The sequence below is a fragment of the Citrobacter sp. RHBSTW-00881 genome, assembly GCF_013728515.1.
GTDB classification, from domain to species: Bacteria; Pseudomonadota; Gammaproteobacteria; order Enterobacterales; family Enterobacteriaceae; genus Citrobacter; species Citrobacter braakii.
On the sequence record NZ_CP056269.1, the window covers coordinates 5182316 to 5224399 of the forward strand.

Below are 42084 nucleotides of genomic sequence, written 5' to 3' on the forward strand. Positions count from 1 at the left end.
GAGCTTCCACCAGCGCAGGCGAAAGTGCCGCGTTCGCACCAGCATGAATGCCGATGACGTTCTCACCTTCACCATTCACAAAAATCAACGCCACACCGGTCGATTCCCCCGAAATTACGCTAATCGGCGCAATATCGATATTATCTTTGGCTAACTGTTTACGAACACTTTCGCCAATATCATCATCACCCGTACAGGCAATAAATGCGATATTCGCGCCACTACGCCCCGCAGCAACAGCCTGATTCGCGCCTTTACCACCAAATGCGACCTGATAATGGTTACCGGTTACGGTTTCACCAGGTGTCGGGAAAGAGTTAAGGTTGAGGATGTGATCGGCATTGATACTGCCAAGAACAACGAGGTTGCCTGCGGTTTTCATATTTGGTGTTCCAAGTCAAAGTGCGCCACCGGATTAGGGTGGCGCGTGCCCTGCTTTTCTTTTTACGCCTTCATCCCCAAAACCCGATACGGGGATGGCGTCTTTATGTCTCCATCAGGCCGCGAGCGACCTGAATCGGTATTACTGCTTGATGACCAGCTTCAGGTCAACCGGATATTTAGCCTGAACCTTCTCGCCTTTCAGGACCTTATCCGCAGTCTCAACGCCTTTCGCGCCGATCTGATCCGGCAACTGAGCAATGGTCGCAGCCAGTTTGCCATCATTTACTGCTTTTTCGCCATCTGGAGTACCGTCAAATCCAACCACCATCACATCAGATTTACCCGCAGTTTGCAGTGCGCGCAGCGCACCCAACGCCATTTCATCGTTCTGGGCAAATACGGCCTGCACGTCAGGATGCGCAGTCAACAGGTTCTGCATGACGTTCAGACCTTTGGTGCGGTCGAAGTCGGCCGGCTGGCTGGCCAGTACATTAAATTTGTGTGCCGCAACAGCCTGCTGGAAACCTTCGCCACGCTCACGCGCAGCTGAAGTACCGGCAATACCCTGCAGTTCGATAACTTTCGCGCCTTCACCCGCTTTCTTCGCGATGTAATCGCCCGCAATCTTACCGCCCAGCACGTTATCAGATGCAATATGGCTTACCACTTCGCCTTTGGATGCAACGCGGTCAAGGGTGATAACCGGAATTTTCGCCTGGTTAGCCATCTTCACAGCGTTACCAACAGCATCGGAGTCCGTCGGGTTAATCAGCAGAATTTTAGTTCCACGAACCGTTAAATCCTGAACGTTAGCCAGCTCTTTCGCCGGGTTGTTCTGTGAGTCCAGAATCACCAGGTTGTAGCCCAGCTTATCAGCCTCTTTTTGCGCCCCGTCCTTCAAAGAAACAAAGAACGGGTTGTTGAGGGTGGAGACCACCAGCGCAATGGTATCTTTCGCCATCGCATTCGCGCTCACGGTGGCGCTCAGCGCAACAGCAGAAACCAGGGTAGCCAGTTTTTTCATGTTCATATTTAAGATGTCCTGTAATCGTTGTTACTGCTTTTTGTTGTCTACCAGTACCGCCAGCAAAATCACCACCGCTTTGACGATCATCTGGTAATAGGAGGATACACCTAACAAATTCAAACCATTATTGAGGAAACCAAGAATCAATGCGCCGATCAGCGTCCCAACAATACGTCCTTTACCACCCGCCAGGCTGGTACCACCTAACACCACCGCGGCGATAGCATCCAGCTCATAGCCAGTACCTGCCGTCGGTTGCGCAGAGGAGAGGCGCGCTACTTCAATGATGCCCGCCAGCGATGCCAGCAGACCACACAGGGAGTAAACGATAATTTTGATTTTACTTACGCTGATACCGGACAGGCGCGTTGCCGCTTCGTTACCGCCCAGCGCATAGATATAACGACCCAGACGAGTGTGGTGCAGCATGTACCACGCCGCGAGGAAGACAATCCCCATAATCCACACAGGCGTAGGGACGCCTAACGGACGACCAATACCAAACCAGCCAAACAGATCGGCATTGTCAGTAAACCCGGTATTAACCGGACTGCCGTTGGTGTATACCATGGTCACACCACGCAGCAGCAGCATCATCACCAGGGTCGCGATAAACGCCTGTACCCGGCCTTTCGCGACAATCACCCCGGTTACCGCGCCAATAGCAGCACCAAGCGCCAGAGCCGCAGCGACAGCCACCAGCGCATTGACTTCAATCCCTACAATGGAAGCCGCAACCGCACCGGTAAGCGCCAGCAAAGAACCGACAGACAGATCGATCCCCGACGTCAGGATAACCAGCGTCATGCCAACGGCCATGATGGCGTTCACCGACGTTTGCTGGAGGATGTTGAACAGGTTATTAACGGTAAAAAAGTTAGGGCTCATGGTGGAAACAATCGCGATCAGCACTAACAGAGCGATGAGCGACTTTTGCTCCAGAAGCCATGCTTTAGTGAAATAACGGCGACCAGAAACAGCCTGGGTAGTCATCTTTTTTACTCCTGATTCACGCGATTAAGCTTGCCCACAGCGGCAGCCATTAATACTTCCTGAGTGGCCTGCTCGCGAGTGAACTCACCGCCGAGATGCCCTTCATGCATAACGATAATTCGATCGCTCATGCCCAATACTTCTGGCATCTCAGAGGAGACCAGAATGATGCTCAGCCCATCGGCCTTAAACTGGTTGATAAGCTGATAGATTTCTTTCTTAGCCCCAACGTCAACGCCGCGCGTTGGTTCATCGAGGATCAGGACTTTTGGTCGGGTCATCAGACCGCGCGCAATCGCCACTTTCTGCTGATTACCGCCAGAAAGCAGGCCGATAGCCTGTTCCATCGATGGCGTTTTAACATTGAACAGACGAATAAAATCACCTACCGCCTGCTGCTCGTCTTTATGTTTAAGGCTTCCACCAGCGCGACTGAAATAACGCAGCGCGGTTAGTGACATGTTCTCTTTCACCGACATGCCCAGCACTAAACCATCGCGTTTACGGTCTTCAGAAATATAGACGATGCCGTTAGCCAACCCATCCTGCGGCGAACGGGTGACCACTTCATGGCCATCAAGCGTGACGTAACCGCTGATGCGCGGCAATGCGCCGTACAACACTTTCATCAGCTCGGTACGTCCGGCACCCATCAGCCCCGATACGCCAAGGATCTCGCCTTTACGTAGCGTGAATGAAACATCGTTTACGCCAGGGCCGCACAGGTTATCTACCTTCAGGCGAATATCACCCGGCGCTTTTTCCAGGCGCGGGTATTGATCTTCCAGCTTACGTCCCACCATCATTTCAATCAGCGAGTCTTCGGTCAGCGAGGCGACTTCACGCTCGGCAATAAACTGCCCGTCGCGAAAAACGGTCACGTCGTCACAAATCTCGAAGATCTCTTTCATGCGGTGAGAAATATAGACAATGCCGCGTCCCTGGGATTTAAGTTCGCGAATGACGCGGAACAGGGATTCGGTTTCGGTATCGGTGAGCGCATCCGTCGGTTCATCCATAATGATGACCTTCGATTCAAAGCTCAGCACTTTGGCAATTTCAACCATCTGCTGATCGCCAATCGACAGTTCACCGACCAGTCTGTCGCTTTTAAAGCGCAGATTCAGTTTGGCAAGCAGCAGATCGGCTTCGGCGTACATCTTCTTCCAGTCAATTTTGCCAAAGCGATTAACGAACTCACGGCCAAGAAAAATGTTCTCGGCGATAGTGAGTTGCGGGATCAAATTCAGCTCCTGGTGGATGATACCGATTCCGGCTTCCTGGGAGGATTTAGGGCCGTTAAAGGTGGTCTCTTTTCCCAACCACAATAAAGAACCGGCATCACGGGTATAGATCCCGGTCAGCACTTTCATCATGGTGGATTTGCCCGCGCCGTTTTCGCCCACCAGCGCCATTACGCGGCCTGGGTAGACATTCAGCGCGGCGCCGGATAGCGCTTTTACGCCCGGGAACGCTTTATCGATCCCTTTGAGTTGCAGTAATGCGTTCATGATGGCCTCAGAACGTGACGCCAGCACAGAGAATAATATTCGCATACGGAGAACACTCTCCGCTGCGAATTACCGCCTGACTGTCTGCGGTTTGTTTTTTGAATTGTTCATGCGTGGTGTAACGAATTTCTATGGTGTTTCCCTGGTGTTGTTGCAGTTGCTCAATGTGGCTGAGCAACGTTTCGTGGAGTTGCGGATTATGTTGTTTAATTTCCGTCGCGAGAATGGCCGCCTCGACCTGCATTTCACGTGTCACCACATCCAGTACCTGCATAAAAGAAGGTACGCCCTGGGTTAATGCCATATCGATACGCGTTGTGCTATTCGGGATGGGTAAACCTGCATCACACACCACCAGCGTATCGGTATGCCCCAGACGGGAGATCACCGATGAAATTTCAGAGTTGAGTACCGTGCCTTTCTTCATTTTCTTTCCCCACTAGCGAAACGTTTCGCTGAAGATAAGTGTAGAGCGAAGAGTGGAGATAAAACCACCGCGAAGTTACGAAAATGTGATCGTCATCGAAACGTTTCGCAAGGATTATCATTCGATGAAATGAAAACTGGGAGGGACAAAACAAAACGCCCCCTTTCGCGATGAAAGAGGGCGTCGATGAGATTAAATCTCGACCTGAGTACCGAGCTCAATAACCCGGTTCGGTGGGATTTCAAACTGGTCCGGGGCGCGCAGCGCATTGCGTTGTAGTAGCAGATACAGCTTGCCACGCAGACGCAGATACCATGGTCGTTTTCCAACAATCAACGACTCGTGCGACATGAAGAACGAGGTTTCCATCATCCGACAGCTTAAGCCTTCCAGACCGCAGCGATGGAACACTTCTTCAACGTTCGGCGTTTCGCGCCAACCGTAGCTGGCCACCACGCGCCAGAAGGTGGGCGATAACTGCTCAATCTGCACCCTACGCACATTGTGAACATATGGCGCATCTTCCGTGCGCAGCGTCAGCAGAATAACGCGTTCATGCAGAACCTTGTTATGTTTGAGGTTATGCAGTAGCGCAAACGGGATGACGTTCAATGCACGAGACATGTACACCGCCGTTCCCGGCACGCGTACCGGTGGTGATTTCTCCAGAGAGGCAATCATCGCCTCCAGAGAGTTGCCGTGCTCATGCATGCGACGCAGCAGACGGAAACGCTCGCTTTTCCAGGTGGTCATGATGGTGAACATCACCAGACCCAGCGTCAGAGGCAGCCAACCGCCGGAAATCAGTTTATCGAGGTTCGCGGAGAACAGCGGAACATCGACGCACAAGAACGCCACCAGGATCAGGAAGACGAAGTATTTATTCCAGTGCCAGTTTTTGCGCGCCACGGTGGTCGACAGAATTGAGGTCAGCACCATCGTCCCCGTCACCGCAATCCCGTACGCCGCAGCCAGATTGCTGGAGTGTTCAAAGCTCACAATCACAATAACCACTGCAAAATAGAGCATCCAGTTAACGAAAGGAATGTAGATCTGGCCCGATTCCATTTCCGAGGTATGGATGATACGCATCGGCGATAAATACCCCAGACGCACGGCCTGACGCGTCAGTGAGAAGACGCCGGAGATAACCGCCTGTGAAGCGATAACCGTTGCCAGCGCGGCGAGGATCAGGAGCGGTATCAACGCCCAGTCCGGCGCCAGCAGGAAGAACGGGTTTTTAATCGCTTCAGGATGCTTTAACAGCAACGCCCCCTGACCAAAATAGTTGAGTACCAGCGAAGGCAATACCACGGAGAACCATGCCAGGCGAATCGGCAACTTACCGAAGTGGCCCATATCCGCATACAGCGCTTCAACACCGGTAATCGACAACACCACCGCACCCAGCGCAATAAAGGACAACGTTTTGAATTCGAGGAAGAAATGCACCGCCCAATATGGATTGAGCGCCTGCAGCACTTCCGGATTACCAATAATACTGCGCACGCCTAACACCGCCAGCGTCAGGAACCACAACAGCATAATCGGCGCAAACAGCTTACCGACCATGCCGGTACCGTGTTTTTGAATCAAAAACAGCAGGGTCAGTACGATTATCGAGAGCGGAACAATCCAGGTATCCAGTTGCGGGGCAATGATCTCCAGACCTTCAATCGCCGACATCACCGAGATAGCAGGCGTTATCACCACTTCTCCATAGAAGAAGCTGCCGCCAATCAACCCCATAATCACCAGCATGGAGGTTGTTCGTGCTGAAGTATTACGCCCGGCCAATGACATCAGCGTCAGGATCCCGCCTTCTCCGGCGTTATCCGCGCGCATGACAAACGTCAGGTATTTAATGGAGACAACAAAGATCAGCAGCCAGAAAATCAGCGAGAGAAAGCCAAATACGGCGTCACGTTCAACGCCAAAACCAAACTGGCCGGACAAACATTCACGAAGCGTATAAAGTGGGCTGGTACCAATATCACCGTAGACAACCCCAATGGCTGCAAGGGTAATCGCAGACAATGATTGTTTATTATCAGTGCTCATAGACTCGTCTTTCGTTTATACACATCATCTTTCAAGCCACCTCCGCGTGGGCTGCATTCGTTATTCCCCCCATCCCAGAAGAAAACTCCATTGCCGCCTTGGTGCAGCTTGATTGATTTGGTGTATATATAAGAAATGTGTGCGTCGTCCCTTGGCCCACAAAAAGGCGCACAGTATGCACGATTAATCGCAAAATCGTACCCCTAAATGAGACCAGATTAATCTGGCTCAAAGAAAAATAAGCGCACCTTCAGTCTATTACTGCACTGGTGTGAAGCATCTATACTCGCTGTTTATGCAGTACATTTGGCGAAAGGACGCCACTTCATTATGGCTCACCCACATTTATTAGCGGAAAGAATTTCCCGTCTGAGCAATGCGCTGGAAAAGGGACTTTATGAACGTAGCCACGCCATTCGTCTGTGTCTGCTGGCTGCGCTTAGCGGCGAGAGCGTTTTCTTATTAGGCCCTCCCGGGATCGCGAAAAGCTTAATTGCCCGCAGACTGAAATTTGCCTTTCAAAATGCTCGCGCCTTCGAATATCTGATGACGCGCTTCTCTACGCCGGAAGAGGTTTTCGGCCCGCTGTCCATTCAGGCGTTAAAAGACGAAGGTCGCTATGAACGCTTAACGGCAGGCTATCTCCCTGAAGCTGAAATCGTCTTTCTCGATGAAATCTGGAAGGCGGGACCGGCGATTCTTAACACCCTGCTGACCGCCATCAACGAACGCCACTTCCGCAACGGCGCGCATGAAGAGAAAATCCCGATGCGCCTGCTGGTGGCAGCCTCCAACGAACTGCCTGAAGCAGACAGCAGCCTGGAAGCGCTGTACGACCGTATGCTGATTCGTCTGTGGCTGGATAAAGTCCAGGACAAGGCCAACTTCCGCTCGATGCTGTTAAGTCAGCAGGATGAAAGCGACAATCCGGTCCCGGCATCGTTACAGGTGACGGATGAAGAGTATTACCAGTGGCAAAAGGACATTGGCGCCATCACGCTTCCCGATCGCGTGTTTGAGCTTATTTTCATGCTGCGCCAGCAGTTGGACACGCTACCGAATGCCCCCTACGTGTCCGATCGTCGCTGGAAAAAAGCCATTCGCTTGCTCCAGGCCAGCGCCTTCTTTAGCGGACGTGATGCGGTAGTTCCCATCGACCTGATCCTGCTGAAAGACTGCCTGTGGTACGACGCACAAAGCCTGAATCTGATGCAGCAGCAGCTGGAAATATTGATGACCGGACACGCATGGCAACAGCAAGCCATGCTGACCCGTCTGGGCAGTATTGTGCAGCGCCGCATTCAGCTCCAGCAGCAGCAAAGCGATAAAACAGCATTCACCGTGATCCGTCAGGGCGGCATGTTCAGCCGTCGTCCTCATTATGATTTACCGCCGGAGGCCACGTCTTCCGTCGTGACATTACTACTGCAAAAGCCCTTAAAGCTGCATGATATGGAAGTAATCCATATTGCTTTCGAACGTAGCGCGCTGGAACTGTGGTTAACCAAAGGTGGTGAGATCCGCGGAAAATTAAACGGCATCGGTTTTGCCCAGACGCTGAACATGGAAGTGGATAGCGCGCAGCACCTGGTTGTACGCGACGTCAGCTTACAAGGCTCTCGCCTGGCATTGCCCGGTACATCACAAGAGAGTATGCCCGCTGAAATAAAACAGGAGCTTGAAGCGCTCGATAACGAGTGGCATCAGCAGCACAGCGCATTTAGCGAGCAGCAAAAATGTCTGTTTATTCATAGCGACTGGTTAGGCCGCATTGAGGCCAGCCTGCAGGATGTCGGGGCGCAAATCCGCCAGGCGCAACAATGCTGACCCTTGATACGCTCAACATCATGCTGGCAGTCAGTGAAGAAGCGATGATCGAAGAGATGATCGTCGCCCTGCTGGCTTCTCCAAAGATGGTGGTATTTTTTAACAAATTCCCTCGCCTTAAAAAAGCGATCACTGACGATATTCCCCGCTGGCGTGAATCTTTGCGTAGCCGCCTCAAAGATACCCATGTACCGCCGGAGTTAGCGGAAGAGGTTATATGCTATCAACAAAGCCAGCTCCTCTCTCATGCGCAGTTTATCGTCCAGCTACCGCAAATATTGTCGCTATTGCACCACCTCCATTCGCCATGGGCCGGACAAGCGCAGCAGTTGGTCAATGACAACAGCGCGTTTACGCCTGCCCTACATACGCTTTTTCTCCAGCGCTGGCGCCTGAGCCTGGTGGTGCAAACCACAACGCTGAATCAGCAACTGCTGGAAGAAGAGCGCGAGCATTTGCTCAGTGAAGTACAGGAACGGATGACCCTTAGCGGGCAACTGGAACCCGTACTGGCAGAAAATGACAACGCCGCAGGCCGGTTGTGGGATATGAGCGCAGGTCAAATCAAGCGCGGTGATTATCAGTTGATGGTGAAATATGGCGAATTCCTGACGCAACAACCTGAACTCCAGCGTCTGGCTGAGCAGTTAGGCCGTTCCAGAGAAGCGAAATCCGTACCGCGTAAAGATGCGCCAATGGAAACCTTCCGCACCCTGGTGCGCGAACCGGCAACCGTCCCGGAGCAAGTAGATGGCATCCAGCAAAGCGACGATATCCTGCGCCTGCTGCCGCCGGAACTGGCCACGCTGGGCATTACCGAACTGGAATACGAGTTCTACCGACGACTGGTGGAAAAGCAGCTGTTGACCTATCGCCTGCACGGCGAAGCATGGCGTGAGAAAGTCACGGAACGCCCCGTGGTGCATCAGGATTTTGACGAGCAACCGCGCGGACCGTTTATCGTCTGCGTTGATACTTCGGGATCGATGGGCGGCTTTAATGAGCAGTGTGCGAAAGCCTTTTGCCTGGCGCTAATGCGCGTCGCCCTTGCCGATAACCGACGCTGTTTCATCATGCTGTTTTCAACAGAAGTAGTGCGCTATGAGCTATCCGGCCCGGAGGGCATCGAACAGGCGATCCGTTTTTTAAGTCAGCGCTTTCGCGGTGGTACCGATATTGCCAGCTGTTTTCGCGCCATTACTGAGCGCATGCAGGGTCGGGAATGGTTTGATGCTGATGCGGTGGTGATCTCAGATTTTATCGCACAGCGATTGCCCGATGAGGTTGTCAGCAAAGTGGAGGAATTACAGCGGGTGCACCAGCACCGTTTTCACGCGGTGGCGATGTCAGAACATGGTAAACCCGGCATCATGCGCATTTTCGATCATATCTGGCGCTTTGATACCGGGATGCGAAGCCGCCTGCTCAGACGCTGGCGGCGTTAATTCTTACAACAGAGAGGCGACGCTTTCACGTACCTGTGCCGGCCATACGCCACACTGAACCTGACCAATGTGTGGTAATTGCAGCAACAGCATGGTCAGACGCGACTGCCCAATTCCTCCACCAATCGTCTGTGGCATTTCACCGCGCAGCAGCGCCTGGTGCCATTCCAGACTCAGACGATCTTCATCTCCGGTCAGAGACAGCTGATGTTTCAGAGTGTCAGCATCCACACGGATCCCCATAGAAGACAGCTCAAACGCATCCTCCAGTACCGGGTTCCAGACCAGAATATCACCGTTCAGACCGGCGTGACCCAGCTCGGATGCTGAACTCCAGTCATCATAATCCGGCGCACGTACATCATGGCGGTGACCGTCGCTGAGCTTGCCGCCGATCCCCACCAGGAATACCGCGCCCAGCTCTTTAGCGATCGCACGTTCACGACCTTTTGCGTCAAGACCAGGATAACGAGATAACAGTTCCTGGCTATGAACAAAGTGGATCTGCTCTGGCAGGAACGGTGCCAGACCAAACTCTTTGCTCACCGCAGCTTCGGTAGCCTTAATTCCCGCCCAGATAGCCTCTACCGTGCTTTTCAGAGTGGAGAATTGACGCTCGCCGTCGCCCATCACGCGCTCCCAGTCCCACTGGTCAACATACACTGAGTGCAGCGGGGAAAGGCGATCTTCATCGGGACGCAGGGCCTTCATATGCGTGTACAGCCCTTCGCCTGCGCTAAAGTCGTGTTGTCCTAATGTTTGACGCTTCCACTTCGCCAGTGAATGAACCACTTCGAATTGAGCGTCTGGCAATGCTTTAACCTTCACCTGCACCGCTTTTTCACAGCCCGACAAGTTATCTTGCGTGCCATCTCCTACGCGGCTGAGGATCGGAGCCTGAACTTCGATCAGACCTAAACGCTCTTCCAGCTGACGAGAAAAATGAGATTTTACGAAGCTAATTTGACGTTGTTTGGCAATGTAAGCGGTTTTCATTATGTGTACTCCTGTGTCCTGTTGCCTATGATTAAGCAACAGAATGTAGGTAATATTCAATAATCAACAAACAAAAAGCCGCCTTCGATTTTGATTCGTTAAAATTAACGTCTAAAATAGAGGGAATCATTAATCTACATAAGAAAAACCTATGGAAAATTATCAGATCGACAATCTGGACCGCGGCATTCTTGACGCCCTGATGGAAAATGCCCGAACGGCCTATGCCGAATTGGCCAAACAGTTCGGCGTGAGCCCGGGGACAATTCACGTTCGCGTAGAGAAGATGAAGCAGGCCGGGATTATTACCGGCGCGCGGATTGATGTTAGTCCCAAACAGTTGGGCTATGACGTCGGTTGCTTTATCGGCATCATCCTGAAAAGTGCGAAAGACTATCCGTCAGCGTTGGCCAGACTGGAAAGCCTCGATGAGGTGACCGAAGCGTATTACACCACCGGGCACTACAGCATCTTTATAAAGGTGATGTGCAAGTCAATCGACGCGTTACAGCAGGTACTTATCAACAAGATCCAAACAATTGATGAAATTCAGTCCACGGAGACCCTGATCGTCCTGCAAAACCCGATCATGCGCACCATCAAGCCATGATCGCTTTTTTTAATCCCCTATTTTTCCACAGGTAGATCCCAGCTCGCTCACAGCGTACAATACGCCCTCTTTATAAAGGTGGGCGATCATGGCAGAAATCACTCTTATCAGCGGCAGCACGCTTGGCAGTGCGGAATATGTAGCAGAGCATCTGGCTGAAAAACTGGACGACGCGGGTTTTTCCAGCGAAATACTGCATGGGCCAATGCTTGAAGAGGTCCCGACTGATGGGATCTGGCTGATTATTAGCTCCACGCACGGTGCGGGAGACATTCCTGACAACCTGCAGCCTTTATATGATGCCTTATGCGAGCAAAAACCGGACCTTTCACAAGTGCACTTTGGTGCAATCGGGATCGGCAGTCGTGAATATGACACCTTTTGCGGCGCAATCGACAAGCTGGAAGCCGAACTGAAAGCCTGCGGGGCAAAACAGATCGGCGAAACGCTCAGGATCAACGTACTGGAACATGAAATTCCGGAAGATCCGGCTGAAATTTGGCTGGGATCCTGGCATCCATTGCTCAGAGATTTGTAAAGATCGTACTTTTTTATGTGGATAACTCTGGTTAAAAGCTTGGATCAACCGGTAGTTATCCCAAGAACAACCGTTGTTCAGTTTTTGAGTTGTGTATAACCCTTCATTCTGCTCCCAGCTTATACGGGCCAGGATCACCGATCATTCACAGCTAATGATCCTCAACAACCTGTTGATCTTATTCAAAGGATCGCCCTTATCCACAGAAAGTTGCGATCCTAATAAGAGATCACAATAAAACAGATCTCTAAATAAAAAGATCTTCTTTTTAATACCCAGGATCCCAGGGCTTTCTCGATCGACTAAAGTTGAGTAGAATCCACGGCCCGGGCTTCAATCCACTTTCACACCGCGTTATGCGAGGCAATTACCATGTTTTATCAGGATCCTTTTGACGTCATCATCATTGGCGGGGGTCATGCAGGCACCGAGGCCGCAATGGCCGCGGCGCGAATGGGTCAACAGACTCTGCTTTTGACACACAATATCGACACACTGGGACAGATGAGCTGCAACCCGGCGATCGGCGGTATTGGGAAGGGACACCTGGTAAAAGAAGTGGATGCGCTTGGTGGGTTGATGGCAAAAGCGATCGACCATGCAGGTATCCAGTTTAGGATACTAAACGCCAGCAAAGGGCCAGCCGTTCGTGCTACCCGAGCTCAGGCCGACCGTGTGCTCTATCGCCAGGCTGTACGCACCGCACTCGAGAATCAACCCAATCTGATGATCTTCCAACAGGCGGTTGAAGATCTGATTGTTGAAAACGATCGTGTTGTGGGTGCAGTGACCCAAATGGGACTGAAGTTCCGTGCCAAAGCGGTTGTATTAACCGTAGGGACTTTTCTTGACGGCAAAATTCATATTGGTCTGGACAACTACAGCGGCGGCCGTGCTGGCGATCCGCCGTCTATCCCGCTGTCACGCCGTCTGCGTGAACTGCCTTTGCGCGTCAGCCGCCTGAAAACCGGTACGCCGCCGCGTATCGATGCACGCACTATTGATTTCAGCGTGCTCGGCCAGCAAAACAGCGATAACCCGATGCCGGTCTTCTCATTCCTGGGCGATGCTTCTCAACATCCGCGTCAGATGCCGTGTTACATCACGCATACCAATGAGAGAACCCATGACGTGATCCGCAATAACCTCGATCGTAGCCCGATGTACGCAGGCGTGATCGAAGGTATCGGTCCGCGCTACTGCCCGTCGATCGAAGACAAAGTGATGCGCTTTGCCGATCGTAATCAGCATCAGATCTTCCTCGAACCGGAAGGACTGACGTCTAATGAAATTTATCCGAATGGTATCTCCACCAGCTTGCCGTTCGATGTGCAGATGCAAATTGTCCGCTCCATGCAGGGTATGGAAAATGCCAGAATCGTCCGTCCTGGCTACGCGATTGAGTATGATTTCTTCGATCCGCGCGACCTGAAACCCACTCTGGAAAGTAAATTCATCCAGGGTCTGTTCTTTGCGGGCCAGATTAACGGTACTACCGGTTACGAAGAAGCTGCTGCGCAAGGGATGTTGGCGGGTCTGAACGCCGCACGCTTGTCTGCTGAGAAAGACGGTTGGGCACCGCGTCGCGATCAGGCTTATCTTGGTGTACTGGTGGACGATCTGTGTACGCTTGGCACCAAAGAACCGTACCGTATGTTCACCTCACGCGCAGAATACCGTTTGATGCTGCGCGAAGATAACGCCGACCTGCGTCTGACCGAAATTGGTCGTGAACTGGGTCTGGTGGACGACGAGCGCTGGGCTCGTTTCAACGAGAAGCTGGAGCGTATCGAACAGGAACGTCAGCGTCTCAAATCAACCTGGGTAAATCCGTTAGCGGAATCTGCAGCAGAAGTGAATGCTCACCTGGCTACGCCTTTGTCACGTGAAGCCAGCGGTGAAGATCTCCTGCGCCGCCCGGATATGACCTATGCTCAGTTGACCTCTTTATCTGCGTTTGCACCAGCGCTCGACGATGCTCAGGCCGCGGAACAGGTTGAGATTCAGGTGAAATACGAAGGGTATATCGCCCGTCAGCAGGAAGAAATCGAAAGACAACAGCGTAATGAGAACACCCTGTTGCCTGCAACGCTGGATTATCGTCAGGTCTCAGGCTTGTCGAATGAAGTTATCGCCAAGCTGAACGATCACAAACCGGTATCGATCGGCCAGGCATCGCGTATTTCTGGCGTAACGCCTGCCGCCATTTCCATTCTGCTGATATTGTTGAAGAAACAAGGTATGCTGCGCCGCAGCGCTTGATAACACTATTTTGGCGGCGGGCGCTTCGCCTGCCCGCCCTACAAATTTGTAGTCCCGATAAGCTATAGCGCATCGGGAAATTGATTATGAACAGGTAACGACCGTGCTCAACAAACTCTCTCGTCTGCTGGCTGATGCTGGTATTTCTCTTACCGATCACCAGAAAAATCAGCTGATTGCGTATGTCGATATGCTGCACAAATGGAACAAAGCGTACAACTTGACGTCGGTACGGGATCCCAACGAAATGCTGGTGCGCCATATTCTGGACAGTATTGTCGTCGCGCCGTATCTGAAGGGGGAGCGTTTTATCGACGTGGGTACGGGACCGGGCCTGCCGGGTATTCCTCTCTCTATCGTGCGCCCAGAAGCGCATTTCACACTGCTGGATAGTCTGGGAAAACGCGTCCGTTTCTTGCGTCAGGTGCAGCATGAGCTTGCGCTTACTAACATCACTCCTGTGCAAAGTCGCGTTGAAGAATTCCCTTCAGAGCCGCCGTTCGATGGGGTCATTAGCCGTGCGTTCGCGTCACTTACTGATATGGTGAGTTGGTGCCATCATTTGCCTGGCCAGGATGGGCGTTTTTATGCACTAAAAGGGCAGTTGCCTGAAGATGAAATTGCTTCGTTGCCTGCAGAATTCAGCGTCGAGTCGGTCGAAAAATTACGCGTTCCGCAACTGGATGGTGAACGTCATCTGGTGGTTATTAAGCCAAACAAAATTTAATTTTTATCAAAAAAAATAGAAAAAAAACGGCTATTCAGGTGTTAAAAGTCATAGGGAATAGTGTGGTTAAATGTCGTTACAATTCACTAGCGCCTTACGGTTTTGCATCATAACTATAACGTACCGTTTTTTGTTAAAAGCGAAACAAGTCAGCTGTGAAAATATCAGTCTGCTAAAAATAGAACGTAAGAACCACCCGTTGTGTTAATTTTTTATTATAAATGTCAATGCGTGGTTTTTTTGTTGTTAGCTGTTGTTTTTGAAATAGTGGCTATTTTTACGCTTAAATATCAAAAAGATGAAAAGGCATCATTTGCCACGTAAATAAATTATGCGAAGGTGAATATGTTCAATATGTGATCTGGTGCACGCTTTGCCGCCAGTATTTACGCGGCATTTGCAGTTTTGCATGATCGTTCACAGTTTGCTTAAAAGTGATAAATGTGGGGTAGCGAAAAATATTTAAACATTTATTCACTTTTTAGCTACTTATTGTTTGAAATCACGAAGGCGCACCGTATAATTTGACCGCTTTTTGATGCTTGACTCTAAGCCATAAAGAACGTTTTATACGACACGCGGCATACCTCGAAGGGAGCAGGAGTAAAAACGTGATGTCTATGTCGCTCTTGAGTCGAAACGTTGCTCGTAAGCTTTTGCTCACACAGTTTCTGGCGGTAATAGCAAGTGGATTGCTGTTTAGCCTCAAAGACCCTTTCTGGGGCATCTCCGCATTGTGCGGTGGATTGGCAGTGTTACTGCCTAATGTGTTGTTTATGATATTTGCCTGGCGTCACCAGGCGCATACACCAGCTAAAGGCCGAGTAGCCTGGACGTTCGCCTTCGGCGAAGCCTTCAAGGTGTTAGCTATGCTGGTTTTGCTGGTGGTGGCGTTGGCTGTTTTGAAAGCGGTATTCATGCCGCTGATCGTTACGTGGGTTTTGGTGCTGGTGGTTCAGATACTGGCGCCGGCTGTAATTAACAACAAAGGGTAAAGGCATCATGGCTTCAGAAAATATGACGCCGCAGGATTACATAGGACACCATCTGAATAACCTTCAGTTGGACCTACGTACATTCTCGCTGGTGGATCCGCACAACCCCCCAGCCACCTTCTGGACGCTCAATATTGACTCCATTTTCTTCTCGGTGGTTCTGGGTCTGTTGTTCCTGCTTATGTTCCGTAGCGTAGCTAAAAAGGCGACCAGCGGCGTACCAGGTAAATTTCAGACCGCGATTGAGCTGGTAATCGGCTTTGTGCATGGTAGCGTGAAAGACATGTACCATGGCAAAAGCAAGCTGATTGCTCCGCTGGCCCTGACGATTTTCGTCTGGGTATTCCTGATGAACTTGATGGATTTACTGCCTATCGACCTGCTGCCGTACATCGGTGAGCATATCTTTGGCCTGCCGGCTCTGCGTGTGGTTCCGTCTGCTGACGTAAACATCACCCTGTCGATGGCGCTGGGCGTATTTATCCTCATTCTGTTCTACAGCATCAAAATGAAAGGCATCGGCGGCTTCGCGAAAGAGTTGACGCTGCAGCCGTTCAATCACTGGGCGTTCATCCCTGTCAACTTAATCCTTGAAGGGGTAAGCCTGCTGTCCAAACCAATTTCTCTTGGTCTGCGACTGTTCGGCAACATGTATGCCGGTGAGCTGATTTTCATTCTGATTGCTGGTCTGTTGCCGTGGTGGTCACAGTGGATCCTGAATGTGCCATGGGCCATTTTCCACATACTGATTATCACGCTGCAAGCCTTCATATTTATGGTTCTGACGATTGTCTATCTGTCGATGGCATCTGAAGAGCATTAATTTACCAACACTACTACGTTTTAACTGAAACAAACTGGAGACTGTCATGGAAAACCTGAATATGGATCTGCTGTACATTGCTGCCGCTGTGATGATGGGTCTGGCGGCAATCGGTGCTGCGATCGGTATCGGCATCCTCGGGGGTAAATTCCTGGAAGGCGCAGCGCGTCAACCGGATCTGATTCCTCTGCTGCGTACTCAGTTCTTTATCGTTATGGGTCTGGTGGATGCAATCCCAATGATCGCTGTAGGTCTGGGTCTGTACGTGATGTTTGCTGTCGCGTAGTAAGCGTTGCTTGAATTAAGAGCAATATCAGAACGTTAACTAGATAGAGGCATTGTGCTGTGAATCTTAACGCAACAATCCTCGGCCAGGCCATCGCGTTTGTCCTGTTCGTTCTGTTCTGCATGAAGTACGTATGGCCGCCTTTAATGGCTGCCATCGAAAAACGTCAAAAAGAAATTGCTGACGGCCTTGCTTCTGCAGAACGAGCACATAAGGATCTTGACCTTGCAAAGGCCAGCGCGACCGACCAGCTGAAAAAAGCGAAGGCGGAAGCTCAGGTAATCATTGAGCAGGCGAACAAACGCCGTGCTCAGATCCTGGACGAAGCTAAAACTGAAGCAGAGCAGGAACGTACTAAAATCGTGGCACAGGCGCAGGCGGAAATTGACGCCGAGCGTAAACGTGCTCGCGAAGAACTGCGTAAGCAAGTTGCTATCCTGGCTGTTGCTGGCGCCGAGAAGATCATCGAACGTTCCGTGGATGAAGCTGCTAATAGCGACATCGTGGACAAACTTGTCGCTGAACTGTAAGGAGGGAGGGGCTGATGTCTGAATTTATTACGGTAGCTCGCCCCTACGCCAAAGCAGCTTTTGACTTTGCCGTTGAGCACCAAAGCGTTGACCGTTGGCAGGATATGCTGACGTTTGCCGCTGAGGTGACGAAAAACGAACAAATGGCAGAGCTTCTCTCTGGCGCGCTGGCGCCGGAAACGCTCGCTGAGTCGTTTATCGCCGTGTGCGGTGAGCAGCTGGACGAAAGCGGCCAAAACCTGATTAGGGTAATGGCTGAAAATAACCGTCTGAATGCGCTCCCGGATGTTCTTGAGCAGTTTATTCATCTGCGTGCAGCCAGTGAGGCTATCTCTGAGGTAGAAGTCACTTCTGCCAATGCACTGAGTGATGAACAGCTTACGAAGATTAGTGCAGCGATGGAAAAACGTCTGTCACGCAAAGTTAAGCTGAATTGCAAAATCGATAAGTCTGTAATGGCTGGCGTAATCATCCGAGCGGGTGATATGGTCATTGATGGCAGCGTACGCGGCCGTCTTGAGCGCCTTGCAGACGTCTTGCAGTCTTAAGGGGACTGGAGCATGCAACTGAATTCCACCGAAATCAGCGAACTGATCAAGCAGCGCATTGCTCAGTTCAATGTTGTGAGCGAAGCTCACAACGAAGGTACTATTGTTTCTGTAAGTGACGGTGTTATCCGCATTCACGGCCTGGCCGATTGTATGCAGGGTGAGATGATTTCCCTGCCGGGTAACCGTTACGCTATCGCACTGAACCTGGAGCGCGACTCCGTAGGTGCCGTTGTGATGGGTCCATACGCTGACCTCGCCGAAGGCATGAAGGTTAAGTGTACGGGTCGTATTCTGGAAGTTCCGGTTGGCCGTGGCCTGCTGGGTCGTGTGGTGAATACTCTGGGTTCCCCAATTGACGGTAAAGGTCCGGTTGATAACGATGGCTTCTCGCCAATCGAAGTTATCGCACCAGGCGTAATCGAACGTCAGTCCGTCGACCAGCCAGTACAGACAGGTTATAAATCTGTTGATGCCATGATCCCAATCGGTCGTGGCCAGCGTGAGCTGATCATCGGTGACCGTCAGACAGGTAAAACTGCGATGGCAATCGATGCCATCATCAACCAGCGTGATTCCGGTATCAAATGTGTGTACGTGGCTATCGGCCAGAAAGCGTCCACCATTTCTAACGTGGTTCGTAAACTGGAAGAACACGGCGCACTGTCCAACACCATCGTTGTTGTGGCGACCGCGTCTGAATCTGCTGCTCTGCAATACCTGGCGCCATATGCCGGTTGCGCAATGGGCGAATACTTCCGTGACCGCGGTGAAGACGCGCTGATCGTTTACGATGACCTGTCTAAACAGGCTGTTGCTTACCGTCAGGTTTCCCTGCTGCTCCGTCGTCCACCAGGACGTGAAGCATTCCCGGGCGACGTATTTTACCTCCACTCCCGTCTGCTGGAGCGCGCATCCCGCGTAAACGCGGAATACGTTGAGAAGTTCACCAATGGTGAAGTTAAAGGTAAAACCGGCTCCCTGACCGCTCTGCCGATTATCGAAACCCAGGCGGGTGACGTTTCTGCGTTCGTTCCGACCAACGTAATTTCCATTACAGATGGTCAGATCTTCCTGGAAACCAACCTGTTCAACTCCGGTATTCGTCCGGCAGTTAACCCGGGTATCTCCGTATCTCGTGTAGGTGGTGCAGCGCAGACCAAGATCATCAAGAAACTGTCCGGTGGTATTCGTACCGCACTGGCGCAGTATCGTGAACTGGCAGCGTTTTCTCAGTTCGCTTCCGACCTGGATGAAGCTACTCGTAAGCAGCTGAGCCACGGTCAGAAAGTAACTGAACTGCTGAAGCAGAAACAGTACGCCCCAATGTCTGTAGCACAGCAGGGTGTGGTGCTGTTTGCGGCTGAACGCGGTTACCTCGAAGATGTGGAACTGGCGAAAATCGGTAGCTTTGAAGCCGCTCTGCTGGCTTACGTTGACCGTGACCACGCTCCGCTGATGCAAGAGATCAACCAGTCCGGTGGCTATAACGATGAAATCGAAGGCAAGCTGAAAGCTATCCTCGATTCCTTCAAGGCAACCCAGTCCTGGTAACGTCTGGCGGTCTGCTTTAGGGCGGACCGCAAGGCATTGAGGAGAAGCTCATGGCCGGCGCAAAAGAGATACGTAGTAAGATCGCAAGCGTCCAGAACACGCAGAAGATCACTAAAGCGATGGAGATGGTCGCCGCTTCCAAAATGCGTAAATCGCAGGATCGCATGGCGGCCAGCCGTCCTTATGCAGAGACCATGCGCAAAGTGATTGGTCACCTTGCGAATGGTAATCTGGAATATAAGCACCCTTACCTGGAAGAACGCGACGTTAAGCGCGTGGGCTACCTGGTGGTGTCGACCGACCGTGGTCTGTGCGGTGGCTTGAACATTAACCTGTTCAAAAAGCTGCTGGCGGATATGAAAGCATGGTCCGATAAAGGCGTTCAGTGCGATATCGCAATGATCGGCTCTAAGGGCGTGTCTTTCTTTAACTCCGTTGGCGGTAATGTGATTGCTCAGGTAACCGGTATGGGGGATAACCCTTCCCTGTCCGAACTGATCGGTCCGGTTAAAGTGATGCTGCAGGCCTACGATGAAGGTCGTCTGGACAGACTGTACGTTGTCAGCAACAAATTTATTAACACCATGTCTCAGACGCCAACCATCACCCAACTGCTGCCTCTGCCGGCATCAGATGATGATGAATTGAAGCGTAAATCCTGGGATTACCTGTATGAGCCAGACCCGAAAGCGCTGCTGGATACCCTGCTGCGTCGTTATGTCGAGTCTCAGGTTTATCAGGGCGTGGTAGAAAACCTGGCCAGCGAGCAGGCCGCACGTATGGTGGCGATGAAAGCCGCGACCGACAATGGCGGCAGCCTGATTAAAGAGCTGCAGTTGGTATACAACAAAGCTCGTCAGGCCAGCATTACTCAGGAACTCACCGAAATCGTCGGTGGTGCATCCGCGGTATAACCAGGTTAATTCGTAGAGGATTCAAGATGGCTACTGGAAAAATTGTCCAGGTAATCGGCGCCGTGGTTGACGTCGAATTCCCTCAGGATGCCGTACCGCGTGTGTACGATGCTCTTGAGGTTATGAATGGTAAAGAGAGCCTGGTGCTGGAAGTTCAGCAGCAGCTCGGCGGCGGTATCGTACGTACCATCGCCATGGGTTCTTCCGACGGTCTGCGTCGTGGTCTGGAAGTTAAAGATCTCGAGCACCCGATCGAAGTCCCGGTAGGTAAAGCAACTCTGGGTCGTATCATGAACGTCCTGGGTCACCCGATCGACATGAAAGGCGATATCGGTGAAGAAGAGCGTTGGGCTATCCACCGCGCGGCACCTTCCTATGAAGAGCTGTCCAGCTCTCAGGAACTGCTGGAAACCGGCATCAAAGTTATCGACCTGATGTGTCCGTTCGCTAAGGGCGGTAAAGTTGGTCTGTTCGGTGGTGCGGGTGTAGGTAAAACCGTAAACATGATGGAGCTGATCCGTAACATCGCGATCGAACACTCCGGTTACTCCGTGTTTGCGGGCGTGGGTGAACGTACTCGTGAGGGTAACGACTTCTACCACGAAATGACTGACTCCAACGTTCTGGACAAAGTATCCCTGGTATATGGCCAGATGAACGAGCCGCCGGGAAACCGTCTGCGCGTTGCTCTGACCGGTCTGACCATGGCAGAGAAGTTCCGTGACGAAGGTCGTGACGTTCTGCTGTTCGTTGATAACATCTATCGTTACACCTTGGCCGGTACAGAAGTATCCGCACTGCTGGGTCGTATGCCATCAGCGGTAGGCTACCAGCCGACCCTGGCGGAAGAGATGGGTGTTCTTCAGGAACGTATCACCTCTACCAAAACCGGTTCTATCACCTCCGTTCAGGCGGTATACGTACCTGCGGATGACTTGACTGACCCATCCCCAGCAACCACCTTTGCTCACTTAGATGCAACCGTGGTACTGAGCCGTCAGATCGCCTCTCTGGGTATCTACCCGGCAGTTGACCCGCTGGACTCCACCAGCCGTCAGCTGGATCCGCTGGTTGTTGGTCAGGAACACTACGACACCGCGCGTGGCGTACAGTCTCTGCTGCAGCGTTATCAGGAACTGAAAGACATCATCGCCATCCTGGGTATGGATGAACTGTCTGAAGAAGACAAACTGGTGGTAGCACGCGCACGTAAAATTCAGCGCTTCCTGTCCCAGCCGTTCTTCGTTGCGGAAGTATTCACCGGTTCTCCGGGTAAATACGTATCCCTGAAAGACACCATCCGTGGCTTTAAAGGCATCATGGAAGGCGAATACGACCACCTGCCAGAGCAGGCGTTCTACATGGTTGGTTCTATCGACGAAGCCGTGGAAAAAGCCAAAAAACTTTAACGCCTTAATCGGAGGGTGATATGGCAATGACTTACCACCTGGACGTCGTCAGCGCAGAGCAGCAAATGTTCTCTGGTCTGGTCGAAAAAATCCAGGTAACGGGTAGTGAAGGTGAACTGGGTATTTTCCCGGGTCACGCACCGCTGCTCACCGCCATTAAGCCTGGTATGATCCGCATCGTTAAACAGTTCGGTCATGAAGAGTTTATCTATCTGTCCGGCGGCATTCTCGAAGTGCAGCCTGGCAGCGTGACCGTTCTGGCTGATACCGCGATTCGCGGACAGGATCTCGATGAAGCGAGAGCCCTGGAAGCGAAGCGTAAGGCTGAAGAGCACATTAAGAGCTCTCATGGTGACGTGGATTACGCTCAGGCATCTGCGGAACTGGCCAAAGCGATCGCGAAACTGCGCGTTATCGAGTTGACCAAAAAAGCGATGTAACACCGGCTTGAAAAGCACAAAAGCCAGTCTGGTTGCCAGGCTGGCTTTTTTTATGGTTTTGTTTCAGTGAAAGTGGAACTAAAAAGCTGTTTTATATTTTTGTGGCTTGTGTCACAAAAATATTGATCGGTTAAAAAATGAGGCGTAGACTCTTTTTTGTGTGATGTGTGTCACATAATTAACTCAGATAAAAACAGGATACCAACATGAAACTGATTAACAAAATCATCGCCCTTTTCAGCAGTATGGAAGTTTAGTCTTCCCGACCTGCTCTGTGGCGCGATGCTTCATACGGTTATCAGCACGCGCCATCTGTTATTAAATCCCACTCTTCCGCTTGATCGTTTGTCCTCTTCCCTTTTAAAACAGTATTTTTCTGCTTCTCGCTGATCACATTAATAATATTGTACTTTTCTTTTGTAACTCTTTATTCATGCAGTAAAAAAATAGCAAAAACATTAACCTAAGGCTTTAATAAGAGCAGACTCCTGGTTTTGGGAGACAAAAGACGCCGAAATAGACGAAAATAGAGTGTTATCAGAGGGGAAATTTTCCCGATTGAACGTTTTATTTTCGGTCCATTTCACGATGAAAAAAATGTAGTATTTTCAATGTGAAACGGTATAAATTCGTTCTCAAATTACAGTCAGGACGTGTATGTTGAATAATGCTATGAGCGTCGTGATCCTTGCCGCAGGCAAAGGCACGCGTATGTATTCCGATCTCCCTAAAGTGCTGCATACCCTCGCAGGAAAGCCGATGGTTCAGCATGTCATTGATGCCGCTAATGAATTAGGTGCGACTCACGTACATCTGGTCTACGGGCACGGTGGTGATTTGCTTAAGCAGACGCTGAAAGATGGCAATCTAAACTGGATTCTGCAGGCAGAGCAGTTGGGGACCGGCCATGCAATGCAGCAGGCAGCGCCATTCTTTGGTGATGACGAAGACATTTTAATGCTCTATGGCGATGTGCCGCTGATCTCTACCGATACCTTACGTAGCCTGCGTGATGCTAAACCGCAGGGCGGCATCGGCCTGTTAACGGTAAAACTGGATGATCCATCCGGCTATGGGCGTATTACGCGTGAGAACGGTAACGTCACCGGTATCGTCGAGCATAAAGATGCAACTGACGAGCAGCGCCAAATCCAGGAAATCAACACCGGTATTCTGATTGCCAATGGCGCTGATATGAAGCGCTGGCTGTCCAAACTCACCAATAACAATGCGCAGGGTGAATACTACATCACCGATATCATTGCGATGGCGTATCAGGAAGGACGCGAAATTGCTGCGGTACATCCGGCACGTATTAGCGAAACGGAAGGGGTGAATAACCGTCTTCAGTTATCCCGTCTGGAGCGTGTTTATCAGTCTGAGCAAGCAGAGAAACTGTTGTTGGCGGGCGTGATGCTGCGCGATCCTGCACGTTTTGATCTTCGCGGTACGCTTATTCACGGGCGCGATGTTGAAATTGATACTAACGTTATCATTGAAGGTAACGTAACCGTTGGGGATCGCGTCAAGATTGGTGCTGGCTGTATCATCAAAAACAGCGTGATTGGTGAAGGTTGTGAGCTTAGCCCATACAGTGTGGTGGAAGATGCCCATCTGGAAGCCGCTTGCACCATCGGTCCATTCGCGCGTCTGCGCCCGGGTGCTGAGCTGCAGGAAGGCGCGCACGTGGGTAACTTCGTCGAAATGAAAAAAGCGCGTCTGGGTAAAGGTTCTAAAGCTGGTCATCTGACCTATCTGGGCGATGCGGAAATTGGCGATAATGTGAATATCGGCGCGGGTACGATTACCTGCAACTACGATGGTGCCAATAAGTTTAAAACCATTATTGGTGATGATGTGTTTGTGGGTTCTGATACTCAGTTGGTGGCGCCTGTCACCGTAGGTAAAGGTGCCACCATCGCTGCTGGCACTACCGTAACGCGTAATGTCGCCGATAACGAACTGGTATTAAGCCGTGTACCTCAGGTCCATAAACAGGGCTGGCAGCGTCCGGTGAAGAAGTAAGTGATTTTTGCCGGATGGCGGCCTACGTGCGGTGACGTTCTGTAGGCCTGATAAGCGTAAGCGCCATCAGGCAGACAAGAGATGAGGGGATAACATAATCCTCCGCTCAACAAGCAGTACCATAAAAATAACCCCACTCTCTACAAGGCTCGGGGCGCCCGGAAAGGGCAAATACAGGTCAGCGACAACGACAGGCAAATGCCTAAATTCGGAATCAAAAAATATGTGTGGAATTGTTGGCGCTATCGCGCAGCGTGATGTAGCTGAAATCCTTCTCGAAGGTTTACGTCGTCTGGAATATCGTGGTTATGACTCTGCTGGTCTGGCCGTTGTCGATGCTGAAGGCAACATGACCCGTCTGCGTCGTCTGGGTAAAGTGCAGATGCTGACTGCTGCTGCGGAAGAACATCCGCTGCATGGTGGTACAGGTATCGCTCATACCCGTTGGGCGACACACGGTGAACCTTCAGAAGCGAACGCGCATCCCCATGTTTCTGAACACATTGTTGTTGTGCATAACGGCATCATTGAAAACCATGAACCTCTGCGTGAACTACTGAAAACCCGTGGTTACACCTTTGTTTCTGAAACCGACACCGAAGTGATTGCTCACCTGGTGCATTGGGAACTGGAACAGGGTGGTACGCTGCGTGAAGCCGTACTGCGTACTATTCCACAGTTGCGCGGTGCCTATGGCACGGTGATCATGGATACCCGTAACCCGGAAACGCTGCTGGCGGCCCGTTCAGGTAGCCCGCTGGTGATTGGTCTGGGGATGGGGGAAAACTTTATCGCTTCCGATCAGCTGGCGCTGTTGCCGGTAACCCGTCGCTTTATCTTCCTGGAAGAAGGTGACATCGCGGAGGTGACCCGTCGTTCAGTCTCTATTTTTGACAAGTCTGGCGCACAAGTGAAGCGTCAGGATATCGAATCGAATCTGCAGTATGACGCGGGCGAAAAAGGTATTTATCGCCACTACATGCAGAAAGAGATCTACGAACAGCCGAACGCAATTAAAAATACGCTGACCGGGCGCATTAGTCACGGTGAAGTGGATTTAAGCGAGCTGGGTTCACGTGCCAACGAGTTGCTGTCTCAGGTTGAGCATATCCAGATTATCGCCTGCGGTACGTCCTACAACTCCGGCATGGTGTCCCGCTACTGGTTTGAATCGCTGGCTGGTATTCCTTGTGATGTCGAAATCGCTTCCGAGTTCCGTTATCGCAAATCCGCCGTGCGTCGTAACAGTCTGATGATTACCCTTTCCCAGTCCGGTGAAACGGCGGATACCCTGGCGGGTCTGCGCTTATCTAAAGAGCTGGGCTATCTGGGCTCGCTGGCTATTTGTAACGTACCGGGATCTTCTCTGGTGCGCGAATCCGACCTGGCGATGATGACCAATGCCGGTACCGAAATCGGTGTGGCCTCCACGAAAGCATTTACCACCCAACTGACCGTTCTGCTGATGCTGGTGGCGAAACTGTCTCGTCTGAAAGGTCTGGATGCGTCTATCGAGCAGGAGATCGTTCATGGTCTGCAGGCACTGCCGAGCCGTATTGAGCAGATGCTGTCTCAGGACAAACGCATTGCCGCTCTGGCGGAAGGTTTCTCAGACAAACACCATGCGCTGTTCCTGGGCCGTGGCGATCAGTACCCGATTGCGCTGGAAGGCGCGCTGAAGCTGAAAGAGATCTCTTATATTCACGCTGAAGCTTATGCTGCAGGCGAACTGAAACACGGTCCGCTGGCGCTGATTGATGCCGATATGCCGGTTATCGTAGTTGCGCCGAACAACGAACTGCTGGAAAAACTGAAATCCAACATTGAAGAAGTTCGCGCTCGTGGCGGTCAGTTGTACGTCTTTGCGGACCAGGATGCTGGCTTTACCAGCAGCGAAAACATGCACATTATTGAGATGCCGCATGTAGAAGAGGTGATTGCACCGATCTTCTACACCGTTCCGCTGCAACTGCTGGCGTATCACGTGGCGCTGATTAAAGGCACCGACGTGGACCAGCCGCGTAACCTGGCAAAGTCGGTTACCGTAGAGTAATCCGCACTTAACTGAACTGAAAATGCCCTGCTGTAAGTGGGGCATTTTTTTAGCTTGTTCTGTTTTTAATCAATTATCCCGCCTGTTTTATGTGACAAACCGTCATCTTCAACTACTGTTTTCAGTGTCATAAAAAGAAAATTTCAGCGAAATGTTATTGTCATGATGGTAATTAACATCCTGTTTTAAATGTATTTTTAGATAAAAAACTTCCCGAGTTTTTCATTGTCATAAAACTGTCATATTTCGTACATTTAACTGTCACCTGTTTGTCCTATTTTGCTCACAGTAGCAACTCAAACAACGATTTACGAAAACCGTGCAGGAGACATTATGAAAGTTATGCGTACCACTGTCGCAACTGTTGTCGCCGCGACCTTATCCATGAGCGCGTTTTCTGCGTTTGCAGCAGCGAGCCTGACAGGTGCAGGTGCAACCTTCCCTGCGCCAGTGTATGCCAAATGGGCAGATACCTATCAGAAAGAGACCGGTAGCAAAGTAAACTACCAGGGTATCGGCTCCTCCGGTGGTGTAAAACAAATTACGGCCAATACCGTTGATTTCGGCGCCTCTGACGCACCGTTGTCTGACGAGAAACTGGCGCAAGAAGGCCTGTTCCAGTTCCCGACGGTTATCGGTGGTGTGGTGCTGGCGGTGAACATCCCTGGCCTGAAATCCGGCGAACTGGTGCTGGACGGTAAAACGCTGGGCGACATCTACCTCGGTAAAATTAAGAAGTGGGATGATGAAGCCATCACCAAACTGAACCCGGGTCTGAAGCTGCCTTCTCAGAATATCGCCGTTGTGCGTCGTGCTGACGGTTCCGGTACTTCCTTCGTTTTCACCAGCTACCTGGCGAAAGTGAACGAAGAGTGGAAATCTAAAATTGGTTCCGGCTCTACCGTTAACTGGCCGACCGGTCTGGGTGGTAAAGGTAACGACGGTATCGCTGCGTTCGTACAGCGTCTGCCGGGTTCAATCGGTTACGTTGAGTACGCTTACGCTAAGCAGAACAACCTGGCATACACCAAGCTGGTCTCTGCTGATGGCAAACCGGTAAGTCCGACCGAAGAAAACTTTGCCAACGCTGCAAAAGGCGCTGACTGGAGCAAAACCTTCGCTCAGGATCTGACTAACCAGAAAGGTGACGATGCGTGGCCGATCACTTCCACCACCTTCATCCTGGTGCATAAAGAGCAGAAGAAACCTGAGCAGGGCGCTGAAGTGCTGAAGTTCTTCGATTGGGCGTACAAAAATGGTGGCAAACAGGCTAATGACCTGGATTACGCCAGCCTGCCGGACAGCGTGGTTGAGCAGATTCGTGCTGCATGGAAGACCAACGTGAAGGACAGCAGCGGTAAAGCGCTGTACTAAATACCCGTCATACTTTGAGCCGCAGCTGTGTTGGCTGTGCTTGTTCACCCCAGTCACATAGTGAATCTATGCTCCTGGGTATTCACAAGCTTGCCGCCTTGCTGCAACTCGAATTATTTAGGGTATGGCATTACGTTAGCCGGGAAGCACGATAAAATGCGTGCTTCCTGGCCCAAACTTAAAGAGTGATTTATGGCTGCAACCAAGCCTGCTTTGAACCCACCGGGTAAAAAAGGTGACATGATATTCAGCGCGCTGGTAAAACTGGCTGCGCTGATTGTGCTATTGATGTTGGGTGGCATTATTGTCTCTCTAGTTATCTCCTCCTGGCCAAGCATTCAGAAATTTGGCTTCTCCTTTCTGTGGACTAAAGAATGGGATGCGCCAAACGATATCTACGGTGCATTAGTACCGATTTACGGTACGCTGGTCACCTCGCTTATCGCACTGCTGATCGCCGTTCCGGTGAGTTTTGGCATTGCCTTATTCCTGACTGAACTTGCTCCTGGCTGGCTGCGTCGCCCGCTGGGTATCGCTATTGAATTGCTGGCGGCAATTCCTAGTATCGTGTACGGCATGTGGGGCCTGTTTATCTTTGCCCCGCTGTTTGCGACTTACTTCCAGGAACCGGTCGGGAACATCCTTTCCAACATTCCGTTTGTTGGCGCGCTGTTTGCGGGTCCGGCGTTTGGTATCGGTATTCTGGCCGCTGGCGTGATCCTCGCCATCATGATCATCCCGTACATTGCGGCGGTTATGCGCGATGTGTTCGAACAAACGCCGGTGCTGATGAAAGAGTCAGCCTACGGCATCGGTTGTACTACCTGGGAAGTTATCTGGCGCATCGTCCTGCCGTTCACCAAAAACGGTGTGATCGGCGGCGTGATGCTCGGTCTGGGCCGCGCGCTGGGTGAAACCATGGCGGTGACGTTCATCATCGGTAACACTTACCAGCTCGATAGTGCCTCGCTGTACATGCCGGGCAACAGTATTACTTCTGCGCTGGCGAATGAATTTGCCGAAGCGGAATCAGGACTGCACGTTGCCGCGTTGATGGAACTGGGCCTGATTCTGTTTGTGATTACCTTCATCGTGCTGGCGGCGTCTAAGTTCATGATCATGCGCCTTGCGAAGAACGAGGGGGCACGCTAATGGCTACGCTTGAAATGCAAAACACCGCTGCGCTTGCGGAATCCCGCCGTAAAATGCAGGCGCGTCGTCGTCTGAAGAACCGCATCGCGCTGACGCTCTCTATGGCGACCATGGCATTCGGTCTGTTCTGGCTTATCTGGATCCTGATGTCCACGATCACCCGCGGTATTGACGGTATGTCACTGGCGCTGTTCACCGAAATGACACCTCCGCCGAATACGGCTGGTGGTGGTCTGGCGAATGCCCTGGCCGGTAGCGGACTGTTAATTCTGTGGGCGACCGTGTTTGGTACACCGCTTGGTATTATGGCGGGCATCTACCTGGCAGAGTACGGACGTAAGTCCTGGCTGGCTGAGGTGATCCGCTTTATCAACGACATCCTGCTTTCTGCGCCATCAATCGTGGTCGGTCTGTTCGTTTACACCATCGTGGTAGCAAAAATGGAGCACTTCTCCGGCTGGGCGGGCGTTATCGCGCTGGCGCTGCTGCAGGTGCCCATTGTTATTCGTACCACGGAGAACATGCTCAAGCTGGTACCGGATAGCCTGCGTGAAGCCGCCTATGCGCTGGGTACGCCGAAATGGAAGATGATTTCTGCGATCACCCTGAAGGCCTCTGTCTCAGGCATCATTACAGGCGTTTTACTGGCTATTGCACGTATCGCAGGTGAAACGGCTCCGCTGCTGTTTACGTCGCTCTCCAATCAGTTCTGGAGCACCGACATGATGCAGCCTATCGCCAACCTGCCGGTCACTATCTTTAAGTTTGCGATGAGCCCGTTTGCTGAGTGGCAGCAACTGGCCTGGGCTGGGGTACTGATTATTACCCTGTGCGTACTGCTGCTGAACATTCTGGCGCGCGTCATTTTCGCGAAGAAGAAACACGGTTAAGACGAAGTGCCGGATGGCGGCGTAAACGCCTTATCCGGCCTACGATTGAAGACATTTGTAGGCCTGAAAGCTGCGCGCCATCAGGCATGATGAGGAAAAGATTGAAATGAGTATGGTTGATACTGCCCCGGGTAAGATTCAGGTTCGTGATTTGAACTTCTACTATGGCAAGTTCCATGCCCTGAAGAACATCAACCTGGATATTGCCAAAAACCAGGTAACGGCGTTTATCGGGCCGTCAGGCTGTGGTAAATCGACGTTGCTGCGTACGTTCAATAAAATGTTTGAACTGTACCCGGAACAGCGTGCGGAAGGCGAAATCCTGCTGGATGGCGACAATATTCTCACCAACACTCAGGATATCGCTCTGCTGCGTGCCAAAGTGGGCATGGTATTCCAGAAGCCGACGCCGTTCCCGATGTCCATCTACGACAACATCGCTTTTGGCGTGCGTCTGTTTGAGAAACTCTCTCGTGCGGATATGGACGAGCGTGTGCAGTGGGCATTGACCAAGGCCGCGCTGTGGAACGAAACCAAAGATAAATTACACCAGAGCGGGTACTCTCTCTCCGGTGGTCAGCAGCAGCGTCTGTGTATTGCGCGTGGGATCGCCATTCGCCCGGAAGTGCTTCTGCTTGATGAGCCGTGTTCAGCGCTCGACCCTATTTCTACCGGGCGTATCGAAGAGCTGATCACTGAGCTGAAAGAGGATTACACCGTCGTTATCGTTACCCACAACATGCAGCAGGCTGCGCGTTGTTCCGATCACACGGCATTTATGTACCTGGGCGAGTTGATTGAGTTCAGTAACACGGACGATCTGTTCACCAAGCCCGCGAAGAAACAAACTGAAGACTACATCACCGGTCGTTACGGCTGATTCAGGAGCTTGTTGTGGATAATCTTAACCTTAATAAACATATTTCCGGCCAGTTCAATGCAGAGCTGGAAAGCATCCGTACCCAGGTGATGACCATGGGCGGCATGGTCGAGCAGCAGCTTTCTGATGCGATTACCGCCATGCACAATCAGGACAGTGAGCTGGCGAAGCGCGTCATTGAGGGCGATAAGAACGTCAATATGATGGAAGTGGCGATCGACGAGGCCTGCGTGCGTATCATTGCCAAGCGTCAGCCGACCGCCAGTGACTTGCGTCTGGTGATGGCGATTATCAAAACGATCGCTGAGCTGGAACGTATTGGCGACGTTGCGGATAAAATTTGCCGCACCGCGCTGGAGAAATTTTCTCAACAGCATCAGCCGCTGCTGGTAAGCCTGGAATCACTGGGTCGCCACACCGTACAAATGCTGCATGACGTGCTGGATGCGTTTGCGCGTATGGATCTTGACGAAGCGGTACGTATTTATCGCGAAGATAAGAAAGTCGACCAGGAGTATGAAGGTATCGTGCGTCAGCTGATGACCTACATGATGGAAGACCCGCGTACCATTCCAAGCGTGCTGACCGCGCTGTTCTGCGCGCGCTCCATCGAGCGTATCGGTGACCGTTGCCAGAATATCTGCGAATACATCTTCTACTTCGTGAAGGGACAAGACTTCCGTCACGTGGGCGGTGATGAGCTGGATAAGCTGCTGGCGGGCAAAGATCCGAAAGAGTGATATTTGTGGCGGGTGGCGCTAACGCTTACCCGCTCTACAAGACATGCAGGCCGGATCAGCGTTAGCGCCATCCGGCCTTTCAGTTATCGCGTAATATTCCAACCCCGCGCCTTCCATAACGCTGGCAACTGCGCCAGATCGGTAAACGTCGTCACTTTTGGATGATCGATTGGTTTGTTATGCGGATCGGCACAGAAGTAAAACACTTCCATCCCTGCAGCAATCCCCGCCTGGGCACCTGCGCTGGAGTCATCAACCAGAATGCAGTTATCAACGTTAACGTCCATCGCTTTCGCCGCATGGAACATCAGGGCCGGATCGGGTTTCCAGCGTTGAATATCGTAGCCGCTGAACAGTAAATCAGGGAAATGGTGCAACATACCCAGCTTACCCAGCGAGTGCTGCATTTTGCTGACCGGACCGTTAGATACCACGCACATAGGGACGGTCATGCTGTCCAGCAGCGCATTGGCTCCGGCAATCACCTCCAGTTCCGTATCGAACAGACGTGCGACCTCTGCGCGGTAAACCGGTTCTAATTCGGCTTTTGCCAGTTCGACACCGTGCTCTTCGTTGATAATGTCGATGATCTCGTACAGCTTTACCCCCTTGAAGCGTTTAAAAGTTTCTTCAAGATCGAGCGTAATGCCGAACGCCTGGAACATGCTGACATACGCGCGAGAACAAATCACTTCACTGTCGACAAGGGTACCGTCACAGTCAAAAAATACGGCTTCTATCTGGGACATGTCATTTCCGTTTTAACAAGTTTAACGTTTTCGTAATGCATTATTGGGCGACGCAATCGTTGCCGTATAAGCAAAATCAATGAAAAAAGTTGCTCATAACCCAACCCTATTGTCGCATTTTGGTATAGGATAGCGACGAATTTTCCCTCCTTGTTCGGAAATTGATAATGAGTCAACAACACACAACCCAGGCTTCTGGCCAGGGGATGCTGGAACGCGTGTTCAAACTGCGCGAACATGGCACGACGGCACGGACCGAAGTGATCGCCGGTTTAACCACCTTCCTGACGATGGTGTATATCGTTTTTGTTAACCCGCAAATTCTTGGCGTGGCTGGCATGGATACCAGCGCCGTCTTTGTGACCACCTGCCTGATTGCTGCATTTGGTAGCATCCTGATGGGCCTGTTTGCCAACCTGCCGGTCGCACTTGCGCCTGCTATGGGTCTGAATGCGTTCTTCGCCTTCGTGGTCGTTGGCGCGATGGGCCTGTCATGGCAGATCGGTATGGGCGCAATCTTCTGGGGCGCGGTAGGTCTGCTGCTACTGACGATTTTCCGCGTACGTTACTGGATGATTGCCAACATCCCGGTTAGTTTGCGCGTGGGGATCACCAGTGGTATTGGTCTGTTCATCGGCATGATGGGGCTGAAAAACGCTGGTGTTATCGTCGCCAACCAAGACACCCTGGTGTCTATTGGCAACCTGACGTCCCACAGCGTACTGCTCGGTATTCTGGGCTTCTTTATCATCGCGATTCTGGCTTCACGTAACATCCATGCGGCGGTACTGATCTCTATCATTGTGACCACGCTGCTGGGCTGGATGCTGGGCGATGTCCATTACAACGGGATCGTCTCCGCGCCGCCGAGCGTAATGTCCGTTATCGGGCATGTTGATCTGGCTGGTTCGTTTAACATTGGTCTTGCGGGCGTAATTTTCTCGTTCATGCTGGTCAACCTGTTCGACTCCTCCGGTACGCTAATTGGCGTCACGGATAAAGCCGGTCTGGCGGATGCGAAGGGTAAGTTTCCGCGCATGAAGCAGGCGCTGTATGTGGATAGCGTGTCATCGGTTGCTGGTGCGTTTATCGGTACTTCTTCCGTTACCGCGTATATCGAGTCTTCTTCCGGGGTTTCTGTCGGTGGACGTACTGGCCTGACCGCGGTAGTTGTCGGCCTGTTGTTCCTGTTGGTTATCTTCCTGTCGCCGCTGGCGGGAATGGTACCGGGATATGCGGCCGCTGGTGCGCTGATTTACGTTGGCGTCCTGATGACATCAAGCCTGTCGCGCGTGAAGTGGGATGACCTGACTGAAGCCGTTCCGGCGTTTATTACCGCCGTGATGATGCCGTTTAGCTTCTCGATTACCGAAGGTATCGCGCTGGGCTTTATTTCCTACTGTGTGATGAAAATCGGTACCGGACGTTTCCGCGATCTCAGCCCGTGCGTCATCGTTGTCGCACTGCTGTTTGTGTTGAAGATTGTGTTTATCGACGCGCATTAATTGCCGCTGAGACGGTGCTGCGCGAGGCGTGTAGACCTGATAAGCGCAGCGCCATCAGGTAAATTTGATACCCGGATACGGCCCGCCAGGCATTGCAGCCAGCGGGCTTTTTCTTTTAGGCTTTCACACGCTGGATGTAGTCGCCAAATGCGGTCAGCTGGCCGGTTAGATGGTCCAGCGTACTTTGGTCGATCACTTCACCTGTCTGCGGGTCCACTTTGTTCTGAATCACGCCGCCCATAAATTCCGGCTTGTTCATTACCATGGCGTCGAGGAACACCAGGATCTGACGTAGATGATACTGGCAGCGCGCGCCGCCAATGGCGCCCATGGAGCTGGTCTGGATCAGCACCGGCTTACCCGATAATGGCTGATCCGGCAGGCGGGACAGCCAGTCGATGGCGTTCTTCAGTCCGCCAGGCACGGAATAGTTATATTCCGGTGTCACGATGACGACACCGTCAGCCTTCCTGATTTGCTCTGCCAGCGCTTCTACGCTTGCCGGAAAACCTTCTTCCTGCTGGAGGTCGGCATCGTACAGTGGGATATCACCAATTGATGGCAACGCGTTGACTTCCATTCCTGCTGGAGCAATCTTGGGCAGCGTACGGGCAACCATTCCATTAAACGAACCTTTGCGCAGACTTCCCAGTAACGTAACAACATTCAATGTTTCTGACATGGTGACTCCTGTTTCATCATAAAGGTTAAATCAAAGCGTATGGCTCTTCGCTGCGCATAATTGAGAGAACCGGATCAGACGACCCGTAGGCTCATTGGCGCGGGTCTGGATATCAGGCAAACTTTTCCAGTCCTGTTTACCATCAAACTCCCAAACCTTGAGTTTTTCAATGGTTGGCGTAACCGCAACCGACCACACCAGAACATCTTCCGCATCGCAAATGGCTTCAACCTGCGCAACATGTGCACATTTCAGACGTCCTGCGCCGGGTAAAAGCTGGAGTTCGTGCGGATCATCATTGCTTACATCGCCGGTGAGTTTGAGTACGCTCTGGCGCAACGTAATGAGCTGCGCGCGTGCTTCGTTGGGGTCGTTTTGGTTATTGATCCACAGATTTTCGTTGCTGGAGAAGCGCCATGTTTCCGTTGAATGCGGATGGTGAAAGCTGCGGGTAGCTCGCTGCAGTTCCATATCCAGCCCGCACGTTCCTTCAGTTGTTAGCGCAACGCCAACGATATTCCCGGCATAAGAAATCGAAAATCCCGGCAGGTTCTTATCGCGAAAAATGGGCTTACCTTTGGCCTGAGTAACAATCTCGGGCAGCGTACTGGTGCCGTAAAGCATAAACATCAGTTCAGCGAGTAAACTGCGGGAAGCCAGGAAACGTGTTCGGCGATGAGCAGGGAGATCTCTTGCTTCGATATGACATGGAGAAGGGAGGCGAGCTGAAACCAGGTGTCCCTCCGTAAGAATCCCTCTGGCAAAATGTGTCGCCATTTTTCGCTCCGTGATTAATGGTCCTTGATAATTACCAGAGTAACATTTACGCGGCATCCAGGCAGGCTTTGCTGCCCAAAAAGTAAGCTGAAATAGAATACATTACGCGATATTTACATTTCTGTTGCCAGAATAGTCGATTTAGCAACAAAGTGGCGGTGCAACGTCAGGACATATCGCGATAAAGCGCCTTGATGGTGTCTTTCAACCAGACGATCTTAGGATTATGACTGTTACGTTTGTGCCAAAGAAGGGTGAACGGTACGCGCATTTTTTCCAGCTGCGCGGCATCAAAAGGCATAGGACGCGCCACGAGCGGAAGCTGGTGGAGTTGGTTATAACGCTGGCAATAAACCGGAGCTGTGGCTATTAGCGCGTGATCCGGCTGGGCGGCCATAAACAGCGACTGCTCAAAACCGGGCAGACATAACGCAATATTGCGCGCGCGCCCCATCTCTTGCAGGACTTCATCCAGCGCCCAGGTATCGCTTTGCTCCCAGCTAATGCTGATGTGCGGATAGCGCAGAAATGTGTCCAGATTCCACTCTTCCTGCAATGCCGGATGATCTTCACGTAGCCAGACACAGGGGAGATCGGAAAACAGCACTTCATGGTCGATCGACAACGGCAGCAAACTCAACAGTTCACGCGAACGCGGATGGCTTTCCCGGCCAGTAAAGCCGATATCCACTTCGCCGCGAATAATTGCATCCAGCGAATCATAGTCCCAGTTGCGTATTTTGATCGTCGCCTGGGGATAACGCTGATAGATCTGTCGGGAGAGCGCGTTAAACATGATCATCACCAGCGGCGTTTCGGCCACCAGATCAAACTTCAGCCCGCGCGGCGCTTCATGGTGTGGCTTATCCAGCAACTGGTTGCTCATCTGCATCCACTCTGCCAGATTCTGTTCCATGCTGACCATCAGCGGTGTGGGCGTTAGCCCCAGCGGGGTGTTTACAAACAGTGGATCGTCAAACCAGGCCCGCAGTTTAGACAGCGACTTGCTGACTGCCGACGGCGTGACGTTCATCCGTTTGGCTGTTTTGGTAACACTGCGTTCCTGCATCAACAGCTGCAGGCAGAGCAATAAATTAAGATCGAGACTGCTGAGGGATTTCTTCATGAGTTGGCGTGGACCGGTTAGGTGCAACAGTGATAATCAGCATGATACTCACTATGCTACAGCCAATCAGAATCCCGATCAGCATATTCAGCGCATCAAGACCGAGCACCGCAGCCAGCCATATCCACAGCGAGGAACCGCAAACCTGCGCAATACCTAACGCCGAGCTGGCAACGCCCGCACGCAGCGAGAAAGGTCCCAGCGCCTGGCTCATCGCGACACCGAAGCCGACCGAGAACCCGGCACAGATTAAGGTCAGCCCAAACAGCGTCACCATGTGCGTACTGGCAAGGGTTAACACCACGCCGGCAGACAGAAACAGCACTTGTGAGGTCAGCATCAGAACGCGAGGTTTAAACACGCTCAGGGCGAATGGCGTAGAGAACGAGACCGCCATACTGATGCCTGCGGTCATGGCCATCGTGGTGGCGTACTCACCACGGTCAAAGCCCATTACTTCCATCAACAGCACCGGCGAAGTATTCACGAAGGTCAGGATCACCGACACGCTGAGAGTGGTGATGGCCAGGCGGCTTAAGAAAAAACGGTTCACCAGCGATTCAGATAGGTGGTTCTTCTCTGCAGATGCCGGGAGCGTCGCTGGGCGCGATTCTCGCAGGATAAACACTGACAGCAAGCAAACGGCCACCCCCATACCGATCATCGTGTAGAACAGGCTCTGCCACGGGTATTTGAGCATAATCAGATGCCCCATCACCGGTGCCAGTACCGGCACGATGCAGGTGATACCGTTCAACAGCGACAGTACCTTCGCCCGGCGGCGATCGTCGAGCGTATCGCGCAGGATGGCGAAAGCCACCACATAGCAGCAGCCTGCGCCTACGCCCTGAATAAAGCGGCCTGTGAGAAACGGCGTACCGCTTTCGGCGAATGAACACAGCGCAGAGGCGAAAATAAAGATGAGGGCGCCGACAATAGCGACGGGTTTGCGTCCTGACTGGTCGGCAATTTTCCCGGCAAACAGCATCGCCGTCGCCATTCCCGCCAGATAAACCGAAAACGCGATATGCAGTTGCGCCTCGCTGGCCTGTAAATCGGCAGCAATACGGGGCAGCCCCACCAGATACATATCAATACCCGCGGGATAAAGTAACACCAGGGCGAAACTGCAGATTAGAAAGCGTGTCATAGCGACCTCATGAGGAATGTGGCGCTAAGCATACGGGCAGAGAGTCAACTGCACGAGTTGCCATTTGGACAACAGTGATTTCCATATGGGAAATTACTTGTAGCCGGATAGCCGCTTTGCTTTATCCGACTTACGGGTACTGTAGGCCCGGTAGGCATCGCACCACCGGGCAACACAACGTTACTTGCCAATACAGAAGCTGGAGAAAATCCTTCCCAGCAGATCGTCGGAGGTAAATTCCCCGGTGATCTCACTGAGGTTCTGCTGCGCCAGACGTAGTTCCTCTGCCAGCAATTCTCCGGCCCATGCTCCGAGCAGTTGGGCTTTACCCTGCTCGAGATGCTCCGCCGCTTCTGCCAGCGCCTGCAGGTGACGACGGCGCGCCAGGAAGCCGCCTTCCATATTGGTTTCAAAGCCCATGCTCTGTTTGAGATGGTTACGCAGCACGTCAACGCCTTCACCGGTACGCGCGGATAGGCGAACCAGTGAGTGGCCATTTACTTCGCTAAGGCCCAGCGTCTCACCGGTAATATCCGCTTTGTTACGCACCACGGTAATCGGCAGTTTGGCTGGCAGACGGGCAATAAAGTCTGGCCAGATGTCAGCCGGGTCCACGGCGTCGGTGGTGGTGCCATCAACCATAAACAGAACGCGGTCGGCCTGTTCAATTTCCTGCCACGCGCGTTCGATACCAATGCGTTCAACTTCATCGCTGGCATCGCGCAGGCCGGCAGTGTCGATGATGTGCAGCGGCATACCGTCGATATGAATATGCTCACGCAGTACGTCGCGAGTCGTACCCGCAATGTCGGTCACAATGGCCGCCTCACGACCTGCCAGCGCGTTCAGTAGGCTTGATTTCCCGGCATTTGGGCGACCGGCAATGACCACCTTCATCCCTTCGCGCAGCAGGCTGCCCTGACGCGCTTCGGCACGAACAGCATCGAGATCGCTGATAACGTTGTTGAGCTGCGCTTCAATCTTACCATCAGACAGGAAGTCGATTTCTTCATCCGGAAAGTCGATTGCCGCTTCCACGTAGATGCGCAGGTGAGTGAGCGCTTCCACAAGATGATTTACCCGTGCAGAAAATGCGCCCTGCAACGAGTTCAGCGCCGAGCGAGCGGCTTGCTCTGAGCTGGCATCGATCAGGTCGGCAATTGCCTCTGCCTGGGCCAGATCAAGCTTATCATTGAGAAACGCACGCTCGGAGAATTCACCCGGTCTGGCAATGCGCAGCCCGGGAATGATCAGAATACGTTTAAGCAGCAGATCGAGAATCACCGGACCGCCGTGGCCCTGAAGCTCTAAAACATCTTCACCGGTAAAGGAGTTTGGGCCGGGGAACCACAGGGCAATTCCTTGATCCAGCGTGCTGCCATCCGCGTCTTTAAACGGAAGATAGTCGGCATAGCGCGGTTTTGGTAGTTTCCCCAGTACGGTTTCTGCAACCTCGCGCGCCTTCAGGCCGGAGATGCGCAGGATACCCACGCCACCACGTCCCGGTGGGGTGGCCTGAGCGACGATGGTGTCGTTATGGTTCATGATAGCTCTCTTGTAAATGTAAAAAAGGCGGTCTAATGACCGCCTTCTCTGGCATTAACTTTACCGTGAATACTCGAAATAATTCAAGTGCAGGAAGGCGGCAAGCAAATTCAGCCAACGCCCCTGCGACTAGTATCAGGAGTTTTTCTTCTCGCGGCTATGCAGGCCACGTTTCTCCAGACCACGGTAAATCAGCTGCTGCTGAATAATGGTTACCAGGTTGCTGACGATATAGTACAGCACCAGACCTGACGGGAACCACAGGAAGAACACGGTGAAGATGACCGGCATAAAGGTCATGATCTTCTGCTGCATCGGGTCGGTCACGGTGGTCGGAGACATCTTCTGAATGAAGAACATCGTCACGCCCATCAGGATCGGCAGGATGTAGTACGGGTCCTGTGCAGACAGGTCATGGATCCACAGAGCGAACGGCGCATGACGCAGTTCAATGGAGCCCATCAGCATGTAGTACAACGCCAGGAAGATTGGCATCTGGATGATCAGCGGGAAGCAGCCGCCCAGCGGGTTAACCTTCTCAGCTTTGTACAGGGCCATCATTTCCTGGCTCTGACGCTGTTTGTCATCGCCCAGACGCTCACGCATAGCCTGAATCTTCGGCTGCAGCATACGCATCTTCGCCATGGAGGTGTACTGCGCTTTAGTCAGCGGGTACATGATGCCACGAACGATAAAGGTGATAACGATGATGGAGAAGCCCCAGTTACCCAAGAAGCTATGGATCCACTTCAGCAGTTTGAACAGCGGTTGAGAGATGAACCACAACCAGCCGTAATCCACGGTCAGATCCAGGTGCGGTGCAACTGCCGCCATTTTATCCTGAATTTCCGGGCCGACCCACAGGGTGCTGGTCATCGCGCCAGTCTGGCCAGGCTGAACCAGCACCGGCTGTGATTTATAGCCGATAGCGGCAATGCCGTTACCCAGGTTAGCGGTATAGAAGTTGTTGGTGCCGTCGTTACGCGGAACCCATGCCGTTGCGAAATACTGTTGCAGCATTGCGACCCAGCCGTCTTTAGCATTGACGTTCAGGTTTTCGTTTTCAGCAATGGTGTCGAATTTGTATTTCTCATACTTCTCATCCGGCGTGGAGTACGCCGCGCCACGGAAGGTATGCAGCGCAAAGTTGCTGCTACCGGTGTCGCGATGAGATGGCAGATTGATGGATTGCTTCAGCTGACCAAAGGTGGAGACTTCCAGCGGTTTTTCGCCGGCGTTCTGCACGCTGTAGTTAACGTTGACAGCATATTCACCGCGCTTGAGTACAAACGTTTTAGTGAATGTGTTACCCGCTGCGTCAGTATAGGTCATCGGGATCTGCAGTTCGTTCTGACCGTCAGCCAGTACAAACGCGTCTTTTTCGACGTTGTACAGCGGACGCGGGCCGTTAGCCGGGTTATCCGGGCCGTCACGACCTGTCAGGCCACTCTGTGCCTGGTAGATGAACTGTGGCGTGGTTTCCAGTAACTGGAACGGTTCGGTAGAACCGAGTTCTTTCGGGTAAGCTGGCAGTGAAGCCTGTTCCACATCACCACCACGGGTGTTGATGGTCAGATCAAGCACGTCAGTTTTAACCGTAATCAGTTTCCCCTGGCCACTGGCCGGTACGCCCTGGTCTGCGGCGCTACCCGCTGCGGTGGTCGTTGTCTGCGTGGTCTGTTGGGCCTGAGGTTGCGGGTTTTTATCCTGCTCCCAGGCTTGCCAGATCATGAAAGACACGAACAGCAAAGCGATGACTAAAAGATTGCGTTGCGAATCCATCGTTAGTGTTCTCTGGTATCAAATGGTCCGGGCGGGACGGGATCGTCACCACCAGGGTGTAAAGGGTGGCATTTTAATACGCGTTTCACCGTCAACCAACTGCCTTTTATCACTCCAAACCTGCGCAATGCCTCAATTCCGTAGCTCGAGCAGGTTGGAGTGAAACGGCAATGCGGCCCAAGCAGCGGACTGATCAGGCGTTGATAGACCCGAATAAGGGCTATCAGGACCCGCGAGCCAGGCGACAATGGCGACGCCATAATTTTTCCAACGCTTCCGAGAGAGCACGGTTATCGAGGTCAGCAACCCCTTTTTTCGCCACCACCACGAAATCCATTGCTGGAAGTTCGTGCTGACGTAAACGAAAGCTTTCACGTGTCAGACGTTTAATCCGATTGCGTTCATGCGCGCGTTTAACGTTTTTCTTGGCGACGGTAAGACCGATACGGGGATGCCCCAGCGAATTCAGGCGGCCGAGGATGGTGATTTGCGGCGTGCCAGCCCGTTGTGGCTGCTGGAAGACGAATGTGAAATGAGTGGGAGTTAACAAACGTAACTCCCTGGGAAATGCGAGCTTAACCACTCAGGGGCTAGCTTTTATTACTTAGAAACGGTCAGACGAGAACGGCCTTTAGCACGACGACGTGCCAGAACCTGACGACCATTTTTATTAGCCATACGAGCACGGAAGCCGTGAGAACGGTTGCGCTTCAGTACAGACGGTTGAAAAGTGCGTTTCATGGCGATTTCTACCTAAACTTGAATAAATTCACTGACTTTTGCGTATACCCGAACGAATTTCGAACGACTTACGCCACAGTGTGGGTGATTAAAGAGGCCGGATTGTAATAATTGTACACTCCGGAGTCAATTCTCTTTCCTTATTTCCCGCTTTTTTCCGCATGGTTTCGCGTATAAAACAGGCAGCGTTGACGCCGTAAGGCGACCGTTACTCGCTGGGGGTAAGAATTATACGGGCTGGCGGATAAAGCGCAAGGATCGCTCGGGATCTTTATTAGATCGTTTAAGCAGTAAAGCATCTTTACTCATTAATTTTTTCAATATGCGCGCTAAAACCTGCAGCACTTCTCCAGGATCGTTTACACTTAGCCGATTCTGGATCATCCTGTGGATAAATCGGGAAGAATCTGTGAGAAACAGAAGATCTCTTTCTCAGTTTACGCTATGATCCGCGGTCCTGATCGTTTCAATGGATCCTGATCGGGTAAAAATTGCAGATAGCAATTCGCACGTCACCCTTTGCATAGGGTCTTGTCGATGTGCGTCAACAATCATGAATGTTTCAGCCTTTGTCATTTATCGACTTTTGTTCGAGTGGAGTCCGCC

41 protein-coding genes (1 of these 41 running past the window's edge) are annotated in these 42084 nt (G+C 52.0%); 23 read left to right on the forward strand and 18 right to left on the reverse strand.

The genetic code is table 11. The annotated features are described in order from the left end of the window. From rbsK to kup, 6 genes are all read right to left on the reverse strand, one after another. Positions 1 to 382 carry the 5' portion of a ribokinase gene (gene rbsK / locus HV311_RS24855; protein WP_016157826.1) on the reverse strand. 548 nt of this gene lie to the left of the window's left edge, so 382 of the gene's 930 nt are visible here — the first part of the coding sequence; the start codon lies at positions 380 to 382; its stop codon lies off the left edge, out of view. Positions 383 to 523: 141 nt separating this feature from the next. Further along, positions 524 to 1414 (reverse strand): ribose ABC transporter substrate-binding protein RbsB, encoded by an 891-nt coding sequence (gene rbsB, locus HV311_RS24860; RefSeq protein WP_003023760.1) that lies wholly within the window; start codon positions 1412 to 1414, stop codon positions 524 to 526. A 24-nt stretch (positions 1415 to 1438) separates the two neighbouring features. Next, positions 1439 to 2404 carry a ribose ABC transporter permease gene (gene rbsC, locus HV311_RS24865; protein ID WP_003023762.1) on the reverse strand — a complete coding sequence of 322 codons (966 nt, stop codon included), beginning with the start codon at positions 2402 to 2404 and terminating at the stop codon, positions 1439 to 1441. A gap of 5 nt (positions 2405 to 2409) precedes the next feature. Further along, complete coding sequence (gene rbsA / locus HV311_RS24870; RefSeq protein ID WP_181629525.1) at positions 2410 to 3915, reverse strand: ribose ABC transporter ATP-binding protein RbsA; 1506 nt, start codon at positions 3913 to 3915, stop codon at positions 2410 to 2412. A 7-nt stretch (positions 3916 to 3922) separates the two neighbouring features. Further along, the gene (gene rbsD / locus HV311_RS24875; RefSeq protein WP_016155090.1) at positions 3923 to 4342 is read right to left on the reverse strand and encodes a D-ribose pyranase; all 420 of its coding nucleotides are present in this window, start codon (positions 4340 to 4342) and stop codon (positions 3923 to 3925) included. Positions 4343 to 4534: 192 nt separating this feature from the next. After that, complete coding sequence (gene kup, locus HV311_RS24880; protein WP_003023768.1) at positions 4535 to 6403, reverse strand: low affinity potassium transporter Kup; 1869 nt, start codon at positions 6401 to 6403, stop codon at positions 4535 to 4537. A gap of 330 nt (positions 6404 to 6733) precedes the next feature. On the opposite strand from kup, the gene ravA reads away from it, so the two are divergent. Both ravA and viaA read left to right on the forward strand, forming a co-directional pair. Next, complete coding sequence (gene ravA, locus HV311_RS24885) at positions 6734 to 8230, forward strand: ATPase RavA (RefSeq protein WP_047358450.1); 1497 nt, start codon at positions 6734 to 6736, stop codon at positions 8228 to 8230. Next, positions 8224 to 9675, forward strand: coding sequence for an ATPase RavA stimulator ViaA (gene viaA, locus HV311_RS24890; RefSeq protein WP_137380259.1), 1452 nt, complete (start codon positions 8224 to 8226; stop codon positions 9673 to 9675). Before ravA ends, viaA begins: the two co-directional genes overlap by 7 nt. Before the next feature lie 3 nt (positions 9676 to 9678). Here the strand turns inward: viaA and asnA are convergent, their stop codons facing one another. Further along, the gene (gene asnA / locus HV311_RS24895) at positions 9679 to 10671 is read right to left on the reverse strand and encodes an aspartate--ammonia ligase (protein ID WP_191220577.1); all 993 of its coding nucleotides are present in this window, start codon (positions 10669 to 10671) and stop codon (positions 9679 to 9681) included. Between the two features lie 151 nt (positions 10672 to 10822). Here asnA and asnC point away from each other — a divergent pair, with 151 nt between their 5' ends. The 20 genes from asnC to phoU all read left to right on the forward strand — a co-directional run bounded on the left by asnC (position 10823) and on the right by phoU (position 31421). Beyond that, positions 10823 to 11281 (forward strand): transcriptional regulator AsnC, encoded by a 459-nt coding sequence (asnC, locus tag HV311_RS24900; protein ID WP_003023780.1) that lies wholly within the window; start codon positions 10823 to 10825, stop codon positions 11279 to 11281. Positions 11282 to 11369: 88 nt separating this feature from the next. Next, a complete protein-coding gene (mioC, locus tag HV311_RS24905) occupies positions 11370 to 11819 on the forward strand; it encodes an FMN-binding protein MioC (protein WP_016155086.1) in 450 nt (149 codons plus the stop codon). A gap of 372 nt (positions 11820 to 12191) precedes the next feature. Then, entirely contained in the window at positions 12192 to 14081 is a 1890-nt protein-coding gene (gene mnmG, locus HV311_RS24910) for a tRNA uridine-5-carboxymethylaminomethyl(34) synthesis enzyme MnmG (RefSeq protein ID WP_191220578.1), read from the forward strand. A gap of 103 nt (positions 14082 to 14184) precedes the next feature. Then, entirely contained in the window at positions 14185 to 14808 is a 624-nt protein-coding gene (gene rsmG / locus HV311_RS24915) for a 16S rRNA (guanine(527)-N(7))-methyltransferase RsmG (RefSeq protein ID WP_191220579.1), read from the forward strand. 614 nt (positions 14809 to 15422) lie between these two features. Beyond that, positions 15423 to 15803, forward strand: a complete 381-nt coding sequence (gene atpI / locus HV311_RS24920; protein ID WP_003023790.1) for a F0F1 ATP synthase subunit I — start codon at positions 15423 to 15425, stop codon at positions 15801 to 15803. Positions 15804 to 15810: 7 nt separating this feature from the next. Beyond that, the gene (atpB, locus tag HV311_RS24925) at positions 15811 to 16626 is read left to right on the forward strand and encodes a F0F1 ATP synthase subunit A (RefSeq protein ID WP_003023792.1); all 816 of its coding nucleotides are present in this window, start codon (positions 15811 to 15813) and stop codon (positions 16624 to 16626) included. A gap of 46 nt (positions 16627 to 16672) precedes the next feature. Further along, entirely contained in the window at positions 16673 to 16912 is a 240-nt protein-coding gene (gene atpE / locus HV311_RS24930) for a F0F1 ATP synthase subunit C (RefSeq protein ID WP_003023794.1), read from the forward strand. Positions 16913 to 16971: 59 nt separating this feature from the next. Next, positions 16972 to 17442, forward strand: coding sequence for a F0F1 ATP synthase subunit B (gene atpF / locus HV311_RS24935; protein WP_003827022.1), 471 nt, complete (start codon positions 16972 to 16974; stop codon positions 17440 to 17442). Between the two features lie 14 nt (positions 17443 to 17456). Next, entirely contained in the window at positions 17457 to 17990 is a 534-nt protein-coding gene (atpH, locus tag HV311_RS24940; protein ID WP_006687767.1) for a F0F1 ATP synthase subunit delta, read from the forward strand. Positions 17991 to 18002: 12 nt separating this feature from the next. Beyond that, a complete protein-coding gene (atpA, locus tag HV311_RS24945) occupies positions 18003 to 19544 on the forward strand; it encodes a F0F1 ATP synthase subunit alpha (protein ID WP_003023802.1) in 1542 nt (513 codons plus the stop codon). A gap of 50 nt (positions 19545 to 19594) precedes the next feature. Continuing rightward, entirely contained in the window at positions 19595 to 20458 is an 864-nt protein-coding gene (gene atpG, locus HV311_RS24950) for a F0F1 ATP synthase subunit gamma (protein ID WP_016155083.1), read from the forward strand. Between the two features lie 26 nt (positions 20459 to 20484). Then, positions 20485 to 21867, forward strand: a complete 1383-nt coding sequence (gene atpD, locus HV311_RS24955) for a F0F1 ATP synthase subunit beta (protein ID WP_003023806.1) — start codon at positions 20485 to 20487, stop codon at positions 21865 to 21867. Positions 21868 to 21887: 20 nt separating this feature from the next. Next, on the forward strand, positions 21888 to 22307 hold the full coding sequence (locus HV311_RS24960; RefSeq protein ID WP_003023809.1) for a F0F1 ATP synthase subunit epsilon: 420 nt from the start codon (positions 21888 to 21890) through the stop codon (positions 22305 to 22307). Between the two features lie 657 nt (positions 22308 to 22964). Beyond that, positions 22965 to 24332, forward strand: coding sequence for a bifunctional UDP-N-acetylglucosamine diphosphorylase/glucosamine-1-phosphate N-acetyltransferase GlmU (glmU, locus tag HV311_RS24965; RefSeq protein WP_191220580.1), 1368 nt, complete (start codon positions 22965 to 22967; stop codon positions 24330 to 24332). A gap of 223 nt (positions 24333 to 24555) precedes the next feature. Continuing rightward, positions 24556 to 26385, forward strand: a complete 1830-nt coding sequence (gene glmS / locus HV311_RS24970) for a glutamine--fructose-6-phosphate transaminase (isomerizing) (RefSeq protein WP_016155081.1) — start codon at positions 24556 to 24558, stop codon at positions 26383 to 26385. A 333-nt stretch (positions 26386 to 26718) separates the two neighbouring features. Beyond that, positions 26719 to 27759: a phosphate ABC transporter substrate-binding protein PstS gene (gene pstS, locus HV311_RS24975; RefSeq protein ID WP_016155079.1), complete on the forward strand. Its 1041-nt coding sequence runs from the start codon at positions 26719 to 26721 to the stop codon at positions 27757 to 27759. Positions 27760 to 27951: 192 nt separating this feature from the next. Continuing rightward, positions 27952 to 28911 carry a phosphate ABC transporter permease PstC gene (gene pstC / locus HV311_RS24980; RefSeq protein WP_016155078.1) on the forward strand — a complete coding sequence of 320 codons (960 nt, stop codon included), beginning with the start codon at positions 27952 to 27954 and terminating at the stop codon, positions 28909 to 28911. Further along, complete coding sequence (pstA, locus tag HV311_RS24985; RefSeq protein ID WP_016155077.1) at positions 28911 to 29801, forward strand: phosphate ABC transporter permease PstA; 891 nt, start codon at positions 28911 to 28913, stop codon at positions 29799 to 29801. The genes pstC and pstA overlap by 1 nt, the downstream gene beginning before the upstream one ends. A 106-nt stretch (positions 29802 to 29907) precedes the next feature. Next, entirely contained in the window at positions 29908 to 30681 is a 774-nt protein-coding gene (pstB, locus tag HV311_RS24990; protein ID WP_003023821.1) for a phosphate ABC transporter ATP-binding protein PstB, read from the forward strand. A 14-nt stretch (positions 30682 to 30695) separates the two neighbouring features. Next, positions 30696 to 31421: a phosphate signaling complex protein PhoU gene (gene phoU, locus HV311_RS24995; protein WP_003023824.1), complete on the forward strand. Its 726-nt coding sequence runs from the start codon at positions 30696 to 30698 to the stop codon at positions 31419 to 31421. Positions 31422 to 31504: 83 nt separating this feature from the next. Here the strand turns inward: phoU and yieH are convergent, their stop codons facing one another. Then, a complete protein-coding gene (yieH, locus tag HV311_RS25000; RefSeq protein ID WP_104651921.1) occupies positions 31505 to 32170 on the reverse strand; it encodes a 6-phosphogluconate phosphatase in 666 nt (221 codons plus the stop codon). Between the two features lie 167 nt (positions 32171 to 32337). On the opposite strand from yieH, the gene adeP reads away from it, so the two are divergent. After that, entirely contained in the window at positions 32338 to 33675 is a 1338-nt protein-coding gene (gene adeP, locus HV311_RS25005) for an adenine permease AdeP (RefSeq protein WP_016155075.1), read from the forward strand. Between the two features lie 115 nt (positions 33676 to 33790). On the opposite strand, the gene HV311_RS25010 is transcribed toward adeP, so the two are convergent. From HV311_RS25010 to HV311_RS28355, 10 genes are all read right to left on the reverse strand, one after another. Then, on the reverse strand, positions 33791 to 34357 hold the full coding sequence (locus HV311_RS25010) for an NADPH-dependent FMN reductase (protein WP_003827046.1): 567 nt from the start codon (positions 34355 to 34357) through the stop codon (positions 33791 to 33793). Between the two features lie 30 nt (positions 34358 to 34387). Continuing rightward, positions 34388 to 35134, reverse strand: coding sequence for a 4'-phosphopantetheinyl transferase family protein (locus HV311_RS25015; protein WP_016155074.1), 747 nt, complete (start codon positions 35132 to 35134; stop codon positions 34388 to 34390). A 166-nt stretch (positions 35135 to 35300) separates the two neighbouring features. Continuing rightward, entirely contained in the window at positions 35301 to 36260 is a 960-nt protein-coding gene (yidZ, locus tag HV311_RS25020; protein WP_016155073.1) for an HTH-type transcriptional regulator YidZ, read from the reverse strand. Continuing rightward, entirely contained in the window at positions 36229 to 37410 is a 1182-nt protein-coding gene (locus HV311_RS25025) for an MFS transporter (protein WP_019078000.1), read from the reverse strand. Before HV311_RS25025 ends, yidZ begins: the two co-directional genes overlap by 32 nt. 180 nt (positions 37411 to 37590) lie before the next feature. Then, positions 37591 to 38955: a tRNA uridine-5-carboxymethylaminomethyl(34) synthesis GTPase MnmE gene (gene mnmE / locus HV311_RS25030; protein ID WP_016157817.1), complete on the reverse strand. Its 1365-nt coding sequence runs from the start codon at positions 38953 to 38955 to the stop codon at positions 37591 to 37593. A gap of 135 nt (positions 38956 to 39090) precedes the next feature. Next, complete coding sequence (yidC, locus tag HV311_RS25035) at positions 39091 to 40737, reverse strand: membrane protein insertase YidC (RefSeq protein ID WP_003023844.1); 1647 nt, start codon at positions 40735 to 40737, stop codon at positions 39091 to 39093. Positions 40738 to 40739: 2 nt separating this feature from the next. Continuing rightward, positions 40740 to 40997, reverse strand: coding sequence for a membrane protein insertion efficiency factor YidD (yidD, locus tag HV311_RS25040; protein WP_003023846.1), 258 nt, complete (start codon positions 40995 to 40997; stop codon positions 40740 to 40742). Next, a complete protein-coding gene (gene rnpA, locus HV311_RS25045) occupies positions 40961 to 41320 on the reverse strand; it encodes a ribonuclease P protein component (protein ID WP_003844432.1) in 360 nt (119 codons plus the stop codon). The genes yidD and rnpA overlap by 37 nt, the downstream gene beginning before the upstream one ends. Positions 41321 to 41337: 17 nt before the next feature. Next, positions 41338 to 41478, reverse strand: coding sequence for a 50S ribosomal protein L34 (gene rpmH / locus HV311_RS25050; RefSeq protein ID WP_003023858.1), 141 nt, complete (start codon positions 41476 to 41478; stop codon positions 41338 to 41340). A 228-nt stretch (positions 41479 to 41706) separates the two neighbouring features. Next, positions 41707 to 41862 (reverse strand): hypothetical protein, encoded by a 156-nt coding sequence (locus HV311_RS28355; RefSeq protein ID WP_418135004.1) that lies wholly within the window; start codon positions 41860 to 41862, stop codon positions 41707 to 41709. Between the last annotated feature and the right edge of the window lie 222 nt (positions 41863 to 42084).

Bases quoted from the DNA above. Each gene is read 5' to 3' on its own strand.
- rbsB (WP_003023760.1), bottom strand. From the start codon at position 1,414: ATGAACATGAAAAAACTGGCTACCCTGGTTTCTGCTGTTGCGCTGAGC.
- rbsC (WP_003023762.1), bottom strand. From the start codon at position 2,404: ATGACTACCCAGGCTGTTTCTGGTCGCCGTTATTTCACTAAAGCATGG.
- rbsA (WP_181629525.1), bottom strand. From the start codon at position 3,915: ATGAACGCATTACTGCAACTCAAAGGGATCGATAAAGCGTTCCCGGGC.
- rbsD (WP_016155090.1), bottom strand. From the start codon at position 4,342: ATGAAGAAAGGCACGGTACTCAACTCTGAAATTTCATCGGTGATCTCC.
- kup (WP_003023768.1), bottom strand. From the start codon at position 6,403: ATGAGCACTGATAATAAACAATCATTGTCTGCGATTACCCTTGCAGCC.
- ravA (WP_047358450.1), top strand. From the start codon at position 6,734: ATGGCTCACCCACATTTATTAGCGGAAAGAATTTCCCGTCTGAGCAAT.
- viaA (WP_137380259.1), top strand. From the start codon at position 8,224: ATGCTGACCCTTGATACGCTCAACATCATGCTGGCAGTCAGTGAAGAA.
- asnA (WP_191220577.1), bottom strand. From the start codon at position 10,671: ATGAAAACCGCTTACATTGCCAAACAACGTCAAATTAGCTTCGTAAAA.
- asnC (WP_003023780.1), top strand. From the start codon at position 10,823: ATGGAAAATTATCAGATCGACAATCTGGACCGCGGCATTCTTGACGCC.
- mioC (WP_016155086.1), top strand. From the start codon at position 11,370: ATGGCAGAAATCACTCTTATCAGCGGCAGCACGCTTGGCAGTGCGGAA.
- mnmG (WP_191220578.1), top strand. From the start codon at position 12,192: ATGTTTTATCAGGATCCTTTTGACGTCATCATCATTGGCGGGGGTCAT.
- atpI (WP_003023790.1), top strand. From the start codon at position 15,423: ATGTCTATGTCGCTCTTGAGTCGAAACGTTGCTCGTAAGCTTTTGCTC.
- atpB (WP_003023792.1), top strand. From the start codon at position 15,811: ATGGCTTCAGAAAATATGACGCCGCAGGATTACATAGGACACCATCTG.
- atpE (WP_003023794.1), top strand. From the start codon at position 16,673: ATGGAAAACCTGAATATGGATCTGCTGTACATTGCTGCCGCTGTGATG.
- atpH (WP_006687767.1), top strand. From the start codon at position 17,457: ATGTCTGAATTTATTACGGTAGCTCGCCCCTACGCCAAAGCAGCTTTT.
- atpA (WP_003023802.1), top strand. From the start codon at position 18,003: ATGCAACTGAATTCCACCGAAATCAGCGAACTGATCAAGCAGCGCATT.
- atpG (WP_016155083.1), top strand. From the start codon at position 19,595: ATGGCCGGCGCAAAAGAGATACGTAGTAAGATCGCAAGCGTCCAGAAC.
- atpD (WP_003023806.1), top strand. From the start codon at position 20,485: ATGGCTACTGGAAAAATTGTCCAGGTAATCGGCGCCGTGGTTGACGTC.
- HV311_RS24960 (WP_003023809.1), top strand. From the start codon at position 21,888: ATGGCAATGACTTACCACCTGGACGTCGTCAGCGCAGAGCAGCAAATG.
- glmU (WP_191220580.1), top strand. From the start codon at position 22,965: ATGTTGAATAATGCTATGAGCGTCGTGATCCTTGCCGCAGGCAAAGGC.
- glmS (WP_016155081.1), top strand. From the start codon at position 24,556: ATGTGTGGAATTGTTGGCGCTATCGCGCAGCGTGATGTAGCTGAAATC.
- pstS (WP_016155079.1), top strand. From the start codon at position 26,719: ATGAAAGTTATGCGTACCACTGTCGCAACTGTTGTCGCCGCGACCTTA.
- pstC (WP_016155078.1), top strand. From the start codon at position 27,952: ATGGCTGCAACCAAGCCTGCTTTGAACCCACCGGGTAAAAAAGGTGAC.
- pstA (WP_016155077.1), top strand. From the start codon at position 28,911: ATGGCTACGCTTGAAATGCAAAACACCGCTGCGCTTGCGGAATCCCGC.
- pstB (WP_003023821.1), top strand. From the start codon at position 29,908: ATGAGTATGGTTGATACTGCCCCGGGTAAGATTCAGGTTCGTGATTTG.
- yieH (WP_104651921.1), bottom strand. From the start codon at position 32,170: ATGTCCCAGATAGAAGCCGTATTTTTTGACTGTGACGGTACCCTTGTC.
- adeP (WP_016155075.1), top strand. From the start codon at position 32,338: ATGAGTCAACAACACACAACCCAGGCTTCTGGCCAGGGGATGCTGGAA.
- HV311_RS25010 (WP_003827046.1), bottom strand. From the start codon at position 34,357: ATGTCAGAAACATTGAATGTTGTTACGTTACTGGGAAGTCTGCGCAAA.
- HV311_RS25015 (WP_016155074.1), bottom strand. From the start codon at position 35,134: ATGGCGACACATTTTGCCAGAGGGATTCTTACGGAGGGACACCTGGTT.
- yidZ (WP_016155073.1), bottom strand. From the start codon at position 36,260: ATGAAGAAATCCCTCAGCAGTCTCGATCTTAATTTATTGCTCTGCCTG.
- HV311_RS25025 (WP_019078000.1), bottom strand. From the start codon at position 37,410: ATGACACGCTTTCTAATCTGCAGTTTCGCCCTGGTGTTACTTTATCCC.
- mnmE (WP_016157817.1), bottom strand. From the start codon at position 38,955: ATGAACCATAACGACACCATCGTCGCTCAGGCCACCCCACCGGGACGT.
- yidC (WP_003023844.1), bottom strand. From the start codon at position 40,737: ATGGATTCGCAACGCAATCTTTTAGTCATCGCTTTGCTGTTCGTGTCT.
- yidD (WP_003023846.1), bottom strand. From the start codon at position 40,997: ATGGCGTCGCCATTGTCGCCTGGCTCGCGGGTCCTGATAGCCCTTATT.
- rpmH (WP_003023858.1), bottom strand. From the start codon at position 41,478: ATGAAACGCACTTTTCAACCGTCTGTACTGAAGCGCAACCGTTCTCAC.
- HV311_RS28355 (WP_418135004.1), bottom strand. From the start codon at position 41,862: ATGATCCAGAATCGGCTAAGTGTAAACGATCCTGGAGAAGTGCTGCAG.